This is a genomic window from Streptomyces sp. NPDC085944 (assembly GCF_040686295.1).
GTDB lineage: Bacteria > Actinomycetota > Actinomycetes > Streptomycetales > Streptomycetaceae > Streptomyces > Streptomyces salinarius.
The window spans coordinates 1-54641 of record NZ_JBFBJX010000002.1 but is presented as its reverse complement, the minus strand read 5'-3'; the positions used below and the strand labels follow the sequence as shown (position 1 = coordinate 54641).

At 72.4% G+C, this 54641-nt stretch carries 55 protein-coding genes, 1 rRNA gene, 3 pseudogenes and 1 riboswitch (1 of these 60 running past the window's edge); of the genes and pseudogenes, 26 read left to right on the top strand and 33 right to left on the bottom strand.

The genetic code is table 11. From position 1 onward, the window contains the following. A pseudogene (locus AB0P07_RS03920) lies at nucleotides 1-151 on the bottom strand (hypothetical protein); its annotated part reaches 77 nt to the left of the window's first position; the annotation flags it as partial. 106 nt (nucleotides 152-257) lie between these two features. Here AB0P07_RS03920 and AB0P07_RS03915 point away from each other — a divergent pair. The 3 genes from AB0P07_RS03915 to AB0P07_RS03905 all read left to right on the top strand — a co-directional run bounded on the left by AB0P07_RS03915 (nucleotide 258) and on the right by AB0P07_RS03905 (nucleotide 2504). Continuing rightward, the gene (locus tag AB0P07_RS03915; protein WP_365544693.1) at nucleotides 258-1199 is read left to right on the top strand and encodes a hypothetical protein; all 942 of its coding nucleotides are present in this window, start codon (nucleotides 258-260) and stop codon (nucleotides 1197-1199) included. 473 nt (nucleotides 1200-1672) lie between these two features. Beyond that, nucleotides 1673-2290 (top strand): hypothetical protein, encoded by a 618-nt coding sequence (locus AB0P07_RS03910; RefSeq protein ID WP_365544690.1) that lies wholly within the window; start codon nucleotides 1673-1675, stop codon nucleotides 2288-2290. Between the two features lie 34 nt (nucleotides 2291-2324). Then, a complete protein-coding gene (locus AB0P07_RS03905) occupies nucleotides 2325-2504 on the top strand; it encodes a hypothetical protein (protein ID WP_153180852.1) in 180 nt (59 codons plus the stop codon). A gap of 67 nt (nucleotides 2505-2571) precedes the next feature. On the opposite strand, the gene AB0P07_RS03900 is transcribed toward AB0P07_RS03905, so the two are convergent. Then, nucleotides 2572-3312, bottom strand: a complete 741-nt coding sequence (locus AB0P07_RS03900; protein ID WP_125633422.1) for an SDR family oxidoreductase — start codon at nucleotides 3310-3312, stop codon at nucleotides 2572-2574. Between the two features lie 165 nt (nucleotides 3313-3477). Between AB0P07_RS03900 and lnt the strand changes: the two genes are divergently transcribed. Then, nucleotides 3478-5052, top strand: a complete 1575-nt coding sequence (lnt, locus tag AB0P07_RS03895) for an apolipoprotein N-acyltransferase (RefSeq protein ID WP_365544686.1) — start codon at nucleotides 3478-3480, stop codon at nucleotides 5050-5052. On the opposite strand, the gene AB0P07_RS03890 is transcribed toward lnt, so the two are convergent. Both AB0P07_RS03890 and AB0P07_RS03885 read right to left on the bottom strand, forming a co-directional pair. After that, the gene (locus AB0P07_RS03890) at nucleotides 4976-5881 is read right to left on the bottom strand and encodes a Gfo/Idh/MocA family oxidoreductase (protein WP_365544683.1); all 906 of its coding nucleotides are present in this window, start codon (nucleotides 5879-5881) and stop codon (nucleotides 4976-4978) included. The two genes, lnt and AB0P07_RS03890, sit on opposite strands and share 77 nt — an antisense overlap. A 13-nt stretch (nucleotides 5882-5894) precedes the next feature. Beyond that, nucleotides 5895-7085, bottom strand: a complete 1191-nt coding sequence (locus tag AB0P07_RS03885; RefSeq protein ID WP_365544680.1) for an FAD-dependent monooxygenase — start codon at nucleotides 7083-7085, stop codon at nucleotides 5895-5897. A gap of 114 nt (nucleotides 7086-7199) precedes the next feature. On the opposite strand from AB0P07_RS03885, the gene AB0P07_RS03880 reads away from it, so the two are divergent. From AB0P07_RS03880 to AB0P07_RS03870, 3 genes are all read left to right on the top strand, one after another. After that, on the top strand, nucleotides 7200-7853 hold the full coding sequence (locus AB0P07_RS03880) for a TetR/AcrR family transcriptional regulator (RefSeq protein ID WP_365544677.1): 654 nt from the start codon (nucleotides 7200-7202) through the stop codon (nucleotides 7851-7853). Nucleotides 7854-7895: 42 nt separating this feature from the next. Then, nucleotides 7896-8408 carry a DinB family protein gene (locus AB0P07_RS03875; RefSeq protein WP_365544674.1) on the top strand — a complete coding sequence of 171 codons (513 nt, stop codon included), beginning with the start codon at nucleotides 7896-7898 and terminating at the stop codon, nucleotides 8406-8408. A 112-nt stretch (nucleotides 8409-8520) separates the two neighbouring features. Next, nucleotides 8521-9015: a hypothetical protein gene (locus tag AB0P07_RS03870; protein WP_365544671.1), complete on the top strand. Its 495-nt coding sequence runs from the start codon at nucleotides 8521-8523 to the stop codon at nucleotides 9013-9015. 28 nt (nucleotides 9016-9043) lie between these two features. Here the strand turns inward: AB0P07_RS03870 and AB0P07_RS03865 are convergent, their stop codons facing one another. Together AB0P07_RS03865 and ung are read right to left on the bottom strand one after the other, a co-directional pair. After that, nucleotides 9044-9583 (bottom strand): hypothetical protein, encoded by a 540-nt coding sequence (locus AB0P07_RS03865; protein WP_365544668.1) that lies wholly within the window; start codon nucleotides 9581-9583, stop codon nucleotides 9044-9046. Nucleotides 9584-9705: 122 nt separating this feature from the next. After that, nucleotides 9706-10389: a uracil-DNA glycosylase gene (ung, locus tag AB0P07_RS03860; RefSeq protein ID WP_125633406.1), complete on the bottom strand. Its 684-nt coding sequence runs from the start codon at nucleotides 10387-10389 to the stop codon at nucleotides 9706-9708. Between the two features lie 131 nt (nucleotides 10390-10520). Here ung and AB0P07_RS03855 point away from each other — a divergent pair, with 131 nt between their 5' ends. Then, complete coding sequence (locus AB0P07_RS03855) at nucleotides 10521-11030, top strand: nuclear transport factor 2 family protein (RefSeq protein ID WP_365544664.1); 510 nt, start codon at nucleotides 10521-10523, stop codon at nucleotides 11028-11030. Here AB0P07_RS03855 and AB0P07_RS03850 read toward each other — a convergent pair. The 3 genes from AB0P07_RS03850 to fabG form a co-directional block, all read right to left on the bottom strand. After that, nucleotides 10990-12576 carry an ABC transporter substrate-binding protein gene (locus tag AB0P07_RS03850; RefSeq protein WP_365544657.1) on the bottom strand — a complete coding sequence of 529 codons (1587 nt, stop codon included), beginning with the start codon at nucleotides 12574-12576 and terminating at the stop codon, nucleotides 10990-10992. The genes AB0P07_RS03855 and AB0P07_RS03850 overlap by 41 nt on opposite strands. A 208-nt stretch (nucleotides 12577-12784) precedes the next feature. Next, the gene (locus AB0P07_RS03845; protein WP_365544655.1) at nucleotides 12785-13546 is read right to left on the bottom strand and encodes an SDR family oxidoreductase; all 762 of its coding nucleotides are present in this window, start codon (nucleotides 13544-13546) and stop codon (nucleotides 12785-12787) included. Between the two features lie 43 nt (nucleotides 13547-13589). Then, nucleotides 13590-14351 (bottom strand): 3-oxoacyl-ACP reductase FabG, encoded by a 762-nt coding sequence (fabG, locus tag AB0P07_RS03840; protein ID WP_365544652.1) that lies wholly within the window; start codon nucleotides 14349-14351, stop codon nucleotides 13590-13592. A 266-nt stretch (nucleotides 14352-14617) separates the two neighbouring features. Here fabG and AB0P07_RS03835 point away from each other — a divergent pair, with 266 nt between their 5' ends. Further along, nucleotides 14618-15409 carry a hypothetical protein gene (locus AB0P07_RS03835; protein WP_365544649.1) on the top strand — a complete coding sequence of 264 codons (792 nt, stop codon included), beginning with the start codon at nucleotides 14618-14620 and terminating at the stop codon, nucleotides 15407-15409. A gap of 54 nt (nucleotides 15410-15463) precedes the next feature. Here the strand turns inward: AB0P07_RS03835 and AB0P07_RS03830 are convergent, their stop codons facing one another. Both AB0P07_RS03830 and AB0P07_RS03825 read right to left on the bottom strand, forming a co-directional pair. Beyond that, on the bottom strand, nucleotides 15464-15847 hold the full coding sequence (locus AB0P07_RS03830) for a DUF3037 domain-containing protein (protein WP_365544646.1): 384 nt from the start codon (nucleotides 15845-15847) through the stop codon (nucleotides 15464-15466). Between the two features lie 14 nt (nucleotides 15848-15861). Next, entirely contained in the window at nucleotides 15862-16608 is a 747-nt protein-coding gene (locus AB0P07_RS03825) for a HipA family kinase (protein ID WP_365544643.1), read from the bottom strand. A gap of 193 nt (nucleotides 16609-16801) precedes the next feature. On the opposite strand from AB0P07_RS03825, the gene AB0P07_RS03820 reads away from it, so the two are divergent. Together AB0P07_RS03820 and AB0P07_RS03815 are read left to right on the top strand one after the other, a co-directional pair. After that, entirely contained in the window at nucleotides 16802-17287 is a 486-nt protein-coding gene (locus AB0P07_RS03820) for a Rieske (2Fe-2S) protein (RefSeq protein WP_365544641.1), read from the top strand. Further along, a complete protein-coding gene (locus tag AB0P07_RS03815) occupies nucleotides 17284-17751 on the top strand; it encodes a pyridoxamine 5'-phosphate oxidase family protein (protein ID WP_365544638.1) in 468 nt (155 codons plus the stop codon). The genes AB0P07_RS03820 and AB0P07_RS03815 overlap by 4 nt, the downstream gene beginning before the upstream one ends. 30 nt (nucleotides 17752-17781) lie before the next feature. Here AB0P07_RS03815 and AB0P07_RS03810 read toward each other — a convergent pair whose 3' ends face one another. Beyond that, nucleotides 17782-18693: a LysR family transcriptional regulator gene (locus AB0P07_RS03810; RefSeq protein WP_365544635.1), complete on the bottom strand. Its 912-nt coding sequence runs from the start codon at nucleotides 18691-18693 to the stop codon at nucleotides 17782-17784. A 74-nt stretch (nucleotides 18694-18767) separates the two neighbouring features. Between AB0P07_RS03810 and AB0P07_RS03805 the strand changes: the two genes are divergently transcribed. Then, nucleotides 18768-19772 carry a DMT family transporter gene (locus tag AB0P07_RS03805; protein WP_365544632.1) on the top strand — a complete coding sequence of 335 codons (1005 nt, stop codon included), beginning with the start codon at nucleotides 18768-18770 and terminating at the stop codon, nucleotides 19770-19772. A gap of 13 nt (nucleotides 19773-19785) precedes the next feature. Here AB0P07_RS03805 and AB0P07_RS03800 read toward each other — a convergent pair whose 3' ends face one another. Further along, a complete protein-coding gene (locus AB0P07_RS03800) occupies nucleotides 19786-21123 on the bottom strand; it encodes an aminotransferase class I/II-fold pyridoxal phosphate-dependent enzyme (RefSeq protein WP_365544629.1) in 1338 nt (445 codons plus the stop codon). A gap of 35 nt (nucleotides 21124-21158) precedes the next feature. Between AB0P07_RS03800 and AB0P07_RS03795 the strand changes: the two genes are divergently transcribed. Next, nucleotides 21159-21845, top strand: a complete 687-nt coding sequence (locus AB0P07_RS03795; protein WP_365544627.1) for a pyridoxamine 5'-phosphate oxidase family protein — start codon at nucleotides 21159-21161, stop codon at nucleotides 21843-21845. 44 nt (nucleotides 21846-21889) lie between these two features. On the opposite strand, the gene AB0P07_RS03790 is transcribed toward AB0P07_RS03795, so the two are convergent. From AB0P07_RS03790 to AB0P07_RS03780, 3 genes are all read right to left on the bottom strand, one after another. Continuing rightward, nucleotides 21890-22849: an EamA family transporter gene (locus tag AB0P07_RS03790; RefSeq protein WP_365544624.1), complete on the bottom strand. Its 960-nt coding sequence runs from the start codon at nucleotides 22847-22849 to the stop codon at nucleotides 21890-21892. 187 nt (nucleotides 22850-23036) lie between these two features. Further along, nucleotides 23037-24041, bottom strand: a complete 1005-nt coding sequence (locus AB0P07_RS03785; RefSeq protein ID WP_365544621.1) for an EamA family transporter — start codon at nucleotides 24039-24041, stop codon at nucleotides 23037-23039. A gap of 436 nt (nucleotides 24042-24477) precedes the next feature. After that, complete coding sequence (locus AB0P07_RS03780) at nucleotides 24478-25017, bottom strand: Clp protease N-terminal domain-containing protein (RefSeq protein ID WP_365544619.1); 540 nt, start codon at nucleotides 25015-25017, stop codon at nucleotides 24478-24480. A gap of 199 nt (nucleotides 25018-25216) precedes the next feature. Here AB0P07_RS03780 and AB0P07_RS03775 point away from each other — a divergent pair, with 199 nt between their 5' ends. Continuing rightward, a complete protein-coding gene (locus AB0P07_RS03775; protein WP_365544616.1) occupies nucleotides 25217-25405 on the top strand; it encodes a hypothetical protein in 189 nt (62 codons plus the stop codon). A 105-nt stretch (nucleotides 25406-25510) separates the two neighbouring features. On the opposite strand, the gene AB0P07_RS03770 is transcribed toward AB0P07_RS03775, so the two are convergent. The 3 genes from AB0P07_RS03770 to AB0P07_RS03760 form a co-directional block, all read right to left on the bottom strand. Continuing rightward, nucleotides 25511-26182, bottom strand: coding sequence for a PadR family transcriptional regulator (locus AB0P07_RS03770; RefSeq protein WP_078884918.1), 672 nt, complete (start codon nucleotides 26180-26182; stop codon nucleotides 25511-25513). A gap of 135 nt (nucleotides 26183-26317) precedes the next feature. Continuing rightward, nucleotides 26318-27001, bottom strand: a complete 684-nt coding sequence (locus AB0P07_RS03765) for an ABC transporter ATP-binding protein (RefSeq protein WP_365544612.1) — start codon at nucleotides 26999-27001, stop codon at nucleotides 26318-26320. Continuing rightward, a complete protein-coding gene (locus AB0P07_RS03760) occupies nucleotides 26998-28089 on the bottom strand; it encodes an ABC transporter permease (RefSeq protein WP_365544609.1) in 1092 nt (363 codons plus the stop codon). Before AB0P07_RS03760 ends, AB0P07_RS03765 begins: the two co-directional genes overlap by 4 nt. Before the next feature lie 174 nt (nucleotides 28090-28263). On the opposite strand from AB0P07_RS03760, the gene AB0P07_RS03755 reads away from it, so the two are divergent. From AB0P07_RS03755 to AB0P07_RS03745, 3 genes are all read left to right on the top strand, one after another. Next, nucleotides 28264-29478 carry a sensor histidine kinase gene (locus AB0P07_RS03755; RefSeq protein WP_365544607.1) on the top strand — a complete coding sequence of 405 codons (1215 nt, stop codon included), beginning with the start codon at nucleotides 28264-28266 and terminating at the stop codon, nucleotides 29476-29478. Further along, entirely contained in the window at nucleotides 29475-30110 is a 636-nt protein-coding gene (locus AB0P07_RS03750; protein WP_365544604.1) for a response regulator transcription factor, read from the top strand. The genes AB0P07_RS03755 and AB0P07_RS03750 overlap by 4 nt, the downstream gene beginning before the upstream one ends. A 95-nt stretch (nucleotides 30111-30205) precedes the next feature. Beyond that, the gene (locus tag AB0P07_RS03745; RefSeq protein WP_365544601.1) at nucleotides 30206-31015 is read left to right on the top strand and encodes a PhzF family phenazine biosynthesis protein; all 810 of its coding nucleotides are present in this window, start codon (nucleotides 30206-30208) and stop codon (nucleotides 31013-31015) included. Nucleotides 31016-31039: 24 nt separating this feature from the next. Here the strand turns inward: AB0P07_RS03745 and AB0P07_RS03740 are convergent, their stop codons facing one another. Both AB0P07_RS03740 and AB0P07_RS03735 read right to left on the bottom strand, forming a co-directional pair. Beyond that, nucleotides 31040-31867, bottom strand: coding sequence for a type II CAAX endopeptidase family protein (locus AB0P07_RS03740; protein ID WP_365544599.1), 828 nt, complete (start codon nucleotides 31865-31867; stop codon nucleotides 31040-31042). An 81-nt stretch (nucleotides 31868-31948) separates the two neighbouring features. Beyond that, a complete protein-coding gene (locus AB0P07_RS03735; protein WP_365544596.1) occupies nucleotides 31949-33466 on the bottom strand; it encodes a glutamate--cysteine ligase in 1518 nt (505 codons plus the stop codon). A gap of 554 nt (nucleotides 33467-34020) precedes the next feature. On the opposite strand from AB0P07_RS03735, the gene AB0P07_RS03730 reads away from it, so the two are divergent. The 8 genes from AB0P07_RS03730 to AB0P07_RS03695 all read left to right on the top strand — a co-directional run bounded on the left by AB0P07_RS03730 (nucleotide 34021) and on the right by AB0P07_RS03695 (nucleotide 40473). Then, nucleotides 34021-34605, top strand: coding sequence for a hypothetical protein (locus tag AB0P07_RS03730; protein ID WP_365544593.1), 585 nt, complete (start codon nucleotides 34021-34023; stop codon nucleotides 34603-34605). Between the two features lie 350 nt (nucleotides 34606-34955). Next, nucleotides 34956-35159, top strand: a complete 204-nt coding sequence (locus tag AB0P07_RS03725; protein WP_125633362.1) for a DUF5999 family protein — start codon at nucleotides 34956-34958, stop codon at nucleotides 35157-35159. Nucleotides 35160-35401: 242 nt separating this feature from the next. After that, on the top strand, nucleotides 35402-36466 hold the full coding sequence (locus tag AB0P07_RS03720; protein ID WP_365545828.1) for a LacI family DNA-binding transcriptional regulator: 1065 nt from the start codon (nucleotides 35402-35404) through the stop codon (nucleotides 36464-36466). A gap of 158 nt (nucleotides 36467-36624) precedes the next feature. Continuing rightward, the gene (locus tag AB0P07_RS03715; RefSeq protein WP_102928904.1) at nucleotides 36625-37020 is read left to right on the top strand and encodes a molybdopterin-binding protein; all 396 of its coding nucleotides are present in this window, start codon (nucleotides 36625-36627) and stop codon (nucleotides 37018-37020) included. A 213-nt stretch (nucleotides 37021-37233) separates the two neighbouring features. After that, a complete protein-coding gene (gene modA, locus AB0P07_RS03710) occupies nucleotides 37234-38070 on the top strand; it encodes a molybdate ABC transporter substrate-binding protein (protein ID WP_365544589.1) in 837 nt (278 codons plus the stop codon). A gap of 83 nt (nucleotides 38071-38153) precedes the next feature. Beyond that, on the top strand, nucleotides 38154-38927 hold the full coding sequence (locus AB0P07_RS03705) for an ABC transporter permease (RefSeq protein ID WP_365545825.1): 774 nt from the start codon (nucleotides 38154-38156) through the stop codon (nucleotides 38925-38927). Beyond that, nucleotides 38924-40027 (top strand): ABC transporter ATP-binding protein, encoded by a 1104-nt coding sequence (locus AB0P07_RS03700; RefSeq protein ID WP_365544586.1) that lies wholly within the window; start codon nucleotides 38924-38926, stop codon nucleotides 40025-40027. The genes AB0P07_RS03705 and AB0P07_RS03700 overlap by 4 nt, the downstream gene beginning before the upstream one ends. A 26-nt stretch (nucleotides 40028-40053) precedes the next feature. Continuing rightward, nucleotides 40054-40473, top strand: coding sequence for a TOBE domain-containing protein (locus AB0P07_RS03695; protein WP_365544583.1), 420 nt, complete (start codon nucleotides 40054-40056; stop codon nucleotides 40471-40473). 65 nt (nucleotides 40474-40538) lie between these two features. On the opposite strand, the gene gcvP is transcribed toward AB0P07_RS03695, so the two are convergent. Then, the gene (gcvP, locus tag AB0P07_RS03690; RefSeq protein WP_365544581.1) at nucleotides 40539-43424 is read right to left on the bottom strand and encodes an aminomethyl-transferring glycine dehydrogenase; all 2886 of its coding nucleotides are present in this window, start codon (nucleotides 43422-43424) and stop codon (nucleotides 40539-40541) included. Nucleotides 43425-43601: 177 nt separating this feature from the next. Beyond that, nucleotides 43602-43697, bottom strand: a riboswitch (glycine riboswitch). Between the two features lie 150 nt (nucleotides 43698-43847). Between gcvP and AB0P07_RS03685 the strand changes: the two are divergent. After that, a pseudogene (locus tag AB0P07_RS03685) lies at nucleotides 43848-44219 on the top strand (PRC-barrel domain-containing protein); the annotation flags it as partial. Here AB0P07_RS03685 and AB0P07_RS03680 read toward each other — a convergent pair. The 11 genes and pseudogenes from AB0P07_RS03680 to rrf all read right to left on the bottom strand — a co-directional run. Beyond that, nucleotides 44141-45672, bottom strand: a pseudogene (locus tag AB0P07_RS03680) (DNA polymerase IV). The pseudogenes AB0P07_RS03685 and AB0P07_RS03680 overlap by 79 nt on opposite strands. 89 nt (nucleotides 45673-45761) lie before the next feature. Then, nucleotides 45762-46451 carry a MerR family transcriptional regulator gene (locus AB0P07_RS03675; protein WP_365544578.1) on the bottom strand — a complete coding sequence of 230 codons (690 nt, stop codon included), beginning with the start codon at nucleotides 46449-46451 and terminating at the stop codon, nucleotides 45762-45764. A gap of 186 nt (nucleotides 46452-46637) precedes the next feature. Further along, nucleotides 46638-47111: a bifunctional nuclease family protein gene (locus tag AB0P07_RS03670; RefSeq protein ID WP_102928911.1), complete on the bottom strand. Its 474-nt coding sequence runs from the start codon at nucleotides 47109-47111 to the stop codon at nucleotides 46638-46640. Nucleotides 47112-47240: 129 nt separating this feature from the next. Beyond that, nucleotides 47241-47981, bottom strand: coding sequence for a MerR family transcriptional regulator (locus tag AB0P07_RS03665; protein WP_365544575.1), 741 nt, complete (start codon nucleotides 47979-47981; stop codon nucleotides 47241-47243). Nucleotides 47982-48024: 43 nt separating this feature from the next. Further along, nucleotides 48025-48963, bottom strand: a complete 939-nt coding sequence (locus AB0P07_RS03660) for an FHA domain-containing protein (RefSeq protein WP_365544572.1) — start codon at nucleotides 48961-48963, stop codon at nucleotides 48025-48027. A 61-nt stretch (nucleotides 48964-49024) separates the two neighbouring features. Continuing rightward, a complete protein-coding gene (locus AB0P07_RS03655; RefSeq protein WP_365544569.1) occupies nucleotides 49025-49882 on the bottom strand; it encodes a DUF881 domain-containing protein in 858 nt (285 codons plus the stop codon). A gap of 5 nt (nucleotides 49883-49887) precedes the next feature. Beyond that, entirely contained in the window at nucleotides 49888-50220 is a 333-nt protein-coding gene (locus tag AB0P07_RS03650) for a small basic family protein (RefSeq protein ID WP_003977440.1), read from the bottom strand. Continuing rightward, nucleotides 50217-51113 (bottom strand): DUF881 domain-containing protein, encoded by an 897-nt coding sequence (locus tag AB0P07_RS03645; RefSeq protein WP_365544566.1) that lies wholly within the window; start codon nucleotides 51111-51113, stop codon nucleotides 50217-50219. The genes AB0P07_RS03650 and AB0P07_RS03645 overlap by 4 nt, the downstream gene beginning before the upstream one ends. A 107-nt stretch (nucleotides 51114-51220) precedes the next feature. Further along, the gene (locus AB0P07_RS03640; protein ID WP_365544563.1) at nucleotides 51221-53716 is read right to left on the bottom strand and encodes a mannose-1-phosphate guanyltransferase; all 2496 of its coding nucleotides are present in this window, start codon (nucleotides 53714-53716) and stop codon (nucleotides 51221-51223) included. Between the two features lie 112 nt (nucleotides 53717-53828). Beyond that, nucleotides 53829-54437 (bottom strand): CDP-alcohol phosphatidyltransferase family protein, encoded by a 609-nt coding sequence (locus tag AB0P07_RS03635; RefSeq protein ID WP_365544560.1) that lies wholly within the window; start codon nucleotides 54435-54437, stop codon nucleotides 53829-53831. Between the two features lie 109 nt (nucleotides 54438-54546). Next, nucleotides 54547-54641, bottom strand: a 5S ribosomal RNA gene (gene rrf, locus AB0P07_RS03630); the annotation flags it as partial.

Here is a 54641-nt window from a genome sequence, read left to right as displayed (position 1 = left end):
AGACGCACCCTGCCGTGGCCCCGCTGCCGTTGACGTGGAGGAAGATGCCGGCGCCGCGGCCGGGGGTGGCGGGCCACCGGTTGAAGTTGATCACGAGCGCTTTGGCGTACTGAGGCGGGTAGCCGATGAGGTGTTCGCTGCCCCGGTCGCCTTTGACCGAACTGCTTCAGGTCGGTACTGGCTGATGCGGCCGGAAGTCCCAGGGACGTAGCAGAGGACTCCCTGGATGAACGCCTGCCGTGCGTGGAAGGAACTGGATGGGAGAGATGGCGGAGGGGCTCATCCTGAGAGGTGAACTGAACGTCGAGTTCCGGTCGTCCGCTGTTTACGCGCAGCAGGCAAAGAACTGGATGTCGAGATGCCTGACCGTCTTCGACAAGGAGATTCAGGACATTCTGGAAGGCCCCGCTCTCGACCCGCGCACCATCCGGGGTGGCGTTCCCTGCGGGGCCCCGGGCGCCCTATGGGGGTTCTGTCAAGTGGCGACCCAAGGAGCCCGGGGCCTGCGGGCCACCACCAAAGTGATCTCCGAAGCGAACCTTGCGTGGTTCCTCATGGCGCTCGACAAGGGAGCCTTCTCGGCTTCGGTCGGAATCTCCCGAATCGGCGAGAATGGTAGTCCTGAAACTCGTTTCGCCCGCATTGCCGCGGAGCGGGAGGAAGATCTGGACTCATGGGTGAGGCTGGGCTGTGAGTTTCCGCAGGAATCGATTGCCGACAAGGAATTTCGGGGTCGTCTTCTCAAGACTGTGAAGGGTTCCGCCGCAGGGCTCAACCCCTCGTTCGGCCACATCGCCTACAACTACACGGTGGGCAAGACCGCTCTCGAGGAGGTGCTGGGGCCGCCCTGGCTGCTTCCCGAGGACACCTTGCCCGAGAGCCGCTTGTACCTGCGCGGCTACGGCTGGCTCACGGTCCTTCCGCAGGAACTCGCGGACCGCCTGGGCGGTGCCGCGGAACTCCGGGCCACAGGCGCGTTCCACGAGGTGTACGAACTCGCCGAGGGCGGGGTCTGGCTGCTCGCGACCCCGGACTTCGATGCGTACGACCAGGAACGCACGGCTCGTGTATGGGGCGCCCTGGCGCCCGTGATCCGGCCCGGCAAGCCGAAGCAGTTCAGTGAGGAGCCGGGCCACCCGCCGCTGCCCGTCGTCTACGAGGACGCCGCACAGGCACGGGGGGGCGCAGAGTCCGGATAGCTGCTAGCTCTTGCCTTCAAGGAGCAGCTTCGTCGAAGACGGCGGACACCGTCCGGCCCGCTGCAACGAGCCGGGTGCCACGTGCCGCATGAACAGCGCCGGTGGCTGAGACGCCGGGTTCGGCGCTGCCGCGCCGCACGGAAAGCAGGGGACAAGACGTCCCGCCACGATCAGGCCCAGGCACGGGCGATCCTGGGAATCGAGACGCAGGCAGCCTTCGGCAGGTCCAGTTCCCTTATTCGGCGGTTTGGTTATGACGATTCTCAATGATTTCCTTCGGGAGTATGTGACTCCCGTGATGAGCGCAGCCGGGTTCAAGAAAAAGGGGGGCAGAATACAGATTCGTGAATGAATCCGGGGATGCGGCCTTCCTGACCTTCTCGACCACTCGGATCGGCCCCGAAGCGTGCGTCTTCTTCGCCACCTGCTCCTTCGTTCCCGAGCCTTACTGGGCATGGCTGAACAGACGGCACATGGAGACCAAGTTCCCGCCGACCGACGTGTCCGGCGTCCTTGCCGCCTACTCCGTGCTGCCACCCGGCGCCTTTGCCCATGCCCCGGCATCCCCCGGACTGGCCCGCGCCCGCTGGGCTTTCGGTGACCGGAACCGGTCCGACGTGGGTGCGGGACTCGCCGGCCAGTTGAAGACGGAGGAACTCCCCAGGATCGGGCGCCTCCTGATGCGGCCCGTGCTCCTGGCGGAGATCACCTCGTACCGGTCGCCGTCCGTCCGGCGCTGGGGCGCGGTCCAGTCCGAGCTGGTGCTCATGGCCGACCACTACACGACTCCGCAGCAGGAGACGCTCCTCGCGGCTCCCGATCTGGACGACACCTTCCGGCGCGACTATCGGGAGTGGGTGGCGAAGCGGGCCACAGTCGGGCGGGTGATCGTGCGTGCATGCAGCACCGTTGGACCGGAGTTCGGATTCCGGCGGCCGAGGGCTCTTTCCGTCTGTCCGACTGCCCACGCCGGGCGTGTCGACCGGGTCGGACATGAGGCCGAGGACGTGCGGCCTACCGGACGGGTGCCCTTGGCCCGCACGCCGCCAAGTCTCCGGATGACCGGAACCGTTTGTGTAGCCGTCCGGTAGCGCAGTGTCAGTGCTTACCCCTAGGCTTGTCCGCATGTCCCCCGATTACGTGACGCCTGGTTCCGTGCGGTCCGCCGCGGAGCTGAACGATCAGATCCGCGCGCTGTGGCGGCGCGCGGGCGGGACCCTGTCGGCGCAGGAGCGTGTGGAGTACGAGTTGCTGGTGGTCGAGTGGGCGACCGCGATCCGCGGGACGGTCATCGAGGCGGCCTGAAGCGCGGGGCCGCCCCCGGTGCGCGGCCCGGCCCGGCCCCGGACGCCCCCCGAACTCCGAACCCCGGTCAGCGTCCGCCCGCCACCCGGAGCACCGTCCCCGTCGTGTACGACGCCTCGGGCGACAGCAGCCAGGCGATCGCCGCGGCGATCTCCTCCGTCCGGCCCGCCCGCCCCATCGGCACCGCCGCTCCCATTCGCGCCGCCCGCCCCGCGTCCCCCGCCGCCGCGTGCATCTCGGTGTCGATCACCCCGGGTGCGACGGCGTTGACCCGGATCCCGTCCGGGCCGAGCTCTTTGGCCAGTCCCAGCGTCAGCGCGTCGACGCCCGCCTTGCTCGCGGCGTAGTGCACGTACTCCCCCGGACTGCCGAGGGTCGCGGCGCCCGACGACACGTTCACGATCGCGCCGCTGCCCCGCGGCGTCATCAGCCGCGCCGCCCGCCGGGCGCACAGCAGCACGCCCAGGAGGTTGACGTCGAGGACCCGGCGCAGGTCCGCGGTGTCGCTGTCGGCGAGCCGCCCCAGCGGGCCGGTCACGGCCGCGTTGTTCACCAGCCCCGTCACCGGGCCCAGCTCCGCCTCCGCCACGTCGAAGAGGCGCTCGACGTCGGTCTCGACGGACGTGTCCGCGCGCACCGGGATTCCTCGGCCTCCCGCCTCGCGCACTCCCGCCGCGACCGTTTCGGCGGCTGCCGAGTCGCGCGCGTAGCCCACGACGACGTCGTGCCCGTCCGCCGCGAGGCGCAGACAGGTCGCGGCGCCGATCCCCCGGCTGCCACCGGTGACCACCGTGATGGGTCGCGTCATCGATACCTCCACGAGCTCGTTTGATCGATCATCGATCATTCTAGGAGAGGTCCGGGGAAAGTCTCCCGTGCTGGACGGACCTCTGTGTGATCAACTGAATTCGCCGTCGTCGGGGGCGCACACTGTGCGGATCACCGGGTAGGCACCCTCGGTAAGGAGGCGCCCATGCACAAGTCCGACCACTGGCTCGCCTCCCCGTGGCGGCGCTCGGTTCTCGCCGTGCTCGCCGGAGCCCTGCCCGTCCTCGCCTTCCCGGGCCCGGCCCTGTGGTGGTGGACCTGGTTCGCGCTGGTCCCCTGGATCCTGCTGGCCCGTAGCGCGCCGGGCGGGAAGCGGGCGGCGTACGACGGGTGGTGCGGCGGCTTCGGGTTCGTACTGGCCATGCACCACTGGCTGCTGCCGAACCTGCACGTGTTCACGTTCGTCATCGCCGCGCTGCTCGGCGCGCTGTGGGTGCCGTGGGGCTGGCTGGTGCACCGAACCCTGGGCGGGACACCCTCCTCCGGCCGGGTCGCCGCGGCGCTCGTCGTCCTGCCGTCGGGCTGGCTGCTGGCGGAGCTGGTCCGCTCCTGGCAGGGGCTCGGCGGCCCCTGGGGAATGCTCGGGGCCAGTCAGTGGCAGGTCGCCCCGGCGCTGCGGCTCGCCTCGGTGGGCGGGGTGTGGCTGCTCAGCTTCCTGGTGGTGGCCGTCAACGTCGCCGTCGCCGTCCTGGTCGCCGTGCGCCGGGCGAGGATGCCGGCCCTGGCCGGGCTGGTCGCCACGGCCGCGGCCGCCTCGGCGGCCTGGGTCTGGTCCCCGCGCCCCGACCCCGACGGGCGGGCGGCGATCGCCGTGGTGCAGCCGGGCGTCGTCGCCGGGGCGGACAGCGCCGACCGCCGGTTCGACCGCGAGGAGCAGCTCACCCGGCGGCTCGCGGACCGGGACCTCGACCTGATCGTGTGGGGCGAGAGCAGCGTCGGCTTCGACCTGGACGACCGGCCGGACCTCGCCCGGCGGCTGGCCGCGCTGTCCCGAGCGACCGGCGCGGACATCCTGGTCAACGTGGACGCACGGCGCTCCGACAAGCCCGGCATCTACAAGAGCTCCGTGCTCGTCGGACCCCAGGGCCCGACCGGCGACCGGTACGACAAGATGCGGCTGGTCCCCTTCGGGGAGTACGTGCCGTTCCGCTCGCTGCTCGGCTGGGCCACCTCCGTCGGCAAGGCGGCGGGCGAGGACCGCAGGCGGGGCACCGAGCAGGTGGTGATGGACGTCGGCGACGGCCTGCGGATCGGGCCGATGGTGTGCTTCGAGAGCGCGTTCCCCGACATGAGCCGCAGCCTCGCCGCCGACGGCGCCGAGGTGCTGGTCGCCCAGTCCTCGACCTCGACCTTCCAGCACACCTGGGCCCCCGAGCAGCATGCCTCGCTCGCCGCGCTGCGCGCCGCCGAGACCGGCCGGCCGATGGTGCACGCGACGCTGACCGGCGTCTCCGCCGTCTACGACGCGAACGGCGCCCGGATCGGCTCGTGGCTCGGCACCGACGCGAGCGCGTCACGGGTGTACGAGGTCCCCGTCACCCACGGCACCACGCCCTACGTGCGCTACGGCGACTGGACGGTGTACGCGGCGCTGGGGACCCTCGCGGCCTGGGGCGCCGCCGAGGGCGTACGCGTGGTGTGGCTCAGGCGGGGCCGTCCAGCACGGCCCGGACCACCCGCTCGCACAGCTCATGGGTCTCCAGCGCGTCCCGGGCGCTGAGCAGCTCGCCGGAGCGCACCGCGTCGAGGAAGGCCAGTACCGCCTGCTCGATGCCGCGCTGGCGGGCCACCGGGACCCAGTCGCCACGCCGCCGCACGGTGGGCTGGCCCTTGTGGTCGATCACCTCGGCGAGGTTGACCACCTGGCGCTTGGTGTCCTGGCCGGAGACCTCCAGGATCTCCTCGGCCGAGCCGCTGAGCCGGTTCATCACGCCGAGCGCGGTGAAGCCGTCCCCGGCGAGCTGGAGCACGACGTGGTGGAGCAGGCCGTCCTCGGCACGGGCGCGCACGGTCACGTCGTCGACCGGCCCCGGCACCAGGAACCTGAGGGTGTCGACGACGTGGATGAAGTCGTCGAGGATCATCGTGCGCGGGTCCTCGGGCAGGCCGGTGCGGTTCTTCTGCATGAGGATCAGCTCGCGCGGGTGCTCGGCGCACTGCGCGTACCCGGGCGCGTGCCGCCGGTTGAAGCCGACGGCGAGGCTGGTGCCGCGTTCCTCGGCGAGGGTGACCAGGCGCTCGGAATCGGCGAGTTCGTAGGCGAGGGGCTTGTCGACGTAGGTGGGGACGCCGACTTCCAGCAGCCGGGTCACGATCTCGGGGTGGGCGGCGGTCGGCGCGTGCACGAAGGCGGCGTCGAGCCCCTCGGCGAGGAGCCCGTCGAGGCCGGCGTGGCGCTGCGCGGGCGGGATGCGCAGCTTGTCGGCGACGCGGGTGAGGGTGGCGGGGGTGCGGGTCTGCAGGTGCAGTTCGATGCCGGGGAGGGCGGCGAGCACCGGCAGGTAGGCCTTCTGCGCGATGTCGCCGAGTCCGATGCAGCCGACCTTCACGGGATGTGCTCCTCTAACGCTCGTTGTGCTCGCCGACCTGGGTCCGCCGGGAAGCATACGGGGGCTGCGGGGGCCGCCAGTCGGCGATGCCGTCGAAGCCGCGCAGGAACAGGGCGGGTCCGGCCTTCGACAGGGCGGCGATCACGGCGTCGCGAACGGCGGTCCCGGCGCGGTTGCTCATCAGGTTGAGGCGGGCGACCTTGACGGCCTGGCGGGCGATCGCGGTCGTGCGGGGCAGCCGGGCGGCCGTGTAGGCGGCGAGGTCCCGGCGGTGGTGGGCGAGCACGACCGCGTCCTCGATCGCCTGGTTGCCGCCCTGGCCGAGGTTGGGTGGCATGGCGTGCGCGGCGTCCCCGAGGAGGACGACCCGGCCCCGGTGGTAGGCGGGCAGCGGCTCGGCGATGTGGTGCACGTCGTGGCGCAGCACGTCCTCGGGGCGGGCGGCGGCGAGGACGGCGGGGACCGGATCGTGCCAGTCGCCGTAGCGGTGCAGCAGCTCGGCCCGCTCGTCGGCCGCGTGGCCGCCGGCCGGGGCGACGGCGGCGGCGTAGGCGTAGACCCGGCCGTCCTTGAGCGGGTGCGTGCCCCAGATGCGGCCCCGGCCCCAGGACTCGTGGGAGGCGAACTCGACGCCGGGGACCGGGATCACGATCCGCCAGGTGGTGAAGCCCGAGTAGACCGTGCCGGGGTGGCGCGGGAACAGCGTGCGGCGTACGGCGGAGTGGATGCCGTCGGCCCCGACGACCAGGTCGGCCGCCAGCTCGCCGTCCGGCGTGCGCACCCTGGCCGGACGGTCGTCGTCGCCCGGGTCGGCGAGCTGCGCGTCGGCGCCGGTGCGGACGGCGTCCGACGGCAACAGCGCCGACAGGCGGTCGGCGAGGGTGGAGCGGTGCAGCAGCACCAGCGGGCCGCCGAAGCGCGCCTCGGCGGCCTCGGCGCTGGACCGGGAGAGCCAGCGTCCGTCGGGGGTGCGCAGTCCGCCGTCGCCCTGCCAGGCGGCGAGGTCGCGGATCTCGTCGCCGAGGCCGATCACGTCCAGGGCGCGCAGGGCGTTGGGCGACAGCGAGATGGCCGCGCCGACCGGCCGGAGCGAGGGGGCGCGCTCCAGCACGGTGACCCGCAGGCCGCTCTGGTGCAGGGCGGCCGCCGCGGTCAGGCCGCCGATGCCGCCGCCGATCACGACGGCCGTCTTCGTCCTTGTCATGACTCTCCTCGACGCTCGGCTCCGCGCCGTGCGCGGCGCGGAACTCACTACATCTGTAGTAGCAGCCATCACCGACTGTACTACAGCCGTAGTGAGGCCGGTAGATTGATCTCCATGTCCGCTCCTGCCGCATCCTCGGGGCCCTCCGGGTCCGCGTCCGGCGCCTCCCGCGCCGACCTCGTCGCCGACGCCGCTCTGGCGCTGCTCGCCGAGCGCGGCATGCGCGGGCTCACGCACCGGGCGGTCGACGGGCTGGCCGGGCTCCCCCAGGGCTCCACGTCCAACGTCGCGCGGACCCGGCAGGCACTGCTGGAACTGGCGGTGCGCCGCCTGGCCGACCGGGAGGCGCGGGTGCTGGCCCTGCACGAGATGCCGGATCCCCGCGCCGGCCTCGAAGCCCTGGTCGACGCGCTGGCGCTGGCGACCCATCGCGCCCTGACCCGCAACCGCGCGCTGACGCTGGCCCGCTACGAACTGGCCCTGGAGGCCACGCGCCGTCCGGAACTGCGGGCGCACTTCGACGCGGCGGGCGCCCGCTTCCGCGAGCACCTGGGCACTCTCGTCGCGGCGATGGGCTCGGCCGACCCGGCCCGGCACGTGCTATCCCTGGTGGCCTGGGCGGACGGCCTGATGTTCAGCTGCGTGGCCGGGACCTTCCACGCCGAGGTGCCGAGCCTCCAGGACGTGCGGTCGGGACTGCGGGAGCTCCTGGAAGGCATGCTGGGCGACCGGCGTCGCGGCCTGCGCGAGGGTCCGTCCCGGGGCTGAAATTCCCTGGTGGGACGGGCCGGTCTGGGCGAGGATGCCGCCATGACGACCGAACGCCGTGAACCACCTGTCGACGCCGACGAACGCGCCATGCTGGAAGGCTGGGTCGAGTACCACCGCCAGACCCTCGCCTGGAAGTGCGAGGGACTGACCGACGAGCAGTTGAGGACGGCCGCCGTGGCACCGTCGACGCTGTCCCTGATGGGACTGGTCCGGCACATGGCGGAGGTGGAGCGCAGCTGGTACCGCAGGGTGCTGGCGGCCGAGGACGCCGGCCCGATCTACTACTCCGACGAAGACCCGGAGGGCGAGTTCCGGCTCACCGAGGCGGACACGTACGCCGAGGCGCACGCCACCTGGCAGGCGGAGATCGAGGCGGCCCGGCGCAACGCGGCCGGCGTCCCCCTGGACGAGCCGACCCGGGGCAGGCACCTGCGCACCGGTGAGCGCTACACCCTGCGCTGGATCCACACCCACATGATCGAGGAGTACGCGCGTCACAACGGGCACGCGGACCTGATCCGCGAGCGCCTGGACGGAGCCACGGGCGACTGACGTCACCTCCCGTCGCGGACGGGCATCCGTACGGGGCCGGAGATCACCCGTGTGGGGCAACCTCCGCTTGTCCGGCTCCGGTTGAGTGGCCGGAAGCAGCAGAGTGGCGCGGGTGCATCGAACGACGACCACCGCAACGCTCCTGCTGACCGTGGCTGTCTCGGCCCTGACCGGCTGTACGACGGTCAAGGGCCCGGCCGTGGACGACTCCTCAGGGGCCGGCGCCCGCTCGTCCGCGCCCCGCCCGGACGGCCAGGCCGAGCCACGGGTCGTCCAGGCGCCGGCCCGGGAGGCGCTGGAGATGATCGGCCCCTCCCCCGGCCCGGAGCGGGCCACCGGCGAGCCGCGCCGCACGCAGCCTCCGGCGCACCGGTCCGTGCCGCACGATCCGCCGGTCCCCCGTTCCCCGGGACGATCCGCCCGCCCTGCGGCGCCCGAGCCCACCCGCGCCCCCGCGGCACCCAGACCCCGGGTGCCCGACCTGCCGGGCAGGTCCGACGCCGGCGCCGGCGGAAAGGCGGACGTGTGCTCCCTCGGCAAGCAGTACGGAGGTTGGCGGCCGGGCAGCCCAGAGGCCCGCATCTGCGAGCAGGCCTACGGCCGCTGAGGCCGGTCGTCGCCCCTCGGGCCGGCTGTTACGGCCACTGGCGCGGCGGCCGCCCCCACCCCTCGGTCCCGTCACGCCCGTCGGGGCCGTCGACACCGTCGAGGCGCAGCTCCAGCCGGTCGATCGAGGCGCGGACGCCCGCTCCGTAGCGGCCGGCGGCGAGGGACTCGGCAGCGGTGCGGGCGCGCCGCAGGTGCCGACGGGCCGCCTCGCGGTGACCGAGCCGGTCGTAGTCCGCGGCCAGGTTCAGGTGGAGCGAGGGGTACAGGGCGCGGGCGGCGGACGTGGCCTCGTGCCGGTCGGCGAGCCGGTCCTCCGTCAGTTCCTCGGCTGCCGACAGCGCCCTCAGGTCCCAGGCCAGTTCCTCGGCCGGGTCGTCCTGGGTGTCGGCGAGGTAGTGGGCCAGCGTGCAGCGGTGCAGGGGGTCGCCGTGCTCGCCGATCTCCGCCCACAGGGCGAGGTAGCGGTGCCGGGCCTCCTCGCGGTCCCCCGCGTGATGCAGCATGACCACCTGGCCGATCCGCGTCGGCACGGCGTCCGGCGCCGCCTGCTCCTGTCCCTTCGCCACCGCGTCCTCCGTGCCCGTGTCGGCTGTCCCGACGACGCTAACCGCACGCGCCCGCATTCCCGGTCAGGCGGCACCGGGCGCGCCCGGGCCGGTCTGCGGCCGGCCGGCCCGGGCGGCCGGGGTCAGCCCAGGTTCGGGATGGTCCAGTCGATCGGCTCGTGGCCCTGCGCGGCGACCGCCTCGTTGATCTGCGTGAACGGCCGGGAGCCGAAGAACTTCTTCGCGGACAGCGGCGACGGGTGGGCGCCCTTGACCACGGCGTGCCGCGACTCGTCGATCAGCGGCAGCTTCTTCTGCGCGTAGTTGCCCCACAGCACGAAGACCGCCGGGTCGGTCCGGCCGGCCACCGCGCGGATCACCGCGTCGGTGAACAGCTCCCAGCCGCGTGCCTTGTGCGAGTTCGCCTCCCCGGCACGGACCGTGAGCACCGCGTTGAGCAGCAGGACGCCCTGCTTCGCCCACGGCATCAGATAGCCGTTGTCCGGGATCGGGGTGTCCAGCTCCGCGTGCATCTCCTTGTAGATGTTCCGCAGGGACGGCGGGACCTTCACGCCGGGCCGCACCGAGAAGCACAGCCCGTGCCCCTGGCCCTCGCCGTGGTACGGGTCCTGGCCGAGGACCAGCACCTTCACCCGGTCGAAGGGCGTGGCCTCCAGCGCGGCGAAGACCTCCTCGCGCGGCGGGTAGACGGGGCCGTTCGCCCGCTCCTCCTCGACGAACTCCATCAGCTCCTTGAAGTAGGGCTCTTGCAGTTCGCCGCCCAGCACCTCGCGCCAGGACTCGGGCAGCATGGCGATGTCGGTCACGTCAACTTCCTTACGCTGTGCGGTCGCTTCCAGTCCCGTAGAACCTACCGGCGCCCACTGACAACGCGACCGCCGGCAGGCACCCGGAAAAGCGTTGTCCCGCGGCGGAGCGGGGCTGGTAGGAAGTGGAAATGACCTCTGAAGCCATGGCTCCCACGGAACGCCTGCTCGCGGAGCGGGCCTGCGAACGTCTGATCGTGGACCTGGTCCACCGTCTCGATCTCGGTGACCCCGGGTCGGCGGCCGACCTGTTCACGGTGGACGGGGTGTGGGAATGGCCTCGCGGCGACCGCCGGGTCGAGGGCCGGGAAGCGCTGCGGACGTACTTCGGTTCCCGGCCGGCGGACCGGCTGTCGCGCCGTCTGATGACGAACATCCTCGTCACCGTGGACTCCGCGACGACGGCGACCGCGACGTCCTACCTGACGACCTACCGTGTCGACGGGCACGTCGAGGGGATGGTCGCGCCGCGGCTCCCCGCCAACGTCGGCCACTACGAGGACACCTTCCGCAAGGTCGACGGCGAGTGGCTGCTCGCCGCGCGGACCCTGTACCTCGCCTTCGGCGGTGCCACGGAGCGGCTGCCCGCCCCGGTGGCGGCTACCAGCTCGTCTTCCGGTGGAGCTGCCACATCATCATGATCGTCGACGGGTCCAGGGCCTGCTCCGCGCCCGAGATGTCCGTGCTGGCGGCGACGTACTGCTTGCCCTGCCACAGCGGGAGCAGCCGCGCGTCGTTCACCATGATCTGCTGCGCCCGCTCGAAGTCCCGCTCCACGTTGCCGCGGTCGCTCTCGCGGCGCGAGCGCGGCAGCAGTTCGCCGGTGATCTCCGGGGTGAGGTAGGGCGTGCCGAGCGCGTTCTGCTCCCCGACGAAGGGGGCGATGAAGTTCTCCGCGTCGGGGAAGTCCGGGGACCAGCCGCGTCCGAACACCGGGTACTCACCCTTCTGGTAGCCGGCGACGTACGTCTTCCAGGGGCGGCTCTCGAGGGTGACCTCGAACAGGCCCGAGGCGTCCAGCTGCCGCTTGATCTCCTTGAACTCCTTGGCCGTCTCGGAGCCGTAGCGGTCGGTGGTGTACCAGAGGGTCAGCGGGACCGGGTCGGTGATGCCGGCGTCCTCGAGCAGCTCACGGGCCTTGGGGACGCTGGGGTCGCCGTAGTCGTCGAAGAAGCCCGTGGTGTGACCGGTGAGGCCCTTGGGGACCATCGAGTACAGCGGGTCGACGGTGTCCTGGTAGATCTCGTGCGCGATCGCCGCCCGGTCGATCACCTGGGCGACTGCCTGGCGCACTTCCTTGCGTCCCGCCCACGGGTCCTCGGGGTTGAAGACGAGGTAGCTGATCTCCGTACCGCTGCCCTCGACCAGCTGGAGGTTCTCCTCCTTGCCCGCCTTGCCCTGGAGTGTGATCACGTCGTCGGCGGCGAGGCCTCGGTAGGTCACCTGGATGTCGCCGTCGCGCAGGGCCTTCACCATGCCGGCGGAGTCCTTGAAGTAGCGGACGGTCACCGCCTTGTTGTGCCGTTCCGCGAAGCCCTTGTAGCGGTCGTTGCGCACGAGTTCGGCGCGCTCGCCGTCCTCGTACGACTGGAGCGTGTACGGGCCCGAGCCCACGACACCGCTGCCCTCACGCAGGGCGTCCTCGGGGTAGTCGTCGGGGTCGACGATCGACATGGCGGGCGTGGCGAGCACGAACGGGAAGGTGGCGTCGGGCTTGTTGAGGTGGAAGACCACCTCGCGCTCGCTGGGTGCCTGGACGCGATCGAGGCTGCCGAGCAGACCGGCCGGACCACCGTTGACGTTGATGTCCTTGATGCGGTCGATCGAGTACTTGACGGCCTGGGCGTCGAGGGCGTCGCCGTTGGAGAAGGTCAGGCCCTCGCGCAGCTCGCAGCGGTACACCTGGTTCGTGGTGTCGGTGAACACGCACTGCTTCGCGGCGTCGGGCTGGGGCGCGGTGGCACCACTGGGGTAACTGAGCAGCGTCTGGTAGACGTTCCGGAACAACTCCCAGGAGCCGTCCCACGAAGCGGCCGGATCGAGGGTGCTGGGGGCACTGGTCGTCCCCACCACGATCGGCTCCTCGTCCTGCGAACTGTCGGACGACAGGATGCCGCACCCGGTGACCAGTGACGATATGGACACGATGACCGCGACCCGCCGCAGGCCCCGCTTCCGGTTGAACACGCGCACGCTCCTCGATCCGCCGTACCAAGGGTCGGCAGACCATACCGCAGCACCATGCCCCCTGAACCCCCTTCTGAACAGGGGTTTTGATCGTTTGGCGATGACTACGTTGTCATCGTGCGCCGGGTTCCGATACGCGGACACGGGCGCCGTTCTCGTCGACGGCGCCCGTGTCCGGGACAGATCTCGAGGGTCCTCGTGGGCGAGATCAGGCCACGCCGGCGTTCAGGAAGATGCCGCCGTCGACGACGAGCGTCTGACCGGTGACCCACGCGGACTGCTCCGAGGTGAGGAACGCGGCGGCGCCGCCGATGTCGGAGGGCACGCCGAGCCGGCCCAGCGGGTAGCCCGAGGCGGCCTCCTCCTCGCGGCCCTCGTACAGGGCTGCGGCGAACTTGGTCTTCACGACCGCCGGGGCGATCGCGTTGACCCGCACCCCGGGCGCGAACTCGTGCGCCAGCTGCGCGGTCAGGTTGATCAGCGCGGCCTTGCTCACGCCGTACGCGGCGATGAAGGGCGAGGGCGAAAGGCCCGCGACCGAGGCGATGTTGACGATCGCGCCGCCGTTGTCCTTCTGCCAGGCGTGCCAGGTGCGCTGGGCGAAGCCGAGCGCCGAGATCACGTTGGTCTCGAAGACCTTGCGCGCCACGTTCAGGTCGAGGTCGGCGATCGGCCCGAACACCGGGTTGGTGCCGGCGTTGTTGACCAGGAAGTCGACGCGCCCGAAGGCCTCCATCACGCGCTCGACGGCGACGGCCTGGTGGGCCTCGTCGTGCGCCTTGCCGGCGACGCCGATGACCCGGTCGGCGCCGAGCTTGTCGACGGCCTCCTTCAGGGCGTCCTCGTTGCGGCCGGTGATGCAGACCCGGTCGCCGCGTGCGACGAGGGCCTCGGCGACGCCGTAGCCGATGCCGCGGCTGGCGCCCGTGACGAGCGCGGCCTTGCCGGAGAGGGCGGGGAGTTCAGTCATGTCAGTGGTCCCTAATCCCAGTATTCCCTAGTCTCCGCGCGCCCTAGTCGAGCGGCCCGCCGGCCACGTACAGCACCTGGCCGGAGACGAAGCCGGCGGCCTCGCCGGTGAAGAAGGCGATGGCGTTGGCGATGTCGTCGGGCTCACCGACGCGCGCGACCGGGATCTGGGTGGCGGCGGCGGCCTTGAAGTCCTCGAAGCCCATGCCGACGCGGTCGGCGGTGGCCTTGGTCATCTCGGTGGCGATGAAGCCGGGAGCGACGGCGTTGGCGGTGACGCCGAACTTGCCCAGCTCCTTGGCGAGGGTCTTGGTGAAGCCCTGGAGACCGGCCTTGGCGGCGGAGTAGTTGACCTGGCCGCGGTTGCCGAGCGCGGAGGAGGAGGACAGGTTGACGATGCGGCCGAACTTGGCGTCCACCATGTGCTTCTGGCAGGCCTTCGACATCAGGAAGGCACCGCGCAGGTGCACGTTCATGACGGTGTCCCAGTCGGAGACGCTCATCTTGAACAGCAGGTTGTCGCGCAGCACGCCCGCGTTGTTGACGAGGATCGTCGGCGCGCCCAGCTCCTCGGCGATCCGCGCGACGGCCGCCTCGACCTGCGCCTCGTCGGAGACGTCGCAGCCGACCGCGACGGCTCTGCCACCCGCCGCGGTGATCTTCTCCACGGTGTCCTTGCAGGCGGCCTCGTCGAGGTCGATGACGGCGACGGCACGGCCCTCGGCGGCCAGTCGTACGGCGGTGGCGGCACCGATGCCGCGCGCGCCTCCGGTGACTACGGCGACCCGCTGCTCAGTGGTGGACATTCGCTGCTTCTCCTCGTCCTGGGGATGCGGCCCGTGCGGAGCGTGCGCCCTTGGGTGAGCGACCGCTTAGTACCTTCCGCAGACGTGACGCTAGAAGCCCTGGCACCCGGTGTCAACGGGACACCTGGCCGGTGTGATCGATTACCCGCCCTCCCCGGCGTGCCGGCCGTCACCGGTCGCCCGATCGGCCCAGCGCTGCGGGCCGCCGGACCGCCGGGCCCCTAGCGTCGAAGCGCGAGCCACTCGTGGCCGGAAAGGAGGCGTCCATGCGCCGTCGTACCGGTGCAGCAGGCATAGCCGTCGCGATCGCCGCGATCGTGCCGCTGGCCGACCCCGCACCCGCCCAGGACCTCTACGCGAGCCTGGAACAGGACTGCCGGAGCTCCACCTACCAGGAAGCGGTGCCGATCGGGCTGAACGAGGATCCGGGCAACCCGGACCCGCTGTGCCCGGACGCGCTGTACGAAGACCCGTCCGGCGATGCGTCGTGGGACGACGGCACGCTCGACGACGGCACGTTCGACGACGGCCGACTCGACGGGGGCGGAGTCGACGACGGGCGGCTGGACGGGGATCTGCCCGAGGGAGGCGGGTCGGGGCAGGTCAGGCCGGAAGGGAACGGCGCCGACGGAGGCGGCCTCGATCCCGGCCGGCCGGGAGACGGCCGCCTCGACGAGGGCCGCCCCGACCAGGACCAGAACCGGCCCGGGACGTCGCACTCCGCCGGCCTGGGCTCGCTCGACCAGGGTGGCATCCGTGAGATCCGGGACGGTGACGGCGGCGCGGGCGGCGGCGCCGCGCGTCCGCGCGGGGACCAGCTCCCGACGATCTCCGCCACCTCGCTGCCGCGTCCGGCCCCCACGACGCCGGCCCCGGTCGTCACCACGCCCGCGCCCGTGGCCTCCCCCGCCGTGACGCCGACGCTCGGCACCCAGGGCGGCCTGGGCGGCGCCTCGGGCACCGGTCCCGGCGACTGGGACATCGGCATCGGCCTGAGCTTCGTGACCGCCGCCGCGCTCGCGACGGGCTGGGTGGTCCGGCGCCGCCGGCGCGCCTGACCGTCCGGCGGGCCGGTCCGCGGGAGGGACCCGGTGCCTCGTCGGCGCCGCGGCCTACCGCACCAGCAGGTCGAGGAGCCGTTCCGTCTCGGCGGCCGGGTCGGTCGTGAGGCCGGTGTGCACGGGGCCCGGCTGGACCATGGTCGAGCGGGGCGCGATCAGCCAGCGGAACCGGCGGCCGGGATCGTCCCCGGCCGCCTGGCCCGCCGCGTCCCCCCCGGCGCACACCCCCTCCACGGCGCGCAGCGCCGCCCGCACCCCGGGCAGGTCCACCAGCGGGTCCAGGGCCAGCAGCCGGCCCTCGTCGAGGTGGGTGCGGGCACCGACGTAGGACCAGGCCCGGCAGTAGACGAGTACGCCGGCGTTGACGCACTCCCCGCGTTCGACGCGGGGCACGACGCGCAGCAGCGCGTACTCGAAGACGTGGCGGTCGCTCACCGCTCCCCCTTGGCTCACTTGACGCGTTCGTGGATCGTGGCGGCCCGCGCGAGCAGCGGCGCGGCGTAGGCCCTGCGCAGGTCGTCGGGGGTGGCGAAGCCGGGTTCGTCGCGCAGCCAGACGTCCGGGATCTCGGCGGTGACCTCGGCAAGGAGTTCCTCGGTCACCAGCGGTGCGAGGGCGGCGGCGGCCGAGCGGACGTCCGGCGCGAAGCGGGCGAGGGCGTGGTCGGCGGCGTCGTAGGGACGGGCGGCGGAGGCCTCCGCGCCGGGCCAGTTGTGGTGCCAGATCATGGTGGCGCCGTGGTCGATCAGCCATGTCTCGCCGTGCAGGCGCAGCAGGTTGGGGTTGCGCCAGGAACGGTCGACGTTGTTGACCAGCGCGTCGAACCAGACGATCCGTCCGGCCTCCTCGGCGCTCACCTCGAAGGCGAGCGGGTCGAACCCGAGCGCACCGGAGAGGAACTCCATGCCGAGGTTGGTGCCGCCGCTCGACTTCAGCAGTTCCTGCACCTGCGGGTCGGGTTCGCCGAGACCCAGGACCGGATCGAGGCCGACCGTCACCAGCCGTGGCACCCGGAAGCCCAGCCGGCGGGCGAGTTCGCCGCAGACCACCTCGGCGACGAGCGTCTTGCGGCCCTGTCCCGCGCCGGTGAACTTCAGGACGTAGGTCCCGAGGTCGTCCCCCTCGACGAGTCCCGGCAGCGAGCCGCCCTCACGCAACGGCGTGATGTAGCGGGTCGCGATGACTTCCTTGAGCATCGCCCCAGGCTACCGGCGTGGCGCGGGTGCACGGTGCCTGGCCGGTGCGCGGCCGACAGCGAAACGACAGCCGTGTTTTACGCCCGCCCGACCGCCGGCGCGACAGCATCTCGGCACGGTCTGAACAGCACGTGCCACGGGGCCGTACCTCTCGGCAGATCATCACGCCCCCACCCCGGAAGGGAACCCCAGCATGACCAGCGCACCGTTTCATCCCGCAGCGGGACCGGCCCGTCGTACCGTCGTGGCGGCGGCCGGAGCGGCGGGGCTCACCGCCGTGCTGGCCGCCTGCTCGGGCTCGGACGACGACGCTTCGAGCGACACGGGCACCGCCCCCACCGGTTCCGCCTCCCAGGAGTCGGGCAGCGGCGGCGAGCACGCGGGGGCGGGGCCGGCGCTCGCGGCGACCGCCGACATCCCCGAGGGCGGCGGGAAGGTGTTCCCCGACCAGAAGGTGGTGGTCACCCAGCCCGCGGCGGGCGAGTTCAAGGCGTTCTCCGCCACCTGCACCCATCAGGGCTGCGCCGTGAAGAGCGTGTCCGACGGGGTCATCAACTGCCCCTGCCACGACAGCAACTTCTCGATCACCGACGGCAGTGTGCAGGGCGGCCCCGCGCCCAAGCCGCTGCCCGCCGTGCAGATCACGGTCAGCGGGGACTCGATCCGGCTGGCCGGATGACCGTGGTGCAGCGCCGGGGGCGCCGGATCATGATGACGCCCGGCGAGCTGGAGGCGTTCCTCACCACCCAGCGCACCTGCCGGGTCGCCACCGTCTCGGCCGACGGGGCCCCGCACGTGAGCACGCTCTGGTTCGTCTGGGACGGCTCGTCGATGTGGCTGTACTCGGTGGTGCGCAGCCGGCGCTGGACGGACCTGCGGCGCGATCCGCGGGTGGCGATCGTCGTCGACACCGGCGAGGAGTACGACGAGTTGCGGGGCGTGGAGCTGTCCGGCCGGGCGGAGTTCGTGGGCGAGGCGCCGCGCACCGGCGAGCTGTGCGCGGAACTCGACTTGCCCGAGACGCTGTTCGCCCGCAAGAACTTCGGCCTGCAGGAGATGCCGCACGACGGCCGGCACGCCTGGCTGCGGCTGACGCCGGAGAAGGTCGTCTCCTGGGACTTCCGCAAGCTGGCGTCTCCGTAGGCGCACGCGCCCCGGGGGTGCGGGGCCCGGCTACGCCGCCTGCCCGACCTCCCGCGCCGTCGCCCGCAGCGCGTCCACCGCCGCCCGGATCGACGGGCGGCGGTCGGCGTCGGCGCGCCAGACGACGTACACGTGCCGGCGCACCCGCTGTTTCAGTGGCACGGTGACGACCTCCGCGGGCATCGGGTGGCGGCCGAGCAGCGGGGCGATGCACACGCCGAGCCCCGCGGCAACCAGCCCGAGCTGGGTGTGGGTCTCGGCGGCGCGGTGGCCGACGATCGGCTCGATGCCCTTGGAACGCAGTGTGAACATCAGCCACTCGTGGCAGAACTCGCCCTCGCCCCACGTGATCCACTCGTCCTCGGCGAACTCGGCGAGGTCCACCTCGTCCCGGCCCGCGAGCCGGTGACCCACCGGCATGGCGACGTCGGCGGGGTCGTCGAGGAGGGGCGCCTTGACCAGGCCGTCGGGCAGCGGGATCGGCTTGTTGTACCAGTCGAGCACGACGGCGAGGTCCAGGTCCCCGCGCACCACGCCGCTGATGCCGCGCTCCGGCTCCAGCTCCGAGGAGCGCAGGCGCAGCGCGGGGTGCTCGGCGCGCAGGGTGGCCAGCGCGGCGGGGAAGAGTCCGCGGGCGGCCGTGGGGAACGCCGACAGCCGCAGCTCGCCCGCCACCTGTCCGCGCTGCGCCTCCAGGTCCGCCTGGGCCAGCTCGACCTGGGAGAGGATGCGGGCCGCGTGCTCGGCGAGCAGCCGGCCGGCGTCCGTGAGGCGAACGCCGCGTCCGTTCTTGGCGAGGAGCTGCTGACCGGCTTCGCGCTCCAGCTTGGCCATCTGCTGCGAGACGGCCGAGGTGGTGATGTGCAGGCCGGCGGCGGCTCCGCTGACCGAACCGTGCCGGGCCAGGGCGTCGAGGGTGCGCAGGCGCTCCAGGTTCAACATGTAAGCGATCCTACGAGATATTCGGTGCGAAATCTCGATTGTGCTACGAGGACGGTTGACTCATCGTTGGCTGCATGAGCAGCAGCGTCCCGGCCTCCTCCGCCTCCTCCCCCGCCGCCCCCTCCACACCCCGCCGCGTCGTCGACTGGCGGCTGCGCTTCGGGCTCCTCTCCCTCGTGTGGGGTTTCAGCTTCCTCTTCATGAAGGTGGGCACCGAGAGTTTCGCCCCGTTCCAGGTGACGCTCGGGCGGCTGGCGTTCGGTACGGCGGTGGTCGCGGCGGCGATGGCGGCGAAGCGGGAGCGGCTTCCGTGCGGGGCGTGGACGTGGGTGCATCTGGCGGTCGCCGGGTTCTTGCTCAACGCGCTGCCGTTCTCCCTGTTCGCCTTCTCGGAGCTGACGATCCCGTCGTCGCTCGCGGGCATCTGCAACGCGACCTCACCGCTGTGGGGCATGGCCCTGTCGCTGGTCGCGCTGTCCGAGGACCGGCCGACGCGCCGCCGGGTGGCCGGTCTCGGCATCGGCTTCCTCGGCGTCCTGACGGTGCTGGGCGTCTGGCAGGGCTTCCACGGCCTCGACGTCACGGGCACGGCGCTGGCCCTGCTGGCCTCCCTCAGCTACCCGGTCGGCTGGATCTACGTCCGCCGCACCCTGGCCGGCTCCAGCCACTCCCACCTCTCGCTGACCGGCGCCCAGCTGGGCCTGGCCACGCTGCAACTGGCCGCCGTGACACCGCTGTTCACCTCGATGCCGGGCAGCTTCCCGGTGCTCCCGCTGCTGGCGGTGGCGGCCCTCGGTGTCCTCGGCACCGGGGTCGCCTTCCTCATCCAGTACGACCTGGTCGCCGAGGTCGGCCCGACGACGGCCCAGATGGTCACCTATTTCACCCCGGTCATCGCCACGGCCGCGGGCGTCGCGCTCCTCGACGAGTCGCTGTCCTGGTCGACCCCGGTCGGCGCGGTGATCGTCCTCGCCGGCGCGGCACTGACCCAGTCCCGGCCCAGGACCGACCGGGGCAGGGCAGCGCCCGTACCGGCGCCTCGGGACTCCGCGCCGGTACGGCAAGGGACGCGGGTCTGAGGAGCGGGGCCGCTCAGACGTAGCTCCGCGGCGGCCCCGACCCCGGCCCCACCGCCGCCGCGACCGCCGCTGCCAACGGCCCGAAGTCGCCCTCCTCCAGCGTCGAGACGGTGATCCTGATGCCGGGCGGGGCGCTCAGCCGGAAGCGGGCGCCGGGGGCCACCGCCCAGCCGGCGTGCAGGAGCCGGGCGACGGCGCCGGTCTCGTCCGGCACCGGGATCCACACGTTCATGCCGCTGCGCCCGTACCCCGTGACCCCCTGTTCCGCGAGGGCGCCGAGGAGCGCGTCCCGGCGTCGCCCGTACACCCCCGCGACCGCGCGGGCGTCCACCGCGCCGTCCGTCCACAGCCGGGCGACGGCCCGCTGGGTGATGCGGCTGACCCAGCCGGGGCCGAGCCGCTGCCGCCCCCGGACCCGGTCGAGGGTGACGGGGTCGCCGGTGAGCACCGCAAGCCGCAGGTCGGGTCCGCAGGCCTTGGCGGCGGAGCGGACGAAGGCCCAGCCGCGGGTCGTACCGGCGAGGGGGTGCAGCGGCAGGTCGACGATGCCGTGGCCGTGGTCGTCCTCGATGAGCAGGGTCCCGGGGTGCTCGCGCAGCACGGACCGCAGGGCACGCCCGCGTGCCGCGCCCACCGCCGCGCCCGTCGGGTTCTGCGCACGGTCCGTGACCACCAGGGCGCGGGCGCCGGCCGCGAGGACCCGGCGTACGTCCTCGGGCAGCGGCCCCTGGTCGTCGACGCCGAAGGGGACCGTGCGCAGCCCGAGCGCGGGTACCAGGTCCAGGAGGCTGCCCCAGCCCGGGTCCTCGACGGCGACGGCGTCCCCGGGTTTGAGATGGGCGGCGAGGACCCGTTCCATCGCGTCCAGCGAGCCGGACGTCACCGCCACGGGCCCGTCCGGCACCCCGTCGGCGTCCAGTTCGGCCCGGGCGACGCGGGCCAGCTCCGGATCGACGGGTTCATGCCCGTACAACACCGGTTCGCGGTCGCCCTGCTCCGCCGCCGCGGCGAATACCGGGCCGAGCGCGGGCAGCAGCGCCGGGTCCGGGTTGCCGTCGGAGACGTCGCGCACGCCCTCGGGCACCTCGACGCGCACGAAGTCCCGTCCGGTGGTGGCCGGCTTCGCGCGCACCCGGCTGCCCCGCCGCCCGGCCGTCTCGATGACCCCGCGCTCGCGCAGGGTGCGGTAGGCGGCGGCGACCGTGTTCGGATTCACTCCGAGCCGCTGCGCCAACTCCCGCATCGGCGGCAGGGGTTGACCAGGCTCCAGCTCTCCCGATCCCACCGCGCGCTCGACGCTCGCGGAAATCTCGGCTGCGCCGCGCCCCGTGAACCGATATTCTCCTAGCACAAATCCAATTATGCACTAGTGCAATGGAGAACGCCATGCAGGGGACCACGGGGACGCCGTCGCAGCCCACCGGCACCTACCCGCCCACCGACCGCACCGTCCCCACCCGCTCCCCCGAGCGGGCCGGGTACGACAAGGAGCTGGTGCACTCGATACTCGACGAGGGCTACGTCTGCCATCTCGGCTTCGTCCGCGACGGCGCCCCGGTGGTCCTGCCGACCCTGTACGGGCGGGTGGGCGAGCGGCTCTACGTGCACGGCTCGACGGGCTCGCGCCCGCTGCGGATGACGGGCGCGGCGGACCCGGGGCTGCCGGTGTGCCTGACGGTGACGCACGTGGACGCGCTGGTGCTGGCCCGCTCGGCCTTCCACCACTCGATCAACTACCGGTCGGTGGTGGTGCACGGCACGGCGTACGAGGTGACGGACCCCGAGGAGCGGCGCACGGCCCTGGACGCCCTGGTCGACCACGTCGTCCCGGGCCGCTCCCGCGACTCCCGCCCGGCCAACAAGAAGGAGCTGGCCGCCACGGCGGTGATCCGCCTCGATCTGAACGAGGTCTCCGCCAAGCTCCGCACCGGCGGGGTCAACGACGAACCGGAGGACCTCGCCCTCCCGCACTGGGCCGGTCTCGTCCCGTTGCGCAAGGGGTACGAGGCCCCGGTCGCCGACCCGGCCCTGGGCCCCGCCACCGCGCTGCCGGACTACCTGCCGGCCCGCTGACCCCGCGCCCGCGGTGGGCGCGGGGTCCCTCACCGGCCCCGCCGTCAGGCCGGCGTCGGTCGCGTCCGCGCCTGCCGTGCCTCCCGCGCCGCCCGGGTCTCCGCCACCGCGAGGCCGGCGACCGAGCCGAGCATCAGCAGGGTGCCGGCCAGGGTGGCCGCCGTGAGGTGCTCGCCGAGCAGCAGGACGGCGAGCGCCGCCGCGCTGACCGGCTCGAGGAGCATGATCACCGAGACGGTCGCGGACCGCACCACGGCCGCGCCGGCGAAGTAGAGCCCGTAGGCGAGGGCGGTCGGCACGGCCGCGACGTACGCGAGGAGCCACAGGAGCCGGACCGGTTCGGCGGTGTGCGGCACCAGGCCCTCGGCCAGGGCGAGCGGCAGCAGGCACAGGCTCGTGACGGCGAACGCCCCCACGGACGTGCTGGCGGCGTCCGCCCCGCCGTCCCTCCCCCAGCGGCGGGTGAGCAGCGTCATCACCGAGTATCCGGCGGCGGACAGCAGGGCGAGGAGCACGCCCGGCAGGCGTACCGTCGCACTCCCGCCGCCGAGGACGAGCACCGCGAGCCCGGCGAGTGCGCCGAGGACGGCCGCGGCGCCGCCGAGCCCCAGGTGTTCACCGAGGGTCAGGCGCGCGCCGAGGGCGATCAGCACGGGCCCGGCTCCGAGGGTGACGACCGTGGCCACGGCGAGCCCGGTGGACTGCACGGCGGCGAAGTAGGCGGTCTGGAACACCGCGAGTCCGAGACCGGTGACGACGGCCCGCACCGCCTTGCGCCCGAAGGGTTCACGGACGGCCGGGCGCACCCGCGGGCGCAGCGGACGGGTGGCGAGGAGCAGGACGAGCCCCACCGCGCAGCGCCAGAACGACAGGGCGACGGGGCCCATGTCGCTGGCGCGGTAGACCAGCGAGGCGGCGGCACCGGCGGTGCCCCAGGCGACACCGGCGACGATCAGATAGAGGAGGCCACGCCCGACGGGCAGGCCGGAGACGGCATTCGACACGAGTTCTCTCCGCAGACGCGCACGAGGCGCGGAAGTTCGAGGCGGCCCGGGATCACCGGGGCGCGGGGACTTTCGTCTGCGGGCAGCACCGCCCGGCCCGGCGACCGTGCGCCGGGCTCGTCACAGGGGCCCGCCTCAGGCGGCCGGAGGCGGGAGGACGAGTGCGTCGGAATGCATGATCGGCAGCCTATGTCGCCGTTCCGCGGCTCGACAACTCCCGCTCGGGCCCCCCGCCGGCCACCGGGGCCGCCGAGCCCTTCGACGGGGTCGAGGACTGGGCGATGAGGGCGCCGACCAGCACCACGACGCCGCCGACGATCTGCGGGGCGGACAGGTGCTCGCCGAGCAGCACCCAGGCCAGGACGGTCGCGATGACCGCTTCGAGGCAGGCCACGACTCCGGCGACCTGCGGCGACAGCCGGCGCACGGCGACGATCCCGGTGACGTAGGCGAGCACCGTGGCGATGAGCACGATCCAGGCCAGCAGCAGGGCCGCGGCGATGGAGGTGCCGTCCATGGAGGCGGTGCCGGCGAGGACGGCCCAGTCCATCGACCAGGGCCGGGCGACGACGGTGAGCACCGCGGCCCCGACGAGCAGGCCGTAGGCGATGACGCCGAGCGGGTCGGGCGCCTCGTCGCCGGCGTCGCTGCCCTGGTCGGACAGGACGAAGTAGCCGACCTGGCAGCAGGCGGCGCCGAGCGCGAGCAGCAGACCGAGGGCGTCGAAGCCCAGTCCCGACCAGACCTCGACCACGCAGGCGAGCCCGCCGACCGCCAGCACCACGCCGAGCGCGGCGGCCGGTGTGACCGGCCGCCGCTGCACGAACCGCACCCAGCCGAGGACCAGGGCGGGGGCCAGGTACTCGACGAGCAGCGCGACGCCGACGGGGATGCGGGAGATGGCGGCGAAGTAGCAGGCCTGTACACCAGCCACGGCGAACAGCCCGTACCCGGCGACCAGCGCGGGACGGCGGCGCAGCAGCGAGCGGTGGCGCACGGCGAGCGGCAGCATCACCAGGGCCGCGCCGGCCACCCGCAGCCAGACCACGTGGAGCGGATCGAGTCCGGCCTCGATCAGCGGTTTGGCCGCGACTCCGGAGCCGCCGAAGGCGACGGCGGAGGCGAGTGCGAGGCCGAGTCCGGTGCCCTTGCCGCGGTTGCCGCGGGCGCTGTCAGACGTATGCACCGGCACATGATGACAGGGGTCGACATGACCGTCACCCCCGATGACACCTGTCTCACCGACTGGACGGGCGGCGCGGCACCCGCCAGGGGGCGAGCGGGAGACGGCCTCGGCAGCAGCCGCAGGCATCGACGCTGGGACGGTCTCGGAGGCCGGTCGCCGACAGCGGCACGACAGCCCCACGGGGCGTCGCGAGCCGCGACACCGTCCCAGCGAGCGATCGCCGGCAACGACACGCGACCGGCTCAAGGGGCGGTCACCGGCCACGCGGGACCGGCCCGGGGCGCCTTCGCCGACGGCGGTAGTAGACAGGGGGCCGTCGCGAGCAGCGACGCTGGACCGGCTCTGAGGACGGCCGTCGGCAGCGGCGCGACGGCCTCGCGGCGGCACGAGCAGCGGTGCGAAGCGGCCCGGGGGTGGTCGTCGGCAATGGCGCGGGACCGGCTCAGGTGGTCGACTCGAAGTGGCTCTCCACCCGGGCGAGCACGGCGTGCGGCTCGACGGCGGCGCGGGCCAGCACCTCGACGGCGCGCGTGCGCGGGTCCGCGACCAGGGCGGCGAGCAGATCCGGGCCACCGGGCCGGGCCGCCCCGCGCCGGACCGCACGGGCGCACGCGTCCTCCATCGCCGCCGCGGCCGGCGGGGAGAACCCGGCGACGCCGGTCATGACGGGTACGGCGCCGGAGTCCTCGACGGTGCTCTGCCAGCGCAGGCCGTAGCCGATACTGCGCTGCACCAGATACCCGAGGACCCGGGCGACCCGAGGCCCGTCCCCGAGGAGCGCACGGGCCTCGGCGTCGCACTCCAGCAGCGAGTGCAGCAGATGGGCGGTGTCGATCTGCCGGTCCCCGTCCCGCACCGCCCGGCGGCGGGCACCGGAGACGGCCGAGGCCAGTTCCGCGCTGAACCGGTCGTCGAGGTCGGTGCCGTCCGGCCACCGGCCGCCTTGCTCGCCGGCCGACTGCCGGGGGATACGGGGTTGCACGCCTCCCAGCACACCAGCCCCTCGGGGCCCGGTCATCCCCGAGGGGAAGCATTTCCTCGTCCCACGGGGAGTGGACCCGCCCGGACGGAATCTCCTCCTTGGGGATGAGATCAGGCCGTTTCGGCCGTCCCGGCGCGCGCCGCGTTGCCACCCGTCCCCCGGGGCAACCGAAACGGGCCCTCGTGGGTCGGACAGGGACATGAGGAGCAGGTGCTGGCTGGTGGTACTGCCCGCCGTGGACGGCAGGCGGTACGTGTACCGGGTGGACGCACCGGCGGAGGCGCTGCTCGCCGACCTGTTCTGGGAGGCGTGGCACTGCCACGACGAGAGCGCCCTTCCGCGCGCGTGGGACGTCTTCGACGCGGCGGTGATAACGCGGGTGGACTGAACGGCCCGCGGCCGGTTCACCGCGAACGCCGCACGGACGCTCCACCGCACACACGAAGGAGCCCCGCGGACGGAAATCCGCGGGGCCCCTCCGTCCCGTCCGGCGTCAGTCCTCGTCGGCGAGGATCAGGTACAGCTTCTTGCGGGCGTCGCCGATGACGGCGAGCGCCTTCTCCCGCTGTTCCTTGCTGCCGGTCTTCCAGACCTGGCCGAAGGCCTCCATCAGCCCGAACCCGGCCTGGCGGATGTCGTTGAGGGCCTCCCAGTCGACGCCCCGCGAGGCCTCTTCCCAGGGCGCCTCCGGCCCTTCCTCGGCCGCGGTGCGGCCCGCCTCGGTGAGTGCGAAGAGCTTCTTGCCGCCCTCGCTCTCGCTGGCGATCAGCCCCTCGTCCTCCAGCAGCTGGAGGGTGGGGTACACCGAACCGGGACTGGGCTTCCACGCCCCGCCGCTGCGCTCGGCGATCTCCTGGATCATCTCGTAGCCGTGCATCGGCCGGTCCTTCAGGAGGGCCAGGATCGACGCCCGTACGTCGCCTCGCCGGGCCCTTCCCCTGGGTCCGCCGCGTCCTCGGCCGCCCCAGGGGCCCCCGTGACCGAAGCCCGGTCCGAAGGGACCGCCGGGGCCGCCGCCGGGACCACCCGGCCCGAAGGGGCCGAACGCCGCACGCCGGCCGTCGAAGCCGCCGCGGCCGAAGGCCCCGAAGGGGCCGCCCTCTCCACGGCCGGGGCCGTGCCCGCCATGTCCACCGTGACCGCGTTCGTATCCGTGGCTGTGCATCGCCATCACTCCATCCAGTCGTTGATCTGTCGCGATGCCTCAACGATATATCGGAACGTATCGCACGGCAAGCCTCCGCCGGATGTCTCCGTTCCTCCTCGGCGAAACCGGGCCGCGCCGCCCGCGCCCGCCGCGTCAGGGGGTCGAAGCCGACTCGCGCAGCCGGCCGTCGTGCACCTCGGCGATCCGGTCGACGGCCGTGAGGTGGGCGCGGTCATGGGTGACCAGCACGGTGGCGCTCGCCCGCTGGTGGGTGAGGCGGGTGACCAGGTCGATGACGGCGGCGCCGCGTTCGTGGTCGAGGGCGCTGGTGGGTTCGTCGACCAGGAGGACGGTGGGATCGTTCATCAGGGCGCGCGCGAGCGCGACGCGCTGCCGCTGGCCGCCGGAGAGCTGGTGGGGACGGCGGCCCGCCTGGCCGGCCAGCCCGACGGCGTCGAGGAGCTCCATCGCCCAGCCCCGGGCGGTGCGGGCCTTGCGGCCGTCTATCTGCGCCATGACCTGCAGCTGCTCGACGGCGGTGAGGGACGGCAGCAGGTTGGGCTGCTGGAAGACGATGCCGATCTTGTCCCGGCGCAGTGCGGTCAGCTCGCCGCGGCTGAGGCCGGTGGTGGGGATGCCGTCGACGGTGACGGTCCCGGCGTCCGGGGTGATGAGGGTGGCGGCGACGGCCAGCAGGCTGGACTTGCCTGATCCGGAGGGTCCGACCACGGCGGTCAGGGTGCCCCTGGGGACGTCCAGGCCGACCCGGTCGAGCGCGGTCAGGCGGTCCTCGCCGTCGGCGTAGGTGAGGGTGACGTCGGTCAGATTCAGGCTCATCGGGCGCTCCCCAGGGCTGTCAGCGGGTCGACGGAGGTGATCCGGCGGATGGACAGGGCGGCCCCGAGGGCGCCGAGGAGGACCATCACGGCGGCCGGGAGCAGGACGGTGGCGGGGGTGAGCAGGAACGGCACGGCCGAACCCGCGACGAGTGCTCCCAGGGCGGCGGCGACGCCGGTACCGATCGCGGTGCCGCCGACCAGCAGGACGAGAGCCTGGCCGAGGGCGTCCTTGAGCAGTCCGGCCGTGGAGGCACCGAGCGCCTTGAGGACGGCGACGTCACCGCCGCGCTGGATCGTCCACACGGTGAAGAAGGCGCCGATGACGAGGGCGGAAATGGCGAACAACAAGCCGCGCATCAGCTGCAGGGAGCCGTTCTCCGAGGTGTACGAGCCGATCGCGGACAGGGAGTCCTCGGTGGCAACGGTCCTTGTCCCGGCCTGCTCGTCGAGGGCCGTCACGTCGGCCTTGGAGGTGGTGCTCAGGGCGATCACAGTGGCGGTGGGCCCGTCCGCGCCGCCGGCAGCGGGAGGCGCGGCCTTCCGCCACACGTCCAGGCTGGTCCAGACGACCGGGGTGTGGCTGAAGAAGGCGTCTCCCGACACGGCGGCCACCCTCAGCCGCTGCCCGGCCAGGGCGAAGGAGTCGCCGGTCCGCACCCCGAGGTCGTCGGCGGCCGTGGTGGACAGCACCGCCGCGCGGTCGTCGATGCGCGCGCCGTCGGGGGCCAGCCGTGAGCCGGGGCGCACGCCGAAGGCGGAGACACCGCCGCTGCGGTCGCCCGCGGTGGCCTTGGTGGTGGTGATGCCCAGCGGCTCGGCGCGCTCGACGCCGGGAGCCTCGGACCACTGCCGCCACTGCCGCTCGGTGACCGTGGAATCGGCGTACGACAGGTCGCCGCCGCCGCGGGGCGCCTGGAAGGCGATCCGGTCGGCGGGCAGTCCCGTGATCGCGGAGGTGTTCTGCCGGCCGAGGCCCGCCGTCAGTCCGGACAGCAGCCCCACCAGCAGGGTGATCAGCACGATGACGGTCCCCATCAGGGCGAAGCGCCCCTTGGCGAACTTGAGGTCTCTCCAGGCGACGAACACGGTCTGGGCCTGCCCTTTCCGGCGGTGAAAGCGGTACGCCCCCCACCGTCGCCGCCCGGCCCCCGCCCGCGCGTCCGGCGCAGGACGGCACTTCAGGGGCCGGAAGGCGGCACGCGGGTTGTAACTTTCGACGGAGGCCGCCGGGCACTCGTCTTTCGTAGCCTGGGACGCACTGTGAACGCTTCCGCCCCCGCCCTGACCCCGACCACCCGCGCCCTGGCCTGGTGTCTGCACCTGCTGGTGGTCGGTCTGCTCGTCCTGGTCGCCGCCCGGGCCGTGACGGACGGCCGGTCCCACGCCGGGGCGATCGCCGCCGTGGCGGCGGCGTGCGGCCTGGTGTACGCGGCCGGGCCGGTGCTGCCCCGCGTCCGTCTCGTCCGGCGGGCCGCCGCCTGGTGGCTGGCCGCCGTGGGTGCCGTATGGCTGGTGCTGCTGGCGCTGTCCCCCGAGGCGGTGTGGGTGGCGTTCCCGTTGTACTTCCTCCAGCTCCACCTGCTGTCGCGCCGGGCCGGCCCGGCCGCCGTGAGCCTCACCGCCGTGGCGGCCGTCGCCGGGTACGCCGCCCACACCGGCTCCTTCGGCCCGGCCATGGTGATCGGTCCCACGCTCGGCGCCGCCGTCGCCGTCGCGGTGGTGTGGGGATACCAGGCGCTGTACCGCGAGAGCGAGCAGCGCAGGCGGCTGATCGAGGAGCTCACCGCCACCCGCGCCGACCTCGCCCGCGCCCAGCACACCGCCGGGGTGCTCGCCGAGCGCGAGCGGCTGGCCCGCGAGATCCACGACACCCTCGCCCAGGGCCTGTCCAGCATCCAGCTGCTGCTGCGCGCCGCCGAGCGCGCCCTGCCCGGGCGGCCGGACGCCGCTGCCGGACACGTCGTGGCGGCCCGGCAGGCCGCCGTGGACAACCTCGCCGAGGCCCGCCGCTTCGTCGCCGCCCTGACCCCGCCCACCCTGGAGGGCACGACCCTGGCCGGCGCCCTGGAGCGCCTGTGCGCCACGACGTCCGCCCGGCACCGGATCACCGCCCGCTTCCACCTCAGCGGCGCCCCGGCCCCGCTGCCGACCGCCCACGAGGTCGCCCTGCTGCGCGTCGCCCAGTCGGCCCTCGCCAACACGGTCCGCCACGCCGACGCCGGCACGGCCGAGCTCACCCTCAGCCACCTCGGCGACCAGGTCGCCCTCGACGTCGTCGACGACGGCGTCGGTTTCGATCCGGACGAGCTGCCCCCCGCCGATCCCGAGGCGGGCGGCTTCGGCCTGGCCGCCATGCGGGCCCGCCTGGACGCCCTCGGCGGCACCCTGACCATCGAGACCGCGCCCGGCCACGGCACCGCCCTGGCCGCCCGCCTCCCCCTCACCCCGCCCACCGAATTCGAGGCCCGCCCGTGACCGACACCGCCGTCCGCCTGCTCCTGGCCGACGACCACCCCGTGGTGCGGGCCGGTCTGCGCGCCGTACTGGAGACCGAGCCGGGCATCGTGGTAGTGGCCGAGGCCGCCACCGCCGAGGAGGCCGTCGCTCGTGCCGCGGGCGGCGACATCGACGTCGTGCTCATGGACCTCCAGTTCGGCAAGGGCATGAACGGCGCCGAGGCCACCGCCGCCATCGTCGCCCACACCGGGGCGCCGCGCGTGCTGATCGTCACGACGTACGACTCCGACGCCGACACCCTGCCCGCCATCGAAGCGGGCGCGACCGGCTACCTCCTCAAGGACGCGCCGCCAGAGGACCTGGCCGACGCCGTGCGCACCGCCGCCGCCGGACGCACCGCCCTCGCCCCCGCCGTCGCCGACCGGCTCATGAACCGGCTGCGCACCCCCGGCACCACGCTGACCCGGCGCGAGACCGAGGTCCTGGCGCTCGTGGCCGGCGGACTGTCCAACCAGGCCGTCGGGCACCGGCTCCACCTCACCGAGGGCACTGTCAAGTCGCATCTGGCCCGCATCTACGCCAAGCTCGACGTCGACTCGCGCACCGCCGCCGTGGCCACCGCGACGGCACTCGGGCTGATCCGCCGCTGACCCCTCACGGGAGCCCCGCGGACCGCCGCCGAAAACGGTCCAGCGGAGCCGGATTGGCCTTGGTACGCCGCTCCGCACGGTCCTAGCGTCGGGGCATGCGCATCCGAATCGTCGACGCCTTCACCGACCGGCCCTTCGCCGGCAACCCCGCCGGAGTCCTGCTCCTCGACGCCTTCCCCGACGACGACCGGCTCCAGCGGGTCGCCCTCGAGGTCAACCACTCCGAGACGGCGTTCGCCCACCGGCTGCCCGCGGGCGGCGAGGCCGACTGGGCCCTGCGCTGGTTCACGCCGGCCACCGAGGTCGCGATGTGCGGCCACGCCACGCTCGCCACGGCCCACGTCCTGCACACCACCGGCGCCCACTCGGGACCGGTGCGGTTCGCCACCCGCAGCGGTGTCCTGAGCGCGGCACCCCGCGAGGACGGCTCGATCACCCTGGACTTCCCGACCGCGCCGCTCACCCCGGCCGAGGCCCCGGCGGGCGTCGGCGAGGCCCTGGGCGCCGAACCGCTCACCGTCCTGGACACCGGGCCGAACATCGGGGACCTGCTGGTCGAGGTCGCCGACGAGAAGACGGTCCGCGCTCTGACGCCGGACCTCGTGGCACTGGCCGCCCGCTCCGAGCGCGGCGTCATCGCGACCGCACTCGCGGAGGATCCCGCCCGTGGCTACGACTACGTCTCCCGCTGCTTCTTCCCCAACGTCGGCATCGACGAGGACCCGGTCACCGGCAGCGCCCACACGGCACTGGCCCCCTTCTGGTCCGAGCGTCTGGGCCGCCCGGACCTCACCGGCCTCCAGGCGTCCGCCCGCTCCGGCCGGGTGCGCACGGAACTGCGCGGCGGGCGCACCCTGCTGAGCGGGCACGCGGTGACGGTCGTCGACGGCGAACTGCTGGCCTGACCGCGCACGGGCGGGCGCCGGCGGTCACGCCGTCGGCAGCCAGTCCACCTTCCCGGCGAGCAGCCCGTAACCGACGAAGGCCCCGATGTCGAGCAGCGCGTGCGCCACCACCAGCGGACCCACCCGTCCCCAGCGGCGGTACAGGTAGACGAACACCACTCCCATCACCATGTTGCCGACGAATCCGCCGATCCCCTGGTAGAGGTGGTACGACCCGCGCAGTACCGAACTGGCCGCCAGCGAGGCACCCGCGCCCCAGCCGAGCTGGTCGAGCCGGCGCAGCAGGTAGCCGACGACGACGACCTCCTCCAGAACGGAGTTCTGCACCGCCGAGAGGATCAGGACGGGGTACTTCCACCACACCTCGGGCAGGGCCTCGGGCACCACCGTGAGGTTGAAGCCGAGGCCGCGGGCGGCGAGGTAGAACGCGATGCCGGTGCTGCCGATGACGGCGGCGACGGCGGCTCCGCGGCCCAGGTCCGGCCACGGGCGGGTGCGGTCGAAGCCGAGGGTGCGCAGACTGCGCCCCTCACGCAGCAGGAAGTGCGCGACGAGGGCGACCGGGACCAGTGCCGTGGTGATCCCGAAGAGCTGCCAGGCCAGGTCGAGCCAGGGGCGGCCGGGCGCCGCCGAGGCGTTGAGCGTGGCTGCCTGGTCCTTGAGCCCGCCGGGCCGGGTGACCGAGCCGATGAAGCTGATGAGGGCGGACACGCCGCTCGCGCCGAGCGAGAGCGCGAGGACGAGCAGCGTCTCGTCCCGCAGGATCCGCCGCGAGAGCGGCTCGCCGTTCCAAGACTGCTCGTCGAGTCGCTTGTGAGGGAACGCATCGTCCACCGGGCCCGCCTCCGCCATGCACACCTGCCTCCAGCTGGGACGTCACAGCTTGCCCGATCAGTGTGGGGCGGCGCGCGGCGGGGGCGGGCCCGGCGGCGGTCAGCTCAGCGGCACCGGCTCCGGCAGTCCCACCGGCCACAGGTGCACGGGGTCGCCCTCGCGCATCAGCTCGACATAGCGGCGGGTCGTGGCGGCGAGCGCGGCCTCCCGGGACAGGCCCGCCTCCAGCGCCCGGTGGAACGTGGCCGCCTGCCAGGAGGCGCCGTTGACCCGGCGCCGGCACCGCTCGTCGATCACGCCGAGGTAGAAGTCCCGGTCGGCGGGCTCCACCCCCCACGCGTCCAGGCCCGCCTCGGCGAGCGGCAGCAGTTCGTCGCGTACGAGGACGGCGGCGTCGACCTCGGTGGTGCCACCGAGGCGACCGCGCCGGGGCCACTCGAAGCGGGCGTCGATGCCGTGGCGGCACGCGGCCTCGAAGTTGGCGGCGGCGGCCTCGAACGGCAGCCGGGTCCACACCGGCCGGGGCTCCTCGGCGAGCGCGCGGACGACCCCGTAATAGAAGGCCGCGTTGGCGATGACGTCGGTGACGGTGGGGCCCGCGGGCAGGACCCGGTTCTCCACGCGCAGGTGGGGGACGCCGTCGGCGATGTCGTAGACGGGGCGGTTCCAGCGGTAGACGGTGCCGTTGTGCAGGACGAGCTCGGAGAGCGAGGGCACCCCGCCCGCGTCGAGGACGTCCAGCGGGTCCTCGTCGTCGCAGATCGGCAGGAGCGCCGGGAAGTAGCGCCGGTTCTCCTCGAAGAGGTCGTACGCCGAGGTCACCCACCGCTCCCCGAACCAGGTGCGCGGCCGCACGCCCTGGGCCTGGAGTTCGGGCGGGCGGGTGTCGGTGGACTGCTGGAACAGCGGGGGCCGCGACTCGCGCCACAGTTCGCGGCCGAAGAGGAAGGGCGCGTTGGCACCGAGGGCGATCTGCGCGGCGGTGACGGCCTGGGCCGCGTTCCACACGTCCGCGAAGCGGTCCGGGGTGACCTGGAGGTGCAGTTGCACGGATGTGCAGGCGGCCTCGGGGGCGATGGATTTCGAGGTGCAGGTCAGACGCTCGACGCCCTCGATGTCGAGGGTGAAGTCCTCCCCGCGGGCGGCCACGATCTGTTCGTTGAGCAGTGCGTAGCGGTCGACGGCGGAGAGATTGGACGAGACCAGGTCGTCCCGGTCCAGCGTCGGCAGAATACCGATCATCGCGATTCCCGCGTCGACCTCGCCCGCCTTGCGGTCCGCATATGCCAAAGACGTGCGGATCTCCTCCGCGAGCCGGTCGAATACCCGGCCGCCCAGGCGGTGCGGAGCTATGTTGACCTCCAGGTTGAACATGGCCAGTTCGGTCTGGAAGTCGCGGCTCGCGATGCGCTCGAGGACTTGCGCATTCAACATTTTCGGCATCCCGTCGGCACCGACGAGATTCAGTTCGATCTCCAGCCCCATCAGGTTCTTGGGACGGTCGAACCGCTTCTCCGCCAGAAGTCGCTCCAGACCCGTCAGGCACCGCTGGAGCTTCTCGCGGTAGCGCTGGCGATCGGACAGGTCGAACTGACCTGCCACGACCTTCTCCCCCATGGAAGAGTCCCTTCTCGGAGCGATGTGTGGAAGATCCGGCCGCCGGTGTCCGGTCGCCGGTCAGGTGGGATGATGCCCAGCCGAAGCGATCGATAACGTCCCCTCGGCGGCCCGGCAGCCGCTACGCTGTGCCGATGTGACCGCTGGCACATTCGTCGGGCATGGCACGTGGAGCAGTTTCCCGGGCCGGCAACTCGTGAAAAAAGCCGACGGCAATTGGCCGACCGCTCGGTGAACATTCCCCGAGGTCATCGCCTTACACCCGGTTCGGAATCCGGAGGATTCCCACAAATCGACGGCCGAGTTCAACCTTGTACTTCTTACCGGAATCGGCTAGCCGAAACACAGTCTGAACACATGTCGTATAAACTCCGCGGACAGGCAGCGGACCGGCTCCCAGGGCCGAAGGATCCTGCCGTCGAGCTGATGCGCGGCAGGCCTGTCCCACTTCTCGTTTCCCGGACCCGGCCCCTGCCTCTCCCAGCCCCGTGAGCCGACAGTGTCGTCTGCCCCGCCCTCGCGCCACCGTGCCTTCGAATGAGAGGCGACCCATCATGTCCCTGTGTGTTCCCCAGGCCCCCGCGCCCGCCCTGCGCTCCGTCCTCACCGCCCTCTCCTCGCCCACCGCGGTCCGCGAGGCCCGGACCCCCGCCCTGCTCCGCGCCCAGGGACCCGCCGCACCGGAACTGCCGCTGCCCGTGCACGTCCTCGACCGGGTCACGGCGGAGGGTGTGCCGGCGACGCGACTGGCCGGGTGGCGGTTCCACATCCGGTGCTCGGACCTGGTGGTGGCGGCCGCGGAGACGATGCTGACCGCCGACGGCTGGGCCTTCTCGCACTTCTTCGAGGGCCCCTACGTCGCCTCGACCGAGCGCGCGGTGCGGCAGGCCGAGTCGCTGCCCCAGCCGTATCAGCCGCGCCTGCTGTCGGTTCCCGAGCTGTACATGCTCACGCTGTGGCTGCACGGCGACTGCGCCGCGGACGCGGCCGCCGGGCATCCCGCGGCCACCGATCTGCTGGTGCCGCTGGCGCCGGCCCCGCCCGGGATCGCGGCCCATCTGCCGCACCGGGTCGCCGAACTGCTGCCGGTCCTCACGCACCGGATGACGCCGACCCGGCTGCTGGGGTCTCCCGCCTGATCCGGCCCTGCGCCCGGCCGGCACGCCGCCCGGTCCCGGTCGCCGGGCCCGCCGACCGGTTCCTGTCCACCCTCTCCCCCACCACCCGCGCGGACTAGTCCCGATCGGCCATGCCGAACCATCCGAAAGGACAGTGGAGTTGGGCTGAACCGTCCGCGCGGGTGACGCGTCCTCAATCTGTGAGAAGCGGTGCTGCGAAATACCTGCGGATCCAGGCCCAGGGGGCAACACTGGGTCCGGACCGACTCGAACAACGGGGGGCGGCCATGAACGAGGCTTCACGCCGCGGTACAGACAAGTCAGCAGAGTCAGCGAACTCACCCGTCATCACAGACCGAGAGACCCCACCCATGTGCCAGCACCAGCCACCGTGCCCGTCAGCCGTATCCGCCGACCGGGAGTCCGCCCGTCTCGTGGCGCACCACCCGGAGCAGGGGTGGAGCCTGCTGTGCAACGGTGTCGTCCTCTTCGAGGACACCGGTGAGCTACTGCCGGACGGTCAGGTCGTCGCCCCGCACCGCCCCGTCGGCGCGGGTCTGACCACCGCCGCCTGACCTCGGGCCGGGCCGTGTGACGCCACGAGACGCCACCGTGCCCGGCACCTCACGGGGCCGGCCCGCAGCCACGGCTGCGCACCGGCCCTCACGCGTGTCCGGGACCGGTCACTCCCCGTAGGCCGCCCGCGTGGGCGCGGTGACGGCCCGGGTCTCCACGGCCGGTACGCCTTCCCCGGAGCTCCGGGTTTCCGGAAGACTCCGGGGAAGGTTGGTGATCGGTGTCGGTGGAGGTGCGGGAAGTGGCGGTGGACGGGGCGCGGGCGGGGACATCGTCCGGCGGCCGGGGCAGGGTCACGATCACGGACATCGCCCGCCGCGCGGGTGTCTCGGTGCCGACCGTGTCCCGGGTCGTGAACGGCCGGTCGGACGTGTCCCCCGGGACCAGGGCGCGGGTGGAGGAACTGCTGCGCCGGCACGGGTACCGCAAGCGCGCCGCCGCGCCCGGCCGCCGGGCGGCCCTGATCGACCTGGTCTTCAACGACCTGGACAGCCCCTGGGCCGTGGAGATCATCCGGGGCGTCGAGGAGGTGGCCCACGCGGCCGGGGTCGGCACCGTGGTCTCCGCGGTGCACGGACGCTCGGGCGGCGCCCGCCAGTGGATGCGCAATCTGCGGGCGCGGGCCTCGGACGCCGTCGTCCTCGTCACCTCGGCGCTGGACCCCGTGCTCCACCAGGAGTTGCGGGTCCTCGGCGTGCCCCTGGTCCTGGTCGACCCGGCGGGCTCCCCCGCCCTGGACGTGCCCACCGTCGGCGCGGCCAACCATGCGGGTGGCAGGGCGGCCACGGAACACCTGCTGGCGCTGGGGCATCGCCGGATCGGCCTGGTCGCCGGGCCGCCGCGGCTGCTGTGCTCGCGGGCCCGCCACGACGGCTACCGCGCCGCTCTGCGGGGCGCCGGCGTGGCCGTGGACGACTCCCTCGCCGTCCCCGGCGACTTCCGCCACGAGTCCGGCTTCGCGGCCTGCGACGCCCTGCTCGGTCTGCCCGAACCGCCGACTGCCGTCTTCGCGGCCAGCGACCAGATGGCGCTCGGCGCGATCGAGGCGCTGCGCAGGCGTGGTCTGCGGGTGCCGCAGGACGTGAGTGTCGTCGGCTTCGACGACCTTCCGGAGGTCCGCTGGTCGGCGCCGCCGCTGACGACCGTGCGCCAGCCGCTCGCCGAGATGGGCAGGGTGGCCGCCCGCACGGCGCTCCGCCCGGCCCGCGACGAACGGCCGGACCCGCCACGGGTCGAACTGGGCACGGAGCTGATCGTCCGCTCCAGCACCGCGCCGCCGCCCCGTCGCGCGGCGCCGTGCGGTTGATCCCGCCCACGATCTCCCCTCGACTCCACGGCCGCCCCAGGTCCGACGGCCCTCAGGGTCGTCACCTCGGAGGCACCCTCGCCTGACGCCATATCGCGTTGTACCCAACGGCCAACCCCGCGTCCGCCGTCGCCCTCGTGCGGCCTATCGTGACCGGCATGCAGTCCTACACGATCGGCCAGGCGGCACGGCTGCTCGGCGTCAGCCCGGACACCGCGCGCCGCTGGGCCGACGCGGGCCGGATCACCACCCGTCGCGACGAGGGCGGGCGGCGCGTCGTCGACGGGCGCGACCTGGCCGCGTTCTCGGTCGAGCTCGCCCGCTCCGACGGCGCCGACGAGGAGACCCCGCACACCTCGGTCCGCAACGCGTTCCCCGGGATCGTCACCGCGATCAAGCTCGGCGACGTCGCGGCCCAGGTCGAGATCCAGGCCGGTCCGCACCGGCTCGTCTCCCTGCTGACCAGGGAGGCGGTGGAGGAACTCGGCCTGGAGGTCGGCGTGGAGGCCACGGCCCGGGTGAAGTCGACGAATGTCCATGTCGACAGAACCTGACCGCCCGACCACCCCGACCACCTGAGTAGCCGTGCGAACGCACATGCCAGGCTTTCCCTCCACCGAGCTTGCTCATGCAATGCGACAGGAGACTTACACCTGGCAGATGCGGAAGTATGATCAGCGCAATGGGAGTCGCCCACGCCCGGTCGCCGCACGCAAGGTCGCCGAGCCCGTCGGCCCCCGCCCGGAGACGCCGAGGGAGTGCCCGTGATGACCCGTTCCGTGCGCAGGACCCGCCGCATCCGCCGTACCGCGCGGTTGGGCGGTGCGGGGGCCGCCGCGCTGCTGACCCTGAGCGCCTGCTCGTCGTCCTCGGACCCGGGTACGGACTCGGACTCCGCCGGCGCCTCGCCGTCCTCCTCGGCGAAGGTGTCCGGCCAGGTCACCGTGTTCGCGGCGGCCTCGCTCAAGGAGAGCTTCACGACGCTCGGCGAGACCTTCGAGAAGCAGCACCCGGGCACCGAGGTCACCTTCAACTTCGCCGGCAGCGACACCCTCGCCGCCAGCATCACCAGCGGCGCACCGGCGGATGTGTTCGCCTCCGCCAGCCCGAAGACGATGGCCACCGTCACGGACGCCGGGGCCGCGGCCGGTACCCCGGTCACCTTCGTGCGCAACCAGCTGGAGATCGCCACGCTGCCCGGCAACCCCGACCGCGTCGCCTCCCTGAAGGACCTCACCGGATCCGGCCTCAAGGTCGTGCTGTGCGACAAGACGGTGCCGTGCGGCGCCGCGGCCCGGAAGGCGCTGGACGCCAGTGGTCTCGAGCTCACCCCGGTCTCGTACGAGCAGGACGTCAAGGCCGCCCTCACCAAGGTCGAGCTGAAGGAGGCCGATGCCGCCGTCGTCTACAAGACGGATGTGAAGGCGGCCGGTGACAGGGTGACGGGTGTGGACTTCCCGGAGTCGGCCAAGGCGGTCAACGACTACCCGATCGCCCTCCTCGAGAACGCCCCGAACACCGACGCGGCCAAGGCGTTCATCGAGCTGGTGAAGTCCGCCGAAGGGCAGCGGGTGCTCACCGGGGCCGGGTTCCGCACGCCGTGAGCAAGTCCACCGGAACGACACCCACGCCCCCCGGAACCGACCTGGTCGCCGCCGGGCCGCGCCGCCCCCGGCACCGGGGACGCATGGTGCCGGTGCCCCTGCTGGTGCCCGCCCTGATCGGCCTGGCGTTCCTGCTGCTGCCCCTGCTCGCCCTGGTGGTCCGTGCCCCGTGGAGCGGACTGCCGCAGCAGCTGAGCAGCCCAGAGGTGTGGCAGGCGCTGCGCCTGTCGCTGCTGTGCGCGACGTCGGCGACGGTACTGAGCCTGCTCGTCGGCGTGCCCCTGGCCTGGCTGCTGGCCCGTACCGACTTCCCCGGCCGGGGCTTCGTCCGCGCCCTGGTGACGCTGCCGCTGGTGCTGCCGCCGGTGGTGGGCGGCGTCGCGCTCCTGCTGGCGTTCGGACGCAACGGGGTCGTCGGACAGTGGCTGGACGCCTGGTTCGGGATCACGCTGCCGTTCACGACGACGGGCGTGGTCCTCGCGGAGACGTTCGTGGCGATGCCGTTCCTGGTCATCAGCGTGGAGGGCACCCTGCGCGCCGCCGACCCGCGCTACGAGGAGGCCGCCACGACTCTGGGCGCCTCCCGCTTCACCGCGTTCCGCCGGGTGACGCTGCCGCTGATCGCGCCGGGCATCGCGGCGGGCGCCGTGCTGGCCTGGGCGCGGGCGCTCGGCGAGTTCGGGGCGACGATCACCTTCGCGGGCAACTTCCCCGGCCGGACCCAGACCATGCCGCTGGCCGTCTACCTCGCCCTGCAGAACGACCCGGCGGCGGCGATCGCCCTCAGCCTGGTGCTGCTGGCCGTCTCCATCGCCGTACTGGCCGGGCTGCGGGACCGCTGGATGAGTGCGTCATGACCGAGACCGGTGAACGGAAGGCCGCCATGAGCTCCCCCGCCCCCGACGGCCGCCGGTCCGGGGAAGGCCTCGACGCCCGGCTCGTGGTGGAACGCGGCACTTTCCGCCTGGACGTCGCCCTCACGGCCGCGCCCGGCGAGGTCGTGGCCCTGCTGGGCCCCAACGGCGCGGGCAAGACCACCGCCCTGCGCGCGCTCGCCGGTCTGGTCCCGCTCGCCGGCGGTCACCTGCACCTCGACGGCGTCGCGCTGGACCGTACGCCGCCGGAGTCCCGCCCGGTCGGGGTGGTCTTCCAGGACTACCTGCTCTTCCCGCACCTGAGCGCCCTCGACAACGTCGCGTTCGGGCCGCGCTGCCGAGGGGCGGGCAAGGCGGAGGCCCGGGCGCGGGCCGCCGCGTGGCTGGACCGGATGGGCCTGGCCGCGCACGCCGGCGCCAAGCCGCGCCGCCTCTCCGGCGGCCAGGCCCAGCGCGTCGCCCTCGCCCGCGCCCTGGCCACCGGCCCCCGGCTGCTCCTGCTGGACGAGCCGCTCGCGGCCCTCGACGCCCGGACCCGGCTGGAGGTGCGCGCCCGGCTCCGCCGCCATCTCGCCGATTTCGAGGCCGTCGCCGTCCTGGTCACGCACGACCCGCTGGACGCCATGGTGCTGGCCGACCGGCTGGTGGTGGTCGAGGACGGCGCGGTCGTCCAGGAGGGCGGCCCCGCCGACATCGCCCGCCGGCCCCGCACGGACTACATCGCCCAGCTGGTCGGTCTGAACCTCTACCGGGGGCGGGCCGAGGGCCACACCGTGCGGCTCGACGCCGGCCCCGGCATCACCACGACCGAGGAGCTCTCCGGTCCCGTCTTCGTGGCCTTCCCGCCGAGCGCCGTGACGCTGTACGACGAGCGTCCCGCCGGCTCCAGCGCCCGCAACCTCTGGCAGTGCGAGGTCGCCGGCCTGGAGAGCCACGGCGACCAGATCCGCGTGGACCTCGCCGGCGAACTCCCGCTCGCCGCCGACCTCACCACGGTCGCCGCGGCCGAGTTGGGCCTCCACCCGGGTGCCCGGGTGTGGGCGGCGGTCAAGGCGACGCAGACCCACGCATACCCGGCGTGAAGCCTGCGCCGGGCTACGGTGCCCCCATGAGCCTGAGCATCCGCAACCAGCTCCCCGGCACCGTCACCGCCGTCACCCCGGGCGAGGCCATGGCGACGGTCCGGGTCCGCCTCTCCGGCGGCCAGGACCTCACCGCGGCCATCACCCGGGAGGCCGCCGACGCTCTCGGCCTGAGCCCCGGAACGGCCGTCCGCGGCCTGGTGAAGTCGACGGGGATCTCCCTCACCACCGGCCCGGCCGACGGCCTCTCGATCCGCAACCGGCTGCCCGGCACGGTCACCCGGCTCGTGCTCGGCGACGTCATGGCGATCGCGCACATCGCCATGGTGGACGCCGAACTCACCGCTGTGATCACCAAGGAAGCGGCCGAGGAACTGGGCCTCTTCGTGGGTTCGGACGTCATCGCGCTCGTCAAGTCCACCGAGGTCGCGCTCGCCACGGCGTAGCCGGCCCCACAACGGCGAAGCCCCGCGCCCCGAGGACGGGGAGCGGGGCCCTGGGCACGAACCGCTCAGTCCTCGTAGGCGTCCAGCGGCGGGCAGGAGCACACCAGGTTCCGGTCGCCGTAGGCCTGGTCGATGCGGCGGACCGGCGGCCAGTACTTGTCGGCGGCGGACACCCCGGCCGGGAAGACGGCCTCCTCGCGCGTGTACGCGTGGTCCCACTCCCCGCCGAGCGCGCCGGCCGTGTGCGGGGCGCCGCGCAGCGGGTTGTCGTCGGCGGGCCAGGCTCCGGAGGCGACCTTCTCGATCTCCGCGCGGATGGCGATCATCGCCTCGCAGAACCGGTCCAGCTCGGCCAGGTCCTCGGACTCGGTCGGCTCGATCATCAGCGTGCCGGCCACCGGGAAGGACATCGTCGGCGCGTGGAAGCCGTAGTCGATCAGCCGCTTGGCGACGTCGTCGACGCTCACGCCGGTCGCCTTGGTCAGCGGGCGCAGGTCGATGATGCACTCGTGCGCGACCAGACCGCCCGGGCCGGTGTACAGCACGGGGAAGTGCGGCTCCAGGCGCTTGGCGATGTAGTTGGCGGACAGCACGGCCACCTGCGTGGCCCGCTTGAGACCCTCGCCGCCCATCAGGCGGACGTACGACCACGAGATCGGCAGGATGCCCGCCGAGCCCCAGGGCGCCGCCGAGATCGGCCCGACCCCGGTCTGCGGACCGGCCGCGGGCTGCAGCGGGTGGTTGGGCAGGTACGGCGCCAGGTGCGACCGTACGCCCACCGGGCCGACGCCCGGACCGCCGCCGCCGTGCGGGATGCAGAAGGTCTTGTGCAGGTTCAGGTGGGAGACGTCGCCGCCGAAGTGGCCGGGCTTGGCGAGGCCGACCAGGGCGTTGAGGTTGGCGCCGTCCACGTAGACCTGGCCGCCCGCGTCATGCACCTGCGCGCAGATGTCGGCGACGTGCTCCTCGAACACGCCGTGCGTCGAGGGGTACGTGATCATCAGCACGGCCAGCTCGTCGCGGTGCTTCTCGATCTTGGCGCGGAGGTCCTCGACGTCGATCTCGCCGTCCTCGGCGGTCTTGACGACGACGACCTTCATGCCGGCCATCACGGCGCTGGCGGCGTTGGTGCCGTGCGCGGAGGACGGGATGAGGCAGACGGTGCGCTGCTCGTCGCCGTTGGCCCGGTGGTAGCCGCGTACGGCGAGCAGGCCCGCGAACTCGCCCTGCGAGCCGGCGTTGGGCTGGAGCGAGACCTTGTCGTACCCGGTGACCTCGGCGAGCCGCTCCTCCAGCTCACGGATGAGAGTCAGGTAGCCCTGCGCCTGCCCGGCGGGCGCGAAGGGGTGCAGCGCGCCGAACTCGGGCCAGGTGACCGGCTCCATCTCGGTGGTCGCGTTGAGCTTCATCGTGCAGGAGCCCAGCGGGATCATGCCGCGGTCCAGCGCGTAGTCCCGGTCGGCGAGGCGGCGCAGGTAGCGCAGCATCGCGGTCTCGGAGCGGTGCTGGTGGAAGACGGGGTGGGTCAGGAAGTCGTCGGTGCGCAGCAGCGCCTCGGGCAGCGTGTCCCCGGCCTCCGCGTCCAGCGCCTCGACGTCGCCCTCGACGCCGAACGCGTTCCACACGCCGGCCACCTGGGCCCGCGTGGTGGTCTCGTCGCAGGCGAAGGAGACGTGGTCGGCGTCGACGAGCCACAGGTTGATGCCGTTCTCGCGGGCGGCGTGCACGATCGCGTCGGCCCGGCCGGGCACCCGCGCGGTGACGGTGTCGAAGTAGGCGCCGTGGACGATCTCGACGCCACCGGCGGCAAGACCGGCCGCGGTGATCGTGGCGTACCGGTGGGTGCGCCGCGCGATGGCCCGCAGGCCCTCGGGGCCGTGGTAGACGGCGTACATGCCGGCCATGACGGCGAGCAGCACCTGAGCGGTGCAGATGTTGCTGGTGGCCTTCTCGCGGCGGATGTGCTGCTCGCGGGTCTGCAGGGCCAGGCGGTAGGCCTTGTTGCCGTCGGCGTCCACGGAGACGCCGACCAGGCGGCCGGGGAGGCTGCGGGCGAACTTCTCGTGCACCGCCATGTAACCGGCGTGCGGTCCGCCGAAGCCCATCGGCACGCCGAAGCGCTGGGTGGTGCCCACGGCGATGTCCGCGCCCAGCTCGCCGGGCGAGGTGAGCAGCGTGAGGGCGAGCAGATCGGCGGCGACGGTGACGAGCGCGCCGAGCTCGTGCGCCCGGTCGATCACCGGCTTGATGTCGCGGACGGCTCCGGAGGCGCCCGGGTACTGGACGAGGACGCCGTTGATCTCCCGCTCGGCGAGCTCGGCCGGGATGCCCGCGCTCAGGTCGGCGACCACGACCTCTACGCCGGTCGGCTCGGCCCGGGTCTGTATCACGGCGACGGTCTGCGGCAGGGCGTCCGCGTCGACCAGGAACAGACCCTTCTTGTTCTTGCCCATGCGCCGGGACAGCGCCATCGCCTCGGCTGCGGCGGTGCCCTCGTCGAGCAGCGAGGCGCCGGAGGTGGGCAGACCGGTCAGCTCGGCGACCATCGTCTGGAAGTTCAGCAGGGCCTCCAGGCGGCCCTGGGAGATCTCCGGCTGGTACGGCGTGTACGCCGTGTACCAGGACGGGTTCTCCATGACGTTGCGCAGGATGACCGGCGGGGTGAAGGTGCCGTAGTAGCCGAGGCCGATCATGGAGTCGAGGACCTGGTTGCGGTCGGCCAGGGAGCGCAGCTCGGCCAGCACCTCGGCCTCGGAGCGCGCGCCCGGCAGGTCGAGCCGGTCGGCGTTCTTGATCACATCCGGCACCGCGGCGGCCGTCAGTTCGTCGAGCGAGCCGTAACCGACCTGCGCGAGCATCTTGGCCCGGGCCTCGTGGTCGGGGCCGATGTGGCGCTGCTCGAAGGGCATGGCCTGTTCGAGCTCGGAGAGCGGAGTGCGGTGGGCGGTCATTGCGGAGGCCTCCTGGTCTGACGACCTTCGAGGGGCACCACGGCGCGGGTACCCGGACGGCCTCCCCCTCTGTCATCTCAACCTGAGAGCTTCACCGGGCGAGCCCTGGGGCTCTCCCGGCTTTCACCGTCGGTGAGAGCGGAAGCCGTCGACACCCGCCCTGCTTTCCAGAGTGACCTCGTCCGTGCGGTACGTGAGCCTGAGAGATTCCGGGGAGGATTTGCTCCTTCGGCGCCTCCGGTGGTGTCCGGAGGACTCTCCCGCGCGGGGTCAGCGGCCGTTTGCCAGCGTACCAGCGAGGCACCCGCACGACCCTCGAGTGGCCGACCGGCCACTTGTGCTCTTTTGTAGTACTTACGGATGATTAGGCGGCTGGTGTGCGACCCCAGTGCGGCCCAGTGGTGCGATCAAGTGGAGGGCCCCGTGCGTACAGACATCGATCCGCGGAACCTGATCGGCCGCAAGGCGTTCGACCGCGACGGCACGAGGATCGGCACCGTGGACGAGGTGTACCTCGACGATGCCACCGGCGTGCCGGAGTGGGCGGCGATACGTACCGGCCTCTTCAGCCGGGACGCCTTCGTCCCCCTGGAGCCCAGCGAGCTGGTCGACGGCGCCCTGCGCGTGCCCTTCGACCGCTCCTTGATCAAGGAGGCGCCCGACTTCGGCGTCGGCCGGCACCTCTCGCCGGAACAGGAGCTCCAGCTCTACCACCACTACGGCCTGGACGTGGCCGCCTCTCCCCCGCCGCCCGACCACGACTTCGGCAAGCTGGCCGGCAAGGGCAAGGACGACGGCTGACGCACCGCCCGCGCCATCCGGGCACCCCTTACCCGGCCACCCGTCTCGCGGCCCCGTCCCCGCCGGCTCCGCCGCCGGGCCGGCCGGCGGGTTCTCCACCCGGTCTTCGCACCGCGGGGGCGACCAGCGGGAGCGGGTCCGCCGGGACCAGCTCAGGGTCGTCCACCGGGAAGGTCCGCACCCGGCCCACCTCGGAGTACGGCGTCTCGAACCGGACGGTGACCCGGCCGAGTCCGCTGCCCTGCACCCACCCGTGCCCCAGCTCCGCATGCCGTACGTCGTGCCCCGCGGGCCACCGGCGCTCCGCGGGCGAGGGGCTGTGCTGCTCGACGGGCACGGTCTCGGGCTCCTCGGCAGGTTCCTCGGGGCGGTCCCCCGCCGCCTGGGCGAACAGGTCCTCCTGCGTGTAGTCGGCGAGGCCGCTCACACCCACCCCGAGCAGCCGCACGCCGCCCGTGGTGTCCACCGAGTCCAGCAGTCTCGCGGCGGCCTCCCGGACCACCGCCGGGTCGTCGGTGGGCCCGCGCAGCGTCTCGGAGCGCGTCAGCGTCGAGAAGTCGTATCTGCGGACCTTGAGCACGATCGTGCGCCCGGACAGGCCGGAGGCGCGCAGCCGCCGCACGCAGCGGTCCGCCAACCGTCCCACCTCTACGCCGACCCGCACCCGGTCGTGGATGTCCACGTCGTAGGTGTCCTCGACCGACACCGACTTGGTCTCCCGCTCGGCCACCACCGGCCGCTCGTCCCGCGCCAGCGCCATGGCGTACAGCGCGTGGCCGTGTGCCTTGCCCAGCAGCCGCACCAACTCGTCCTCGCCGGCCTCGGCGATCTCGCCGACCGTGGTGATCCCCGCCCGGCGCAGGTGGTCCCCCGTGGCCGGTCCCACCCCGGGGAGCGTCCGCACGGTCATCGGCTCCAGCATGGCCCGCTCCGTCCCCGGCGGGATGAGGACCAGTCCGTCGGGCTTGGCCTCCTCCGAGGCGATCTTGGCGAGCATTTTGGAGGCGGCGAGCCCGACGGAGCCGGTGAGGCCCGTGACGGCGCGGATGTCCGCGCGCAGCTTCGTCCCGGCGAGCCGCGCCGACGCCGCGTCCCAGGCCGTCCGGCCGGCCTCCAGGTCCACGAACGCCTCGTCCAGGCTCAGCGGCTCCACCAGGGGCGACAGCTCCCGCAGCAGCCGCATGACCTGCTCACTGATCGACCGGTAGAGCTCGAAGCGCGGAACGAGATAGGCGGCGTGGGGAGCGAGCCGGCGCGCCTGGCCCATGGGCATCGCGGAGTGCACCCCGAACACCCGCGCCTCGTACGAGCAGGTGGCGACCACGCCGCGTGGTCCGAGGCCGCCCACGACGACCGCCTTCCCACGCAGGCTCGGCTTGGACGCCTGCTCCACCGAGGCGAAGAAGGCATCCATGTCGAGATGCAGGATCGTGGGCTCGGTTCTCACATCTCCGATGCTGCCCTACGCCACTGACAATGCCGCCGTCACCCGCGGGAGGATCGCCCGGGGGAAGAGATCGGTGCGCGCGGCGGCGTTCAGACCGCCCGGTTGTTGCGTCGCCGGGCCAGTTCGTCGGCCGGATTGTGCCCGACGAGGGTCTCGCCGGTGTCGATCCGCTCCCCGTGCAGCTGGGACAGCGCGCTCTCCACGTCCCGCCACACCGCTCCGACGGCGATCCCGAAGATGCCCTGACCGCCTTGGAGCAGTGCGTGCACCTCGTCGGGGGAGGTGCACTCGTATACGGTGGCGCCGTCGCTCATCAGCGTCAACCGCTCCAGGTCGCGAAAGCCCCGCTCCCTGAGGTGCTGGACGGCGGTGCGGATGTTCTGCAGCGACACCCCGGTGTCGAGGAAGCGCTTGACGATCTTCAGCACGACCACGTCGCGGAAGCTGTACAACCGCTGCGTTCCGGATCCGTGCGCGGGCCGCACACTGGGCTCGACGAGGCTCGTGCGGGCCCAGTAGTCGAGTTGCCGGTAGGTGATGCCAGCGGCCGCGCAGGCCGTCGGCCCGCGATAGCCGATCTGCTCGGACGCCATGGACGTCGCCCTTCCGCTGGTCGGCACCGCTGCCGGTCGCTGCGGACCGGGATCGGCCGCGCCACCGTGCTGGGCGTGGCCCCCCGCGCCTGCGCGAAGCCGGGAGCCCGGGGGAGGGTACGGACCGCCTGCCCCGAGGCTGGGCCCGGGGCCACCCCCAGCCGTACCGTCGCCGCTGGTTCTCACGCCGACCTCCGTCCTTGACCTGCCTCCTCGAAGGTAGGCAGTCACCAAGGGTGCGTCAACGATCGCCACACTCGGCACGCCGAGTGATAATCACCTTACGAGTGGTTTCCCGTGCCCAGTTCCGGGAAAAGCTAGTCGGATGTGCCCGTTCAGGGCCGTGCACAGCCCCGGACCCGCACCCGTCCCTCACTGGTTGCTGCTTCCGAAGTCCTCGGGCGAGATCTGGTCGAGGAACTCGCGGAACTTCTCCACCTCGTCCTCCTGCTCGTCCGGAATCGAGATGCCGGCGTCGTCCAGCAGCGTCTCGCTGCCGTAGATCGGCGTGCCGGTGCGCAGAGCCAGCGCTATGGCGTCGGACGGCCTGGCACTGACCTCGACCCCGCTCGCGAAGACCAGCTCGGCGTAGAAGACGTTGTCCCGCAGGTCGGTGATGCGGACTTCCGTGAGCTCCTGCCCGACCGCTTCCAGCACGTCCTTGAACAGGTCGTGGGTCAGCGGACGTGCGGGAGCCATGCCCTGCTGGGCGAAGGCGATCGCCGTCGCCTCCCCCGGTCCGATCCAGATGGGAAGGTAACGGTCGCCGCCCACCTCGCGCAGCAGCACGATCGGCTGGTTGGAGGGCATCTCGACCCGGACACCTACGACATCGAGCTCGTTCACACAGCAACCCTAGGCCGTGTTCGGGACGTTTGGGTAGTCGGGCCGGGCTCGCGTGGGCGATCCGGGTCCGGTTCGGGGCGATCCGCGTCTGGACCGGGCGGGCGGCCCGGCTGCTCGGCCCCGCACGTTTCAGGGCAGCCGCACGCCCAGGGCGGTCTGCACCAGCGCCGCGTGCAGTTTCACCGCGAGACCCGCCAGCTCCTTGGTGCGGTCTTCCGCGTGCGCCCTGGTCTGCGGGTTGCGATGCCGTTTCAGCGGGGCGACGACCTGCTCCACGAGCCCGGCCTCCCGGTCGGCGGCGGCCTTCATCACCCGCAGGTGCCGCGGCTCGATCCCGGACCGCCCCAGCTGCACCACCAGCGACGCCACGGTGACCGCCTCGGCGTCGTAGGCCCCGTCGGCCAGCGGGGCGAGAAGTCCGTACGACTCCCACTCCGCCAGCTCCTGGTCGCCGATCCCGGCCGCGGCGAGCAGCTCGTCACGGCCGACCCTGGCCACCGTCGGACTCTCGTCGGACTCCGGCACGGCCGCGTCCCCGTCCCGCTGGCGGCCGACCCTCGGCAGGGACACCGCCTCACCGCGCTCCACGGCGTCCAGATGCTCGCGGATCACCTTGAGCGGCAGATAGTGATCCCGCTGCATGCGCAGCACCTCGCCGAGGCGCTCGACGTCGTGCGCGCTGAACTTGCGATACCCGGCCGGGGTCCGCCGCGGCTCGACGAGCCCCTCCGACTCCAGGAACCGGATCTTGGAGATGGTGATGTCGGGGAACTCGTCACGCAGCGCGTTCAGCACTGCGCCGATGCTCATCAGCCCACTGTCCGTGGCGACGGCGCCTTGCCCGGCGCCGTCGCTCGGTGTTTGAAACATGGACCTTCCCTGGAGGTTCCCCGGGCGGGAGGCCCGGGGGCGGTCAGTAACCCCGCTGGCTCGCGTAGAACACCAGCCGGTACTTGCCGATCTGCACCTCGTCACCGTTGGACAGGGCGACCTGGTCGATGCGCTCCCGGTTGACGTACGTGCCGTTCAGACTGCCGACGTCGGCGACCGTGAACGAACCGTCCGGACTGCGGCGGAACTCCACGTGCCGGCGCGAGACCGTCACGTCGTCCAGGAAGATGTCGCTCTGCGGATGCCGTCCGGCGGTGGTCAGCTCGCCGTCCAGCAGGAAACGGCTGCCCGAGTTCGGCCCCCGGCGCACGACCAGGAGCGCGGAGCCCAGCGGCAGCGCGTCCACGGCCGCCTGCGCCTCGGGAGACAGCGCCGGCATCGCCGTCTGGCCGGTGACCTCCGCGTCGTAGGCCTCCAGACCGGAGATGGAGATGGTGGAGGTCGTCTCGGACGCGCGCTCCGGGACCGCGCCGGCCCGCAGTGGAGCGCCGCAGTTGGAGCAGAAGCGGCTGTTCTCCGCATTGCGGTTGCCGCACCTCGTACACACCAGGGCCGCCATGGACGGATCCTCCTGCCGCGCCTGCCCCGCCGGGGCGTTCGACGCGTACGGGTCGGGGTGGAAGCCTCCACCCGCACCCGGGGCCGAGGGCTGGCCGAAACCTATGCCGCTGGACTGAGCAGGGTCAACAGACGGCGCGCCGGGACCACCCACCTGGTCCCGGAACATCGGGCGCGAGCCCTCCGCGTCGGGCTGTGCGCGATGGCGGGCGGTCGCGTTCTCGCCGCCGCCCTCTCGCGCGCTCTTGCCGAACAACTTCGCAAACAACTTCACGGGCGATTCCCCTTGACCGAAACAGACCCGCCCGTGGGGCAGGACGAACCCTTGCTGACCGCACTGACCGACCCGGACACCTTCACAACGTCCGTCTCCACCAGACAGTTTCCACCACGCACCACCCAATCGGTGCGCCGACCCCCCGCAACCTCATGCCCTCGCCGGACGCCCCCCATGCACCGCCGGTTCACTGGGAGGACGACCGAGCGTAGTCAGGCCGCTTCGCCGCTCGCAAGGCGTCCACGACGATCTTGCTCGACCGCTCAACGGTAACGGTGGCCTGTTCCTTCTCCAGAGTCTGCACCACTCCTCCAGGAATGTTGAGAGCCGGTTCGAGGTCCTGCGGCTTGCCGATGACCTGGAAACGATAGGGCGCGTTGATCTTGTTCCCGTCGACGCTGACGGAGTTGTCGGCCTCGGCGAAGTACGTGCCGGCGACGACCCGTACGCCGTTCACCTGGATCGCCTCCGCGCCCGCGGCGCGCAGCTCCTGGATCGCGTCGAGCAGCATGTCCGCCTCGACCGTCCCCTTCGTGTCCTCGATGGTCACCGTGATGCCGGGCCCCTGCGCGGCCACGGTGCCCGCGAGAATGCCCAGTTGCCGCTCCTTCTCGAGCGTCTGCTTACGGGCCTCTTCCGCCTGGTCGGAGCTGTTCTCCAGCTCGTCGCGCTGCTTCTCCAGGCCCTGTTTCTCGTCTTCAAGACGCTGAGTCCGGTCGTCCAGTTCATCGAGGATGCGGACGAGATCCTCCTGGCGGGCGCCCCGCAGCGCGCTGTCGCTGTCACTGTTGGACGCCACCTGGACCGCGAGGCCGAAACCGAGCCCGAACAGGAGCAGGGCGACGATGAGTTGGGCCCGGGTGAGGCGCGGCGGCCACAGCCCCTTCAGGAGCCGCTGCCTGCCGGTCACCCCGTTCCGCTCCCCCTGCGCGTCCTGCGGCGGATCGCCCGCCGGGGCGTCCGCGCCGGCCTGCTCCTCCGGCGCCACTTCCTCGGGCAGCTCCCTGCGCAGCCGGTTGGCGCTCTGTTCGTCGTGCTCGCTCATCGGCCTCACGCCCGGAAGACGTGCCGGCGGATCGCCGCGGCGTTGGAGAAGATGCGGATGCCGAGGACCACCACGACACCGGTGGACAGCTGGGCGCCGACGCCCAGCTTGTCACCCAGGAACACGATCAGCGCGGCGACGACCACGTTCGACAGGAACGACACCACGAAGACCTTGTCGTCGAAGATTCCGTCGAGCATGGCCCGCAGACCGCCGAAGACGGCGTCCAGCGCCGCCACGACGGCGATCGGCAGATACGGCTCCACGGCCGCCGGCACCTCGGGCCGGACCAGCAATCCGGCCACGACTCCCACGACGAGGCCCAGTACGGCGATCACGATGTGCCCTTCTCGGTTATCGGCTGTGCTGTACGTACGATCAGACTCGGTGCGGCCGGCAGCTCGAGGTCGCCCGCGACGGAGATGGCGGTCCGGATGCCGTAGCTCTCCTGCAGCGCGTGCAGGTACAGTCCGTCGGCGCTGTCCTGGAACGCGGCGCTCAGCCGCTCGCCGTCCCCCACCGCGAGCACCGTGTACGGCGGCACCAGCGGCCTGTTGTCGACCAGTATCGCGTCACCCGCGGCCCTGATCGCCGACAGCGCCGTCAGACGCTGCCCGTTGATGGAGATCGCCTCGGCGCCCGACTCCCACAGCCCGTTGACCACGCGCTGCATGTCCCGGTCCCGCACCCGGCCCGTGTCGGAGAAGCCCGAGGTGCCGCGCGGCTTCCCGTCGGCTCCGGTGCCCACGTCCTTGGCGTCGTCGACCACGAGCTTCACACCCGGGCCGTGCACCTCGACCGCGCCCGCCAGGACTCCGACCAGGTCGGGCCGGTCGCCCTCGCCGCTCTTCTCCAGCGCCTCGCGCCGACGCGTGTTCACGTCGTCGCGCAGTTCGTCGACGCTCTTCTCCAGCTTGTCGGCCGCCGAGGTCTCCCCCTCTATGCGGTCGACGAGCTCTTCACGTTCCTTCGCGACGACGGGCGCGGCGACCCGCGCCTGGGCCGCCCCGACCGTCACGACCAGGGCCGCGAGCACGAGGCCGAGCGCCAGGCCCAGCTTGGCGCGGAGTGTCTTGGGCAGTCCGCCGCTGCCGTCGGCCTTCTTCCGCGCGGCGGCCTCGGCATAGCCGTCGTCGAGGCTGTGGTCCATGACGTTCGTGAGCAACGACATGGACGCGTCCGGACGCGCGGGCCGCGTGGATGTGCTCCGAACGGGGGGTGGCTGCGGCATGCCGCACATCGTCGCACGCCACCGCCACTACCTCCGAATGGCCCCACCGGCGTGCCGGACAGGCCCCCTTGGGGACACTTGTCCGGCACGCGCGCGTGCGGTGCGTTTTACCGGCCCGCGCTGTCCACCACCGCGGCCCACTCGTCCAGCAGTGCCTGCGCGGAGGCGTCGTCGGGGCCCTCGGCCCACAGATGGGTGACCGCCTCCGCCGGATCGGGCAGCACCATCACCCAGCGCCCGTCGGTCTCGACCACCCGCACCCCGTCCGTGGTGTCCACGAACCGGTCGCCGGCCGCCTCCACGACCCGCCGCATCACCAGGCCCTTGACGGCCCACGGGGTGGCCAGATCCCGCTTGAGCACGTGCGCCCGCGGGATCCGCGCATCGATCTGGCTCAACGTGAGCTGCGTGCGCGCCACCAGCCCGATCAGCCGCACGAAGGCAGCCGTGCCGTCGTAGACGCTGCTGAACTCGGGGACGATGAAGCCGCCCTTGCCGTCGCCCCCGAAGATCGCACCCTCCTCGCCGCCGACCCGTGTCAGGTCGTCCGGCGAGGTGGTCGTCCACTCGACCTGCGTGCCGTGGTAGGCGGCGACCTGCTCTGCGATCCTGGTGGTCGTCACCGGGAGGGCGACGCGGCCGCTGCGCCGCTCGGCCGCGATCAGGTCGAGCATCACCAGCAGAGCCCGGTCGTCCTCGATGATGCGACCCTTCTCGTCGACGAGCGACAGCCGCTCACCGACCGGGTCGAACCGCACGCCGAACGCGGCCCGCGAGGACGCCACGATCTCCCCGAGGCGCACCAGCCCGGACCGCCGCATGTCGGCCGACTCCGTGGGCCTGGCCTCGTCGAGACCGGGATTGATCGTCAGCGAGTCCACGCCCAGCTTGCCGAGCAGGCTGGGCAGCACCAGCCCCGCACTGCCGTTGGAGGCGTCGACGACCACCTTGAGCCCGGACTCGGCGATGCCGGTGATGTCGACGTTGCGCAGCAGCGATCCGGTGTACGAGTCGAACACGCTGGACGGGAAGTGCAGGTCCCCGATCTCGCCGGGGAACGCCCGCCGGTACTCCTGCCGCGCGAACACCCGGTCCAGCTTCCGCTGGCTGCCCTGTGACAGGTCGGCACCCTGTCCGTCGAAGAACATGATGTCGACGGAGTCCGGCACGCCGAGGGTCGTCCGGATCATGATCCCGCCGGCACTGCCCCGCGCGGTCTGCTGCCGCGCCACGGGCAGCGGTACGTTCTCCAGGTCGCGTACGTCGATGGCGCTGGCCTGCAGCGCGGAGATCACCGCGCGCTTCAGCGCACGGGCACCGCGGGAGTGGTCGCGGGCCGTGGTGACGGTGGACCCCTTCTTCAGGGTGGTCGCGTACGCCCCGGCCAGCCGCACGGCGAGCTCCGGAGTGATCTCGACGTTCAGGATGCCGGAGACTCCGCGAGCACCGAAGAGATGGGCCTGCCCGCGGGATTCCCAGATCACCGAGGTGTTGACGAAGGCACCGGCCTCGATGGTCTTGAACGGGTAGACCCGCACATTCCCCTGGATGATCGATTCTTCACCGACCAGGCACTCGTCGCCGATGACCGCGCCGTCCTCGATCCGCGCAGCCCGCATGATGTCGGTGTTCTTGCCGACCACACAGCCCCGCAGATTGCTGTGCGGTCCGACGTACACGTTGTCCGCCACCACGGCCTTGTGCAGGAAGGCACCGCTCTTCACGACGACGTTGGACCCGACGACCGTGTGCTCCCGGAGCTCGGCGCCGGCCTCGATCTTGGCGTAGTCGCCGACGTACAGAGGACCGCGCAGCACGGCGTCGGGATGTACCTCCGCGCCTTCGGCGACCCACACTCCGGGCGAGATCTCGAAGCCGTCGATGTCGACGTCGACCTTGCGTTCCAGAACGTCGGCCTGGGCCTTCACGTAGCTCTCGTGGGTACCGACGTCCTCCCAGTAGCCCTCGGCGACATAGCCGTAGATGGGCTTGCCTTCCTTCATCAGCTGCGGGAAGACATCACCGGACCAGTCCACGGGCACATCGGGGTCGACGTAGTCGAAGACCTCCGGCTCCATGACGTAGATCCCGGTGTTCACGGTGTCCGAGAAGACTTGGCCCCAGGTCGGCTTCTCCAGGAAGCGTTCGACCTTGCCCTCTTCGTCGACGATGGTGATGCCGAATTCCAGCGGGTTGGGCACGCGCGTCAGGCACACGGTGACGAGCGAACCCTTTTCCTTGTGAAAATTGATCAGGTCGGTGAGGTCGAAGTCGGTCAGGGCATCGCCGGAAATGACGAGGAAGGCATCGTCCTTCAACGCCTCCTCGGCGTTCTTGACGCTTCCGGCGGTACCGAGTGGCTTCTCCTCGTTGGCATAGGTGAGCTCCATTCCGAGCTCCTCGCCGTCACCGAAGTAGTTCTTGACCAGCGAGGCCAGGAACTGGACGGTGACGACGGTCTCGTTGAGCCCATGCTTTTTGAGCAACCTGAGCACATGCTCCATGATCGGCCGGTTGACCACCGGCAGGAGCGGCTTGGGCATGCTCGAGGTCATGGGACGAAGGCGCGTGCCTTCGCCTCCAGCCATCACGACGGCCTTCATGTCGGAAGCGTCCTCCTCTGAGAGACGACGGTTTAGCCGACTTCACCCGTCCAGGGTCCCGCACTTTTGCAGCGGGGGCCATCCGGCCACCGGGACCACACAATCAGCGAGTTCAATCGGCTGCGACGTCCGCACGAACCAGGCGGCGGACCTGCACCACGTAGAGAGCACCTGCCCACCAATACAGGGTTGTACCCCATCCTGCGAACGCCCATCCGAAAACCGCGGCGAGTGACGCGATCCATCCGCTTCCGTCGCTCAGCAGAAGCAGCGGGAAGGCGTACATGAGGTTGAAGGTGGCGGCCTTGCCCAGGAAGTTCACCTGCGGCGGCGGATAGCCGTGCCGCCGGAGGATACCCACCATCACCAGCAGCATCGCTTCCCGGGCCAGCAGTACAAGGGTCAACCAGAGCGGGAGAATCTCGCGCCAGGTGAGACCCACCAGCGTGGAGAGGATATAGAGCCGGTCGGCCGCCGGGTCCAGGAGCCGGCCGAGGCTGCTGATCTGATTCCAACGCCGTGCGAGTTTGCCGTCCAGGTAGTCGCTGACCCCGCTGAAGGCCAGCACCAACAGCGCCCAGCCGTCGCTCTGCGGGCCGCCGAACTCGGGTCGCAGGATGAGCCACAGGAACACGGGCACGCCGATCAGGCGCGCCATGCTGAGGATGTTCGGGATGGTGAGGACCCGGTCAGTCTGCACGCGGGTCTCCTGGACCTCCACGCGGGGGCCTCCTGGGGGAAACGAGCCAATGATGCTCACTGACCTTACCTCAACGCAAAAAAGCTCTGACTCTCGGGCTGTGTGCCCAAGAGCCAGAGCTCTAATAGGAGTTCGGCGGCGTCCTACTCTCCCACAGGGTCCCCCCTGCAGTACCATCGGCGCTGTAAGGCTTAGCTTCCGGGTTCGAAATGTAACCGGGCGTTT

Coding starts and splice junctions, on each gene's coding strand:
- AB0P07_RS03915 (WP_365544693.1), top strand. CDS start 258: ATGGGAGAGATGGCGGAGGGGCTCATCCTGAGAGGTGAACTGAACGTC.
- AB0P07_RS03910 (WP_365544690.1), top strand. CDS start 1,673: ATGGAGACCAAGTTCCCGCCGACCGACGTGTCCGGCGTCCTTGCCGCC.
- AB0P07_RS03905 (WP_153180852.1), top strand. CDS start 2,325: ATGTCCCCCGATTACGTGACGCCTGGTTCCGTGCGGTCCGCCGCGGAG.
- AB0P07_RS03900 (WP_125633422.1), bottom strand. CDS start 3,312: ATGACGCGACCCATCACGGTGGTCACCGGTGGCAGCCGGGGGATCGGC.
- lnt (WP_365544686.1), top strand. CDS start 3,478: ATGCACAAGTCCGACCACTGGCTCGCCTCCCCGTGGCGGCGCTCGGTT.
- AB0P07_RS03885 (WP_365544680.1), bottom strand. CDS start 7,085: ATGACAAGGACGAAGACGGCCGTCGTGATCGGCGGCGGCATCGGCGGC.
- AB0P07_RS03880 (WP_365544677.1), top strand. CDS start 7,200: ATGTCCGCTCCTGCCGCATCCTCGGGGCCCTCCGGGTCCGCGTCCGGC.
- AB0P07_RS03875 (WP_365544674.1), top strand. CDS start 7,896: ATGACGACCGAACGCCGTGAACCACCTGTCGACGCCGACGAACGCGCC.
- AB0P07_RS03855 (WP_365544664.1), top strand. CDS start 10,521: ATGACCTCTGAAGCCATGGCTCCCACGGAACGCCTGCTCGCGGAGCGG.
- AB0P07_RS03845 (WP_365544655.1), bottom strand. CDS start 13,546: ATGACTGAACTCCCCGCCCTCTCCGGCAAGGCCGCGCTCGTCACGGGC.
- fabG (WP_365544652.1), bottom strand. CDS start 14,351: ATGTCCACCACTGAGCAGCGGGTCGCCGTAGTCACCGGAGGCGCGCGC.
- AB0P07_RS03835 (WP_365544649.1), top strand. CDS start 14,618: ATGCGCCGTCGTACCGGTGCAGCAGGCATAGCCGTCGCGATCGCCGCG.
- AB0P07_RS03825 (WP_365544643.1), bottom strand. CDS start 16,608: ATGCTCAAGGAAGTCATCGCGACCCGCTACATCACGCCGTTGCGTGAG.
- AB0P07_RS03820 (WP_365544641.1), top strand. CDS start 16,802: ATGACCAGCGCACCGTTTCATCCCGCAGCGGGACCGGCCCGTCGTACC.
- AB0P07_RS03815 (WP_365544638.1), top strand. CDS start 17,284: ATGACCGTGGTGCAGCGCCGGGGGCGCCGGATCATGATGACGCCCGGC.
- AB0P07_RS03810 (WP_365544635.1), bottom strand. CDS start 18,693: ATGTTGAACCTGGAGCGCCTGCGCACCCTCGACGCCCTGGCCCGGCAC.
- AB0P07_RS03805 (WP_365544632.1), top strand. CDS start 18,768: ATGAGCAGCAGCGTCCCGGCCTCCTCCGCCTCCTCCCCCGCCGCCCCC.
- AB0P07_RS03795 (WP_365544627.1), top strand. CDS start 21,159: ATGCAGGGGACCACGGGGACGCCGTCGCAGCCCACCGGCACCTACCCG.
- AB0P07_RS03775 (WP_365544616.1), top strand. CDS start 25,217: ATGAGGAGCAGGTGCTGGCTGGTGGTACTGCCCGCCGTGGACGGCAGG.
- AB0P07_RS03770 (WP_078884918.1), bottom strand. CDS start 26,182: ATGCACAGCCACGGATACGAACGCGGTCACGGTGGACATGGCGGGCAC.
- AB0P07_RS03765 (WP_365544612.1), bottom strand. CDS start 27,001: ATGAGCCTGAATCTGACCGACGTCACCCTCACCTACGCCGACGGCGAG.
- AB0P07_RS03745 (WP_365544601.1), top strand. CDS start 30,206: ATGCGCATCCGAATCGTCGACGCCTTCACCGACCGGCCCTTCGCCGGC.
- AB0P07_RS03740 (WP_365544599.1), bottom strand. CDS start 31,867: ATGGCGGAGGCGGGCCCGGTGGACGATGCGTTCCCTCACAAGCGACTC.
- AB0P07_RS03735 (WP_365544596.1), bottom strand. CDS start 33,466: ATGGGGGAGAAGGTCGTGGCAGGTCAGTTCGACCTGTCCGATCGCCAG.
- AB0P07_RS03730 (WP_365544593.1), top strand. CDS start 34,021: ATGTCCCTGTGTGTTCCCCAGGCCCCCGCGCCCGCCCTGCGCTCCGTC.
- AB0P07_RS03725 (WP_125633362.1), top strand. CDS start 34,956: ATGTGCCAGCACCAGCCACCGTGCCCGTCAGCCGTATCCGCCGACCGG.
- AB0P07_RS03715 (WP_102928904.1), top strand. CDS start 36,625: ATGCAGTCCTACACGATCGGCCAGGCGGCACGGCTGCTCGGCGTCAGC.
- modA (WP_365544589.1), top strand. CDS start 37,234: ATGACCCGTTCCGTGCGCAGGACCCGCCGCATCCGCCGTACCGCGCGG.
- AB0P07_RS03705 (WP_365545825.1), top strand. CDS start 38,154: ATGGTGCCGGTGCCCCTGCTGGTGCCCGCCCTGATCGGCCTGGCGTTC.
- AB0P07_RS03700 (WP_365544586.1), top strand. CDS start 38,924: ATGACCGAGACCGGTGAACGGAAGGCCGCCATGAGCTCCCCCGCCCCC.
- AB0P07_RS03695 (WP_365544583.1), top strand. CDS start 40,054: ATGAGCCTGAGCATCCGCAACCAGCTCCCCGGCACCGTCACCGCCGTC.
- gcvP (WP_365544581.1), bottom strand. CDS start 43,424: ATGACCGCCCACCGCACTCCGCTCTCCGAGCTCGAACAGGCCATGCCC.
- AB0P07_RS03665 (WP_365544575.1), bottom strand. CDS start 47,981: ATGTTTCAAACACCGAGCGACGGCGCCGGGCAAGGCGCCGTCGCCACG.
- AB0P07_RS03655 (WP_365544569.1), bottom strand. CDS start 49,882: ATGAGCGAGCACGACGAACAGAGCGCCAACCGGCTGCGCAGGGAGCTG.
- AB0P07_RS03645 (WP_365544566.1), bottom strand. CDS start 51,113: ATGCCGCAGCCACCCCCCGTTCGGAGCACATCCACGCGGCCCGCGCGT.
- AB0P07_RS03640 (WP_365544563.1), bottom strand. CDS start 53,716: ATGAAGGCCGTCGTGATGGCTGGAGGCGAAGGCACGCGCCTTCGTCCC.